Below are 57,671 nucleotides of genomic sequence, written 5' to 3'. Positions count from 1 at the left end.
CCAGGCAACGCTTCCGCTGGTTCCCAAGCTTCCGCCCGCTTTTTTGAATGCGTGTCTGATTTCCGCAACGGTTCTGTTTTTATTATCGGTTAGGCATTCCACCATAATAGCTACACCGCCTGGACCATACCCTTCATAACTCACTTCGCTTAAAGTAACCCCGTCAAGATTACCCGTAGCTTTGTCGATTGCTCTTTGAATATTTTGCATTGGCATTGAATCTGCTTTTGCTCTTTCAATTGCAAGTCTTAAAGCCGCATTTGTGTCAGGATTTCCGCCGCCCTGTCTTGCAGCGGTCATAATAGCCCTAACATGTTTAGTAAAAATTTTACTTTTTTTAGCATCTTCTTTTGCTTTTATATGTTTTACTTTAGACCATTTATTATGTCCAGCCATAATTCTCCTTTGCTAAAATATTTGTTATTATACTATAAAATAGTCGTGAAGTAGCGAAGTTTAGAAGTTGTTAAGTGGGAAAGTAAAATGTATCGTATGATATAATTACTAAAAAAAAGGAATTTAATGGTTTTAAGAAAACCTGAAGAACTTGAAGAAATTAAAAGACGTTTTTTGAAGCATTATAAAGGTTCTCAAACGGAGCTTAATTATAAAAACGATTATGAACTTTTAATTGCAATTATTTTAAGTGCACAATGCACAGATAAAAGAGTTAATATGATTACTCCTGAACTTTTTAAAAAATACCCGGATATCAAATCACTGGCATGTGCAAATATAGATGATGTAAAAGAAATTATAAAATCATGTTCTTTTTTTAACAATAAAGCAAAAAACATTATAGAAATGGCAAAAATCGTTCGAGATAAATATAACTGCAAAATACCGCATGAGCATAAAGAGTTAATAAAACTGCCGGGAGTCGGAAACAAAACTGCAAACGTGTTTTTGATAGAACTGCACGGTGAAAACAGAATGGCTGTTGATACCCATGTATTTAGAGTGGTTCACAGACTCGGAATTACTGATGCTAAAACGGTTGAACAGACTGAAAAAGATTTGATTGAAGCGTTCAAAACAGATTTAAACGAGCTTCATCAGGGGTTTGTGCTGTTTGGACGCTATATCTGCACTGCCAAAAATCCAAAATGTGAAAAATGTTTCGTTCCGGATTTTTGCGTCAGTAAAGAAAGCTTCAAAGCAAAATAATTATTTCTCAAACACCAAAATCCATTTTTCTATTTCCCCGCTTCCGTATAAAGAAACGGGAATTTTGTTTATTAATTTCATACTGGTAAATTTACATAATTTTTCCACGCTGTGATAATACTGAATTATATTTGCCTGAGATTTTTTATAACAGCCTTTATCATTTTCAAAAAGTGTAATTTCTGTCGTTAATATATCATCCTCAAAATCGGAATATAAAACCCCAAACCTGTTTTCGTCTTCAGCTTTCAGTGTTCCGATAGCCAGATCGTTCATTGCAAAATAACTATTTGCATCAAAAATAAAATATCTTTCTACAACATTTTCCACACATTCAAAAAATTTTATTAATTCTTTATCATTCATATAATTAATGACATCAAATATTGCTACAGCCGCATCAAATTTTTCATTCATATCACAAACATTTTTTACTTCGCAGTCGCATTTACTTTTGGCCCTTTCAATCTGCGTCCTGCTTAAATCGATTCCTTTTACTTTCAAACCGCTTAAATTTGCAAGTTCACAAAAATCGCCGCTTCCACATCCGATATCCAAAACGTTTTTTACATCAAGATTAATAAGAATGGATATAAATTTACTCCATAAAATATGAGCCGCTTCTTTATCTAAAAAAAGATCTTCAATCTTCCCATAAAGTTCAAGCCCCATGAACCGCCTTTACTTTTTCAAGAATATCAATAATTTTTTCTTTTTTCTCAATAAACGAATTTTTGTTTGCTATCAGTCTTGCACTTGAAGTCATAATAACTTCTTTTTCTTCAAGTCCGTTTTCTTTTAGTGTATTTCCGGTTTCCACGATATCAACTATTACATCGCTTAATCCCACAAGAGGTGCAAGCTCTATTGATCCGTTAAGTTTAATTACGCTTGCAGGTATGCCTTTTTTGGAAAAATATTTTTTGGCTATGTTTTGAAGTTTGCTTGCCACTATGATTTCGGTTTTGTCTTTATAACTTTCATCATTTTTTATGCCTGCAACACTCACACGACATTTTCCAAGTCCCAAATCCATAAGTTCCAAAACATCACTTTCAAGCTCTTGTAAAACATCAAATCCAACAACCCCTATATCCGCCGCCTGATTCTCAACATATACCGCTACATCCCAGTTTCTAACATTTAGAAAAGTAAAACCCGCTTTTTTTAATATCAGCTTTCTGTTTTCGAATTCAAAATCCTCATTAAAGATTTTTTTAAAAATTCCTAATACCTCATCGGCTATCCTACCTTTTGGCAAAGCAATCGTCAAACTCATTTTTTCTCCATTTCTTTAATTGTAATCAACATACCTCTAAATACCAGATCTTCAATATATTCGGCATTTGAAAACATCTTTGATAAAAATTTTCCGTCACTTCCGGTAAAAAAAAGATTTTTTTCTTTTGCATATTTTTCAATTATGCATTTAATCGCCCCTACACTTCCCATATTAAGGGCATCATTGGTAGAGTTTGGTAATTTTTCATCAGTAATTATTTTTTCATTTAATTTTAAAACTTCTGAAATTGTACCAAAAGCTTTTTTAAATGCATAAATACCCGGCATTATAATTCCGCCTTTATGAAAGCCTTTTTGCATTATATCAATCGTTATTGCACTTCCCGCATCCACAACCACTCCATCAATTATACTTTTGCAAGCCATAATTCTGTCAATTCCAAGACCTTTATAATCGGTATCAAATTTTACATAATCTTTAATGTTGACGGCTTTAGGATTTAATGCCAACAATTCCAGCTCTTTTTGCCTATTTACAGAAATATAATAAACATCATCTTTAAAACTCTGAATCTTTTTAAAATGATTTATTTTTCCGTCTTGCCAAATATGAAAATGTGTGTTACCTATATCAACCAGCACCATTGATTATTTTCCAATCACTTATTTTTTCTTTTGCTTTAGAGCAAATCGGCCCGTTTAAAATTAATATTTTCTTTTTGTATCTGAAATTTATCTCTTTTGGCATAAATTCATACAAAACATCAATATCTTTGCTTAAAAACCTGCTTTTTTTCTCAAGTTTTAAAACAAAGCAGTATTCGTTTTTTAAATTCACACCCAAATACGCTTTTAATCTTTTTCTTGTATTTAATTTAATTTCATTTAGTTTTTTGCAAATAATATTGTTTTTTCTAAGAAGTTCTATTAAATCTTTAAATTTTCCATTTTCCATTTTCAATTTTCCATTATTTCAAGAGGATGGTATTTTAAAACCGTATCTTTTAAATTCTCTTTTTGAATATGGGTATAAATCTGTGTGGTGTTTAAAGAAGCATGCCCCAATAATTCCTGAACCACTCTCAAATCTGCACCGCCTAGCACTAAAGCCGTGGCAAAAGAGTGTCTTAACACATGAGGTGAAACGTTTAAATACTTTTTGGTTATGTTAAAAGCGCTGATTCTGCTTAAAGGTTTGCAGTTTTTGTTTACAAACAGATATTCGCTCTGACATGGTCTTTTTTTTAGATATTCATTTAACGCATCCAGTGCCGTTTTGGCAATAGGGACAACCCTTTGTTTCTCACCCTTTGCCATTTCTACTTTTACCCAGCCGTTTTCTATATCGCTTATTTTTGCATTTAATGCTTCACTGATTCTAAGCCCCGTTGCATAAATAAAAAGTATCAAAGCTTTATCTCTTAAATCAAACCAATTGTCATTTTTAATATTTTCAACCGAACTTATAATTTCTTCTTTTGTAAGAAATTTTGGAAGGTTTTTCGGTATTTTGGCCTGTTTTATTTTATGTTTCGTATCACTTATACCACGCTTATATGCATAATCAAAAAAAGAATTGATGGCACTTAATTTTCTGTTTAAAGAGCGTTTGTTTTCTATTGAGGAAAGAAAGGAGATTATATCCATATTATCCGCTTCGACTATCGGTTTTTTTATAAACTCTTCAAATTGAAGCAAATCCCTTTTATAAGCTTCATATGTGTTTTTACTTACCCCTTTGTTAATCTGCAGATATTCCAAAAAAGCTTCGAGATACCTACTCAATCATAAAAACCTTGTCATTATTGTATATTTTACAGCCTTCGAGCTTAAGTTGTGCATCCGAACTTGTATCAAAATCATTGCCTTTATATACTATAACATTAAGATCAGGCGTGATTTTTATCAAATATCCGCCTCTTTCAACACTCCAGATATTGCCTTTACAAACGCTTGGCGCAAAAAAACTAGCAAAAGGTAGTTTTATTTTTTTAATTTCTTTAAGATTGCTGTCAAGTTTTATAATACTACCATCTGCCGTAAAAATATAAATAAATCCATTATTGTCAATAATATGCTTAATATCAGCCTTATAATCAATTAAAAAAGACGGATTAAACAATACAAGCTTGGATGGTGTGGCCATAAAAAGCTGGTTATTTACTATTTTTAGAAAAATCACATTATCATTAAACTGATTTTGAGAAATATTCAAGCTTCTTATATAATTTCCGTTATCAAGTTCTACAACAGCGACACTACCGCTAAGCATCGGATATAAAATCAAATCTTTATAAAACAGAGGCTCGGCATGCAGATATCTTACACTCAAAACACTATCACCCTCAAATATAAATTTCATTTTTTTATCTTTTAAATCATAAAGCCCGTATTTGCCGTTTTCAAAAACAACTGCAACATTATTTTCTTTTTTTGTTGCGCCAAATATTAAAAAAGGAAGTTTATATTCCGTTTTCTGTGAAATTACATACAGCTTGTTTCCGTTTACAGCCAAATCGTTATTTACTTTTATAAATTTTCCTAAATAATTGCCTTTTTTGTCATAATAAACTTTTTCAACTTTAATTCCGTCATCTAAAATATCTTTTTTAGGAACATATTTTAGTTTCAGTGTTGAAAATGTTAGGGTGTTTTTTGTATACTCGCTTAAAGTTTTATAATAATTTTCGGTTTTCAGTTTTTTGGTTTCTGTTTTTTGCGGTTCATAAACTTTAACACTACACCCCGTAAAAATAATAAAAAAAATCAATAATAAATATCTCATTTAGCAATCCCATAATGAAGTAAAAATTTTGCAATAGCTGCAAACTCTGAATTAGGTGTTATTTGAGCATATATTTCTTTGGCTTTTTTGCGGTTGCCCTCTTTTAAATAAATTTTAATTAATGCCACTCTTACTGGATCTTTTAAAATTTTATAATCAGGATTTAAAAGATAATTTTCAAGAGAGTTTTTATCTCCTTTTAACATCGCTATTTTATAGGCGGCGATTGCTTTTAATTCAGGTGCGGTAATTTTTTGCAAATCTTCAATTTTATCGCTTTGAAGAAGATATACCTGATAAAGATTTTCATTTGATTTTACTTTTTCAAGGGCGGCTTTATCGTTAGGGTTTTGCATTAACGTATCAAAAGCATTATTTGAAGAAATCAGTTTTTGAGTTTGAATATACCCATATACGGCATTTCCTATTAATATTAAAGCTGCAATAGTTACACCAGCTATTATCTGTTTTTTATATTTTTTTATAAATTTTTCCAGTTTAAATACTTTTACTAAAAGTTCTTCTTCCTGTTTTAGTTTTTCTTTAATCTCCACTTTCAGCCTTTTTTATGTAATTTTACCAAATATTGCTCGATTTGATTTAAAATCTTTTTATTAATCTCAACATTTAACTCAATCACTTTTAAATCAAGGTTAAATTCTTTCAGTTTTACATAATCTTTCATTGTAGTAACTATTGTTTTGTTTTTAAATGTTTCAATATCGTCATATGAAAAATGATAATGGTCAGGGAAAAATTTATGAGGCATTTTGCAATACTTAAGTAGTCTTTGAGGTTTTGATATTGCTGAAACGAGTATATCGCCTTTAGGACATTTTACAATTCTTTTATAATTCTTACCTTCTTCCAATACCAAATCGGCAAAACGAAGGGCGAGTCTCGGATATCTGTAACCACCCGCGGGTATGCAAAAAGGATTTTTAATTTTTTGATCAAGCACTATATTGAGTTTTTTAAATGGCTTGTCAAATCCGTCATCAAGAATAACAAATCCGGCACCTAATTCTTTAGCTTTTAAAATCCCCTCTTTTCTGTCTTCACTTGCAATCACGAGCGCTTTTGTTTTAAGTGCGATTTCCATAGCTTCATCACCGCTTGTTTCCACATCCGTTTTAATATTACCCCATTCGCCGACAACGACAAGCCCTTTACTCTTTCTTCCATAACCTCTTAATACAACGGCAGGCCTGTATTTTTCAAATTTGTTAGCCAAAGCGATAGAAAATGGTGTCTTACCGCTACCCCCAATTACAATGTTTCCCACTGATACAATAGGAATACCCAAATCTTCCAATTTTCTCGGAAACTTGAAATGAATTACAGTCATATAAATTAAAGAAAAAGGAAGTAAAAGAATGATTAAAGGCCAGTGATACCATTTCGGATAAAAAAGCATTTCTTCAAAAAAATTATGTAGCCGAATTTTCCATTTTCCATTTTCCATTTTAAATTAAAGCTTCACGTCTCTTTCATATAAAAAGTCATGCGTTATCGTTCTGCTTTTAAGTTTGGCAATGATAGGCATCTTTCTTTTAAATTGGTTAAAATAAACTTTTTTTAATACAAACTCCACCAAATCCTTGTCATATTTTTCAAGAAGTTCTTTTTTTGTAGCCCTGTTATCGACAAAATCAATAAGAACCGGATCAATCTGAGAATAAGCATATCCGAGTTCTTTTTCGTCACTTTGCCCTTGCCACAAATCCGCACTTGGCGGTTTGTTTATTATTTCTTCAATTACGCCTAAATATTTCGCAAATTCAAATATTTCCGTTTTATAAAGATCCCCTATGGGATTTAGTGCACTTGCCAAATCTCCAAAAAGCGTTCCGTATCCGAGTAAAAGCTCGCTTTTATTACTCGTTCCGATAACCAGCGCACCAAGTTCTGCACTTTTATCATATAATATTGCCATTCTCATACGTGCCGAAAAATTACCAAACCTTACTTTATCATCGATAGGATACGCTTCAAGTAAAGGTGCAATTGAGATTATTTCATGCTCAATATCAAACTTTTCACAAAGTTTCAGAGCATCATCCACGCTTGATTTACTTGAATACTGGGAAGGAAGTAAAAAAGCTTTGAAATTTTCCCCAAGAGCCTTTTTGGCAAGGACGGCCACAACGGCGGAATCAATTCCCCCGCTTAAACCGCATATACCCTTTTTAAGCCCGGTTTTTGTAATCTCTTCTTGTATAAATTTAATCAAAAATTTTTCAATAAGTTCCCATTTTTTCAATTAATTATCCTTTAAGACAATATTTTCACACATAAATGTTTTAGAAGAAGTAAAATAACCTTTTAAATCAACAGATATCTTTTTTTGTTGAAAATAATAATCTCTGATTTGTTTAAAATCTCTTTCATTTAAACATTTTATTATAATCACTCTATTTTTATCCACTTTAAAAGATAAATTTTTTTCATCCAAACTTCTAAGTTTTAAAATGTTAATATGAATAATAGTTTTTTCTTCTGCTCTTAGTTTTTTATTAAATGAAATAATTTTTTTAATATTTTCTTTAGAAAAAACAAATTTTTCTTCTTTTACATAAATCTCTATTTTTTCCAAATCTTTGATTTTTTCTAACTCTTCAAGTTTTGAAAAAAGTTTTTCCTCTAATCTCATATTAGTCATTTTAGATAAAAAATTAATAGTAATTTCTCTATTAATCTCATCTAAAACTTCTACACTAAAACTACCTACAGACTTTTTTAAAGGAGGTTCATAAGTTTTATTATTAGAAGATTTAAAAAGCTCTATAAAAAACTTTGAAATTCTATTATCGTTTGTTTGAGATATTATATGCGGGTGTAAAGATTTACCAACAGCTCTTAATTTGAAATAATTTTTATAATTTTCTTCTATAACTATTTCATATCCTAATTTTTCAATTTCCTTAAAAAGCGTATCTAATGAATCTATTTTTTTTATATCTAAACTAGATCTATTAAATTCATAATCATTAAAAATTTTTTTCTCATTTTTTAAATTAATTTTTCCTTTTTGTAATAATTTTTCAATACTACTTTCAAGTTCAATTTCATCTTTTACTATTCTATAATTATTTAAATCAATAAAAAATCCAATAAAAACATCCACACCGTAAAATCTTAAAACTACTTTATATTCTTTCATTTTAACTCACTTTTTGATACATAGGTATAGATTTTGCAATATTTTGTTTTTCTAAAAATTCTCTAAAACCTTCTAAATGCATTTGTTTAATATTATCTAAATTCATTTTTATTATATCAAAAGCATTAAAACCTTTTGTAACCAAAAACTCTTTTAATAGTTTATTTATATACTGCTTATCCATTTCATCAACAAATTTAAAACCTAACTTATACCAAATAAAACTACTTTCAACAAAAGAATTCAACAAAACATAATTAAACCCTAATTGAAAATAGATTTTTCTTTGTCTGTTAAAAATCTTTTTTACAATACCTTTTTTTCTATTGTGTAAAGACAAATTTATATTGCCTATTGCAACAGATTTTATACTGGAGATTTTAAAAAAATCCTTATGAAAACAACAATTGCTTAAAATAGATTGATTATTTTTTATAACATTTAAAAACATACTTTGAGCTTCACATTGATCATCAAATGCAATTTTATAAACATTATTATCGTCTCCTATATACCAATCCAAAGCATTAGGAGCAGGCAAATCACATTCGTTTCTTTTTACATCAATAAAAAACTCAGGAGAATAAATCTCCTCTTCTTTTTGAATATCAATTAAACAAGCCAATTTTAACTTTCAATATAATTTTTCAAAAACTTTCCGATGTTAGGGTGTCTAAGCTTCTTAATGGCACTGCTTTCGATCTGTCTTACCCTCTCTCTTGTTACATTAAGGGCTTTTCCGATTTCTTCAAGAGTTCTTTCACTCTTATCAGGCATCAGACCGAATCTCATTTTAATAACAGCTCTTTCTCTTTCGTTTAGCTGTTCTAAAATCTCTTCGATATGTTTTCTAAGATCCTCGTTTACAACTTCTTCATAAGGGTTCGTAAATGTTTTATCCTCGATAAAATCTCCGAATTTTCCGTCTTCTTCTTCTCCCACAGGAGCTTCAAGAGATACCGGCTCTTTTGAAATTTTTAGAATCTGTTTTACTTTTTCGATAGGCATTTTCATCTCTTTGGCAATTACTTCCAAAGACGGCTCTTTACCTTCTTCCTGAACATATTTTCGGACTATTTTATTAATCTGATTAATGTTTTCGATCATATGTATAGGAATTCTAACCGTCCTTGCCTGGTCTGCAATGGCTCTTGAAATTGCCTGTCTGATCCACCAGGTCGCATATGTTGAAAACTTGTATCCTTTTTCAAACTCAAATTTGTCAATCGCTTTCATAAGCCCGATATTACCTTCCTGGATCAAATCAAGGAAAGGAAGCCCCCTATTTGTATATTTTTTAGCGATACTTACAACGAGTCTGAGGTTCGCCCTTGCCATTTTTTCTTTGGCTTCCGTTGTAATTTTTTTACCTCTTTTTAGCTGTTCTAAAATAACTTCAAGTTTTTCAGGCTCCATTCCGAACATATTTTCACTGGCTTTTTTAGCTTCTACAAGTTTTTTGATATCCATATAAACGTTTACCATCGTGTGTTCAGGCACCATTGCTGCAATATCTTCTTTGCTAAGCTCTGTAATCTTGCTTAGAATTTCTTTATGAAGTTTTCTTAGCTGCTCGTTAAATAACGGCAGTTTATATTCTTTTTTCTTAAGTTCTTTTTCAAAATCTTTGTCGCCTTTAAGAGCGGTTTCAACCGTTTTAACTATTTCATTGATAAGTTTTGACGTGTAACCTAGTTCGTTAAGTGCTTCTTTTACTTTTTTCTTTTTAAACGTTAGCTGCAGGATTTTATGAAGTCTTTCAAGCTCGTCCATATCTTTGGCGTTAATTACCTGGTCATATTCATCAAGCACTTTTTCCCACTCTTTTTTTGCTTTTTCTAAATTTTTAAAAAGTTCATTGATTCTTTTTTCACGGATTGAAATTTTTTTCTGTCTTTTTCCTTCTTTTGATTCTTCATCATCAACCTCTTCTTCATCAACAAAGTTTTTGAAAAGTTCTTTTACTCTTCTTTCTCTGTTAAGTAGAGGTTCTTTGTATTTAAGAACAAGGTCTATTAAAAACGGAATCGAGCAAATTGCATCAAGAATAATCTCTTCACCAAGCTGAATTCTTCTGAATATTTCAATCTCTTCGTCTTTATCCAAAAGAGGAATATGACCCATTTCCCTTAAATACATTCTAACAGGACTATCGGATCTGCTCCATTCTAGAAGTTCTTTATCTTTTAAAATATCTTCTGCAAGCTCTTCTTTTTTTCTTTCTCTCTCTTCTTCATTTTTAACAACATCTTCAAGGTTTTTAAGTTTGGCAACTTCCGCTGCCGTCATAAGTTTAATGTTGTTTTCTTTTGCGGCTTTTAAAATCTCTTTGCTTTGTGCCTTTGTAGGAACTTTTGGTAAAATGTTAACGATCGTTTCGTAAGTAACTATTCCGTTTTTATTGGATTTAAAGAGTTTTTCGAGTTCTTTTGGCAATGCCATCAATGCTCCTTTTATTTGGATGAGTAGTGTGCAATGGATAGCAAACTATCAATTGCAAACCGCTCATTTTAAGAGTGGAATTATACTAAATTTTTTTGGAACGCTTATTGCTTAGCCTTATAAAAAGGCCTAAAGCATGATTAATGGTTATTATGACGCCACAGGTGCAATGGTCACCCAATTCAATAGGCTAAATGTTATATCAAACAACCTTGCAAATGTCAATACTGCAGGTTTCAAACAGGACGATATAATAATCGGCGATTTTGAAAGATTATTTAGTGAAAAAAGAGATGAACTTCCCCTAGAAAATAATACAAAAGAAGCGGCAAAATTTATTAATAGAAATCTTAATAAAGTTCCGATTGTTGTAGAAGAATATACTGATTTTAATATAGGTGATTTGCAAAAAACCTCAAATCCTCTTGATGTTGCGTTGCAAGAAAAAAATCAGTTTTTTACTATTGAAACACCTGGTGGTGAAAAACTAACAAGAGCAGGTAATTTTAACCTAGATGCAAACGGATACCTTGTTACCAAAGACGGCTTTAAAGTCCTTGATAATAAAAACAATCCTATTCAACTAGCACCTTCTTACCCTGTAACGATTGACAAAAATGGAAATATTTATCAAAACAATGAAAAAATTGCTACATTTAAAATAGTAAGAATAGATAATTTAAATACTTTAAAAAAAATAGGTAACAATATGTTTGATTATATACCTGAAACTGCCGTTATTGACTCTAATAATTCAACACTTCAGGGATTTTTGGAAAAATCAAATGTAAACCCTATCCGAGAAATGACCAATTTAATAGAAACAAACAGACTGGTCGAGCAATATCAAAAAGTTATGACAACGTTCATGGATGATTTAAATAGAGATGCAATTGAAAAACTCGCAAATGTAAGAGCGTAAAATTATTGAAAATGGAAAATGTTTCAATGTAAAATTAAAATTTAGATAAGCGGTGCCAGACTAAGCATAATATTCATAACCTTAATAACCCATATTCCAATTAACCATAACAAACTTCAATAACTTTAATTAACTTTAACAATCTGGCAACATTTTTGGAATGGATTTTGCTTTTCTGAATAAGATTTTATTAAAAAGGATTTAAAATGGTAAGAAGTTTATATACCGCCGCTACAGGGATGATGGCACAGCAAATGCAAATAGACGTCGTATCAAACAATATTTCCAACGTAAATACAATAGGATACAAAAAACAGCGTGCGGAATTTGCGGATCTTTTTTATCAGACAATGGAATATGCCGGAACATCGACTTCTACAACGACCCAATCACCCACAGGTATAAATGTAGGACTTGGTGTTAGACCTACTGCAGTTACAAAAATTTTTTCTCAGGGGAATTTTAAAGAAACAGGTAATAATCTTGACGTTGCAATCCAGGGAGACGGGTTTTTTCAAGTTCAACTGCCTGATGGAAGAATAGCATATACAAGAGATGGTGCTTTTAAACTTGATTCGGAAGGCAATATAGTAACAAGTGATGGTTACAAATTGGTGCCAAATATTACACTGCCTGCCGATACTGTTCAAATATCAATTGGAACAGATGGAACCGTTTCAATTCTTGAAGCAGGACAAACCCAAATGCAACAAATTGGTCAAATACAAATAGCAAAATTTATAAACCCTGCAGGACTCCACTCTTTGGGCAGTAATCTTTACATCGACACTACAGCTTCAGGTGACCCGATAGTGTCAACCCCTGGACTTGATGGAACAGGTGAAATTAGACAAGGTTTCGTTGAGATGAGTAATGTTCAGCTTGTGGAAGAAATGACTGATTTAATTACAGGACAACGTGCTTATGACGCTGCAAGTAAAGCAATTGTTACAAGCGATGAAATGCTTCAGACTGTTAATAATTTAAAAAGATAATAAGTAAAAGAAGTAAGAGCAAGTAAGAAAAGTGAATAGAAAAAGTAAGAAAAGTAAAAATTAAATAATTTCAGAAGCGGTAATTAAAGCCGAAAGGCCGAATTTGCTTCTGAGTTTATAAACCGCATCTTCCAATTTTTCCATTTTTTTATCCGTTTGATAATCAAAAAGATTACTTACTTTTTTAAATTTTGAAACGCTCATTCCAATTGATACAATATAATCATCCTGAATATCAGCCCTGTAAAAAAGCAGTGTCATAATCTCTTTAAGCAGAAGTTCATTGAATATTCTGTGAACAGCAATATGAGCCTTTGATTTCTTGGAATGTTTGTATTTTATACTTAGATAATAAAAAGTTGGATTGACTTTTCTTTTTTTAACCAAAAATGAAAGATACCTGCAAAGAACGCCTATTCTTCTTACAATCTCACCCCTGTCATATATAGGATCAAACCTTCTTGAAATTCCTATGCTTTTTCTTTCACTTTTTTCCACAACCTCTTCATTATCTGTTCCGCATACTCTGTTGTAAAGCTGAATTCCATTTTTACCCCATGAATAAAAATATTCCCTCTCTCTTTTAACATCACCTAAAGTCAATATTCCTTTTTCTTTTAATCTTTTTTCTATTCGTTTTCCTATTCCGGGAAATTTTTCAATAGGAATATTTTCAATAAATGCATCCACATTTTTTACGACTTTAATTCCGTTTGGTTTTGCAAAGGAAGTCGCAAGTTTTGCGCTCCATTTGCTCTTAGCCGCACCTATCGACACAGGCAAGCTGAATCTATCCCAAATATCCTCTTTTAAATTGTTGATAAATTCATATACTTCACTATCATCCACCCAGCCTTCCAAATCCCCGAAAAATTCATCAATACTATATTGTTCCACCACTGGGATTTTCTTTTTTAAATACAGCTTAAGCTTATATGACAACAGATGATAAAGCTTGTAATCAGGCGTTAAAACCTTTAATTTCGGATAAATTCTAAGAGCTTCGGCCAAAGTTGTTCCCGTTTTTATCCCAATCTCTCTTGCTTCATAACTCGCCGTTACGACTATTCCCCTTACCCTGCCGTTTTCTAAAAAATAGCTTTTGTCATACTCTTCATTCCCCACAATCAAATCCCCCGTAAAAGCACCTTCGTTAAGATTAAAAAGCTTTGTTTTTTCGTTTTTAAATATTTCTTTATCGTTTCTTTTTACAACTACTACCGGTTTATTCAAAAGCGTTTTATCATCTATCCTGTGGGCAGATACGAAAAAGCAGTCCAAATCCAGGTGAATTTTCATATTTATCCTTATAAAAGAGTTGTTAAAGTTTTTGCACTTATTAGATTGGTGAGTTATTTAAGTTTTAAAAAAAATCACCAATCCAATAACTATCCAACCTTAACTAACTAAAAACCATAAACCTTATTATCTCAACAACTTTCTTCTTGACACAAATATTAACAAATCGATATAATATTGAAGCTTAAATTAACAAATTGTTAAGGAATATTAATGGAATTTGACAAAATTATCGAAAAAATAAAAGATATTCTTTCTTTGGAAATAGGCAACAGAAAAGTTTTAAATAAAGACGTGGCAAAAGCTTTGGGAATTACACCGGAACACCTCTCAATGCTAAAAAAAAGAAACAAAATCCCTTTTGAAGAACTGGCATATTTTTGTGCAAAAAGAAAAATATCCCTTAACTGGATGTTATTTGACCAGCAGATTGAAAACATAGCAAAAGAAACTGAAAAGTTTGCAAAAATAAGATATTTCAAAGACATAAACGCAAGTGCCGGGGGCGGTGCTATTAATTTTGAAGAAAATTACGAAATTTTATACATAGACAAAAAAATCATCGATAAAGACCTTGATGCAATAAACGTAATCGGAGATTCGATGGAACCGACAATAAAAGACGGAAGCATAATTTTTATAGACAGAACCGATAAAAACATTCAAAACGGAGGTATTTTTGTAATCTCTACACCCGCAGGCGTTTTCGTAAAAAGAGTAAATTTAAGAAGTGACGGAAAAGTCGAGCTTATTTCCGATAATAAAATATATCCAAGCGAAATAGTGGAAGAAGCGGAAATTGTCGGAAAAGTAATAAAAATTATGAATTAAATTTTGTTTTTAAAATTGCTTTACCAAGTTCAACACCCGGCTGATTGTATGTATTTATCTCAAATAAAGCCCCAACCGCCGATGTGAGCAGTTCATAATAAACAAGAAGCATGCCTACATTTTCCTCATTTAGTTTTTCAAGGACAATCTCGTCCACATCTATACCGCTTCTTATAATACTCTCTTTTGTGGCGTCACACTGGGCGTTTATAAGCTCATTAAACGTATATCCGTTGACAAAATCCGTTTTTTCCAAAAAAGGCAGGGAAATATTGGGAATTTTTAATGAATTTTCAAAATTTTTAACCTTTATAAACGTAACGGTTTTATCCCTTGGTCCTTCTATCAGAAGCTGAAGAAAAGAGTGCTGGTCTATTGAGCCTAAAAGTCCTATCGGTGTAAGCCCTACCCTTTGACCTTTTTTATTGATTTTTCCAAGGCTCTCACCCCATAACTGCACATACCATTTATTAAATTCATCTAAAAGTGAAGAATATGAAAAAACCACGTTCATTTTATAACATCTGCTTCTTTCATACAAAAAAGCGGCTTTTCTGATAAGATGCCATTCGTTTTTACTGAAAAAAGATTTAAAAAAATCAGCCGCGCCTTTTAAAATTTTTTTTACGTCAAATCCCGCAAGATATAAAGGAACAATACCCACGGCACTGAAAACAGAAAATCTGCCCCCTACGTTTTGAGGAATATTGAATACTTGTATTTTATACTGCTTTGCAAACTTTTCAAGTGAGGATTCAGGGTCGGTAATTATCATTATTTTGTCTTCTTTAAAATCAAGCTCAAAATAATCGATAACCGCTTTGAAAATGGAAATTGTCTCTATTGTAGTTCCTGATTTGGAAATAACTAAAAAAAGAGTGTTTTGTTTGTCAATTTTTGAAAACTGGTTTTTTAGTTCAATAGGATCGGTGTTTTCTAAAAACACTATCTCTTTTATATTTTTATAATTTGATTTTAAAAGCCTATATACGGCTTTTGTCCCTAAAGAAGAGCCGCCTATACCTATTACCGCAATTTTTTCAAACGCCATATCAATTTGATTGAGTTCTTCAAGAAGTTTTAAAGAGTTTTCAGGAAGATGGTAATATCCTATATTTCCGCTTTGTTTTTCTTTTACTAAAGAATTAAATGCAAATTCTTCCAAATTTTTGTTTTCATAATCATAATATACATTAAATTTAAGCATCAATTCCTCCGCCCAATACTATTCTTCTATCTTCAAACGGATTTCAGGTTTGATTTCATTAACTTTACTATATCCGCTCGCTTCCCATATCATCGGAATAAATTCTTCTTTTTTATACACTTTTCCGCCCATACTTGCCAAATGTTCGCTTGGGACCTGGCAGTCTATAAACTCTATTCCGTTTTGTTGCAATATATCACAGAAATATATAAGTGCAAGCTTACTTGCATCCGGCTTTAAGTGAAACATACTCTCACCGCTGAAATATTTATTAATCGCCACTCCGTAAAAACCGCCTACAAGCTCACCTTCATAATAACTTTCAACGGAAAGAGCAAATCCATAATTATGCAAAGCGCTGTAAGCTTCAATAAACCCGTCTGTTATCCATGTGCCGTTTTCGTGTTTTCTTTTTACGTTAGCGCAGTTTCTGATTACATCTGAAAATCTGGTGTTTATTTTAAAATCCCATTTAGGGCTTCTTAATTTTTGTAAAAGTTTTTTGGTTGTTTTTACCTCATCGGTTTTTAAAAGCATTCTTTCATTTAAAACAAACCAGTGATACATTCCTTCATCATCCTGATACCAAGGGAAAAAACCTTTAGAATATCCTTCTAAAAGCCTTTTTGGGAAAAGATCGTAACTCGCCCCTACAAATCCTTCGTCAAAAGGTTCATACGGATCCGGAAATTCAAAATCGTCAAGAAGGTAAAGAGGAGGGTTTTCGTTTACCTTTATCATTTATTGACTTTTAAATTGAATTTATCCTTAACATAATCCACTTTCACTTCTCCTCCCCCTTTTAAATCCCCGAAAAGTATCTCATCACTTAAAGGTTCCACTATGTTTTCTTCAATAATTCTTGCAAGCGGACGAGCTCCGAGTTTTGGCGAATAACCTTTTTTTGCCAGTGCGTTTTTAGCTCTTTTTGTAAGAGTCAGTTTTACTTTTTTGCCGCTTAGTTTATCCTGCAGTTCGTTTATAAACTTATCAACCACCATCAATACGCTCTCATGTGATAAAGGTTTAAATCTTACAATCGCATCAAGCCTGTTGATAAATTCCGGTGCAAAAAACCTTTCAATCGCCTCTTCTTTAAATTCGCTGAATTCCTGTAAAAACCCGGGGTTATTACCTTCCCCGACACCCAAATTACTTGTCATAATAAGCACAACGTTTCTAAAATCTGCCTTTCTTCCGTCATTATCGGTTAAAGTCGCATTATCCATTACCTGAAGCAGAATCTGAACGATATCGGGATGTGCTTTTTCTATCTCATCCAATAACAATACCGTATGAGGATTTTTTCTTATTGCTTCTGTTAAAAGTCCTCCTTTTTCATATCCTACATATCCCGGAGGCGAACCTATAAGTTTTGCAACCGAATGTTTTTCCTGATATTCGCTCATATCAAATCTTAAAAAATTAATGCCGAGTATATTTGCCAGCTGTTTTGCAATTTCAGTTTTACCAACCCCCGTTGGCCCTACAAACAGAAAACTTCCGATAGGCTTGTCTTCTCTTGTAAGCCCCGCTTTTTTTCTTTTTATAACTTTGACAAGCTCTTTTATAGCCGTATCTTGCCCGAACACTTTTGCTCTTAAGCTGCTTTCAAGGTTTTTAAGTTTTTCTATTTCGTTGTTGCTTGCGCTCTCTTTAGGAATATTGGCGATTTTTGCGACAATTCCTTCAATATCGCTTTTTGTAATGAGTTTTTTGCCTCTTAATTTAAATTTTGCCCCCGCTTCGTCTATAAGGTCAATCGCGCTGTCAGGCAGAAATTTTTCCCTTAAATATTTTTTAGCCAAGCTTGCCGCGCTTTTAAGTGCTTCTTCCGAATACCTTACGCCGTGAAATTCTTCATATCTGCTTTTAAGTCCTTTTAAAATTTTAATGGTATCTTCAATGCTTGGTTCTTTAACGTCTATTTTTTGAAACCTTCTGTTTAGGGCTCTATCTTTTTCAAAATGGTTTTTATATTCTTCATACGTAGTAGCACCTATACATCTGATCTCACCTTTTGCAAGGGCTGGTTTTAAGAGATTCGCCACATCCATACTGCTGCTGCCTGCCGCCCCGGCACCCACAATCATATGAATTTCGTCGATAAACAAAATAGGCTCTTTTTCTTTTTTAAGCTCATCAAGTATGGTTTTCATTCTTTTTTCAAATTCACCCCTGTATTTGGTTCCCGCAACAAGAGAACCTAAATCCAAAGAATATATTTTTTTGTTTTTAAGCTGTTTTGGAACTTTGTTTAAGGCTATTTTTTTGGCAAGCCCTTCTACAATTGCCGTTTTTCCGACTCCCGGTTCTCCCACAAGCACCGGATTGTTTTTCTTTCTTCTTGAAAGAACCTGCATAACCCTGTCTATTTCTTTTTCTCTGCCTATTACGTCATCGAACTCTTTAGCTATCGAAGTAAGCTCGGTCGTAAACTCTTCAAGGGGTGAATTTTTTTTGCTTTCTTTTTTCTCTTCTTTTGTTTCGGTTATATATTCTACAATTTCCACTTTTTCTATTCCGAATTCTTTAAGCAGCTGATTTGTGTAACTTGTCTCATCTTCAAGAAGAGCCACAAAAAAATCTATTTCATCAGCTACATTTTTTCTAATACCCTGAATGTGGTTTATCATTCTCTCAGTCGCTCTGTGAAAAGAAAGAGTTTCTGTAGGTGTTACACTAAGAGGGACTTTTTCAATATATCTGTCAAGATAATAATCAAGTCCCCTTCTTACATAATCAACATCAACACCCACATCTTCAAGTAGAAATCTTATATTTTTATCTTTTAATAAAATATAAAAAGCGTGATCTACCGTTATATATTCATTTTGTCTTCTTTTGGCTTCGTTTACTATTTCATTAAATATATTTCTTAAATTTTCTGTAATTTGCATCTAAACCTCCTCCATTACTGCTCTTAACGGATACCCTGCCTGACGTGCCAGGGTATGCGTTTTTTCTATTTTAACCTGTGCGATTTCGTATGGGTAAACCCCTACGGCCGCACTTCCCTCCCTGTCAACTTTTAAAGTGATATTAATTGCTTCTTCTTCACTTTTGTGAAACACACTTTTAAGTATTTCAATTACAAAATCGAATGTAGTATAATCGTCGTTTAACAACATCACTTTATAAAGTTTAGGCATTATAATTTCAACATCGTTTTCAACAACCGTTTTGGTTGGCATTATTATCCTTTTTATAATTTATATGTTTATTTATTATATCAAAAAAGAGAAAAATTATCAATTTTTAAACATTTTCCCCAATGAGTTTCCACATTTCTTCTTCTCTCAATAAGTTTACTCCGAGTTTTTTCGCTTTTTCGTATTTGCTTCCGGGATCTTCTCCGTAAATTACGAAATCCGTTTTTTTACTTACGCTGTTTGTTACTTTCGCGCCGGCGTCTTCCAAGATTTTTTTAATTTCACTTCTCGGCTTGCTCATTGTCCCTGTAAGCACAATAGTTTTACCGCTAAATGGTGTTTGTTTAATCTCTTTTTTTTCAGGGTTTTTAGGTTTTAATATTTCAATGAGTTTTTCAATTTTTTCTCTGTTAACCCTTACGTATTCGGCAATGGATTTTACCATTTCAGGCCCGAAACCTTCTATTTCTTCAAATTCCTCAGGGTCGTGTTTGTAAAATTCCACACCGAATTTTTCACATATTTTTTTACTCGCCACTTCCCCTATATGCTCAATTCCGAGCGCATTTACAAACCTCCAGCACTCAACCCCTACTCTGCTTTTTATAGCGTTTACGAGGTTTTGGGCTTTCTTCCTTGCAAACAGGGGCAGTTTTTCCAAATCTTCTACTTTTAATTTAAATATATCTGTAATATCTTTTACAAGTCCGTGTTCGTAAAGCAGTTTCGCCACACTTTCACCAAGCCCCTCTATATCAAGGCAGTTTTTGCTTGCAAAATAAATAATCGTATTGACAACCCTTGCGGGACATGAAAGATTTTGACACTTAATAAGAGCCCCCTCATCCAATACTTCGGCACCGCATACCGGACAATGTGTCGGACGTGGAATCGGTTTTTCATCTCCCTTTCTTTTCCATGCAAGAACTTTCGTAATTTTAGGAATCACATCACCGCTTCTTATAACTATTACATGATCCCCTATTCTTATATCCATTCTCTCAATTTCGTCAAAATTGTGAAGGGTTGCCCTCTCAACTATAACACCGCCTATTTCAACAGGTTTTAGCACTGCAACAGGCGTTAATACCCCGGTTCTTCCCACCTGAACGACAACATCTTCTATAATTGTTTCTTTTTCAACGGCCGGGAACTTATATGCAACCATCCATCTCGGATATTTTTGCGTATAGCCTAAAATATCGTGATATTTTATTTCATCTATCTTTACAACCATCCCGTCAAGCATAACTTCAAAGCTGTCCCTGAGTTCCACAAACTCTTCATATTTTTTTTCAACGCAAGGAATATCTTTACATACGCCTCTTTTAGGAGGTTCTTTAAACCCGAGAGAATATATGTAATCCATAAGTTCGCTGTATTTTTCATAACTTAAAGAGTTAACACCAACACCCCACGGATAAAAAATTAGCGGTCTGCTTGCTGTAATTTTAGGATCAAGCTGTCTGAGGCTCCCCGCCGCGGCGTTTCTCGGATTGGCAAACGTAGGTTCCCCTTTTTTTATTCTCTCTTCATTTAATTTGTCAAAATCTTTTTTCTTAATAACAACCTCTCCCCTTATTTCGATAAGGGATTGTTCTTTAATTTCAAGGGGGATTGAATTGATTGTTTTTGCATTTAGCGTTACATCTTCGCCTATTTCGCCGTCACCTCTTGTTTCTGCCCTTATAAGTTTGCCGTTTTCATATACCAGATTCAAACTCGCCCCATCGAATTTTGGCTCGATATAAAAACTGAAATCGCTGTGTCCGAGTATTCTTTTGACCCTTGAGACCCAGTCTAAAAAGTCGTTTTCGTTAAACACATCCTCCATAGACCACATACGGCTTAAATGTTTTGCTTTTTCAAAGCCTTCCAGAACAACGTCACCGACTCTTTGTGTAGGTGATGACGGATCAATTTCCTCAGGATGGGCTTTTTCATACTCTTCAACTTCATGGTAAAGCTTATCATATTCTTCGTCCGTAACTAAAGGGTTATCCAAAACATAATAATAATATGCCCATTTTTTAAGGGTTTCAACGGCTTTTTTATATTCATTATGATTTTTAATCATTTATCTCTCCGTTTTTGTTTTGATTATAACAAAAAGAAGATTAAAAATAGTAGCGAAGAGAGATTTTACTCTGTTTTTGTTTGGTAGAAGTGAGGTATTCTGCAGTTAAAACAAAATTGTTTTTAAAATCGTAGCTTCCTCCGATTAATAGTGAATTCATATTTTTGGTATAGTTTCTTATTCCGGTAATATAAGCCGTCAGATAGTCAATATAAAAATCTTTTTTTGAAATTTTAGTATATGCGAACTTGTTTTTATTCCAGTCTTTATACCATTCCCCCGTAACACTGAAATCATACTCGCTTGCATATTTAAATCCTAAAAGGTATGAATTCTCGCTTTTTTCATCATAGGCATATTCTCCGTGCATTTCAAGTTCCGTCATCAAATTAAAGGAAAAATCAACCCCGTATCTGTCGGGATACACATTACTTTTTTCAAACATAAAATCGATATCGGTATTTTCATAAAGCATATAGAGTTTAGCACCCCAGTTTTGTGATTTTTGCAAATCGGAATTAAAGGCATTTGATGATGGCATATAGATTAAATCAAGAGAATAGTTTTTAATATTGCCGTTTAGTGTGTCTATTGTTTTCAAATGAACAAGTTCATAGCCTTGTTTGAGATCTTCCGGATACAGAGGGTTTTTCGGACGTGTAAAGAAACTAACCGCCGAATATGCATATCCTTTGCCCCATTTTAAAAGCTCTTTTCCGATTGTGATATTTTTATTCACATCCCCGTATTTAACGTAAAGTTCGTTTACTATGCCGTATGTTGAAGTATCGTATTTGTCGGTTGTGTAATACCCGCTCCAGTTTCCTTTGAAATACCATTTATCTTTTTTATAATCACCCTCAAAATTAAGCTCACTCTTAAATTTCGTATATTTTTCCTTATTGTCAATATAATAAATTTCAGGTTTTATATAACCCGAATAGCTGTAAGGTTTGTCAATATCCCCTAAATCAAGAGAGATGTCTATGTTATCCAAATCCCCGGCCGCTAATGCAAAGCAGGATAATGTAAATAAAGGAAAAAGATATTTAAATTTCATTCTCAATTCTCCATTCTTAATTCTTCATTCATAATCTATTTTCTGATTTCATTCAGATGCGGCATAAATTCAAGCGTAAAATATTCGTCTTTAAGCTTTCTCGGTTTAATCTTAGCCCAAATCATAATACTTTTATATCCCTTTTGAAGAGGCGAGGTCGTCTGCATAACCGCGGGTCTTACTATTCCGTTACCAAAATCCGTAATTTTCCCGTATTCAATCGTTTTAATCAAAATCCCCCCGGCATAACAATCAAGCCTTAGAGGAAGTTTTCTTTTAAGATCTATTTTCATAACGACTTTTTCATAAGTTACATCTTCGTTTTTGGCTTTTAGGTAAAGAGTATCACCCACCTGTTTTTCTATATCGTATTCAACTGCGTAATCAACCCTTAAAATATCGCTGTTGTTAAACACTCCACCCGTTACGCTTTGGGCGGACGCAACCCTCAAAGGTTTTGCTATTCCCGGAATATAAAGCCACATATTGTCCCCGAGCCTCAAAAGCGCCCTGCCGTAGTCGCTTTTTGGTTTTAAAAAGAGATTTGCTATTTTATCCTTGTCTTTTTTAATCATCCACATAAGAAATTCTTTTTTGCTGCCGTCTGGTTCTATGTTTATAAGCTTTTTATACGCTTCAAAACTTGTAGGATTTAAATTTTTATCAATTTCTTCAAGTATGTTTCCCGCTAACAAAAACACGGGAATCAATACTGCAAACAATAATTTTTTCATATTCTATCCTTAACTTTTAATTTTTCACTTTCACCCCGCCACTTTTCAAGCGGCCGGGTTCTTTTCGTTCATTTTCCATTTTCCATTTTACATTGTATTTAACTTCTAAGCGCATCTATAGGTTTCAAACTGGCAGCTTTAAATGCCGGATACAGACTTGCAATTACTGCAATAACCACAACCATCACACCTACACCTACAATGCTTTTATAGTCAATCACGGGTACCAAAAGCAGATTGCTCTGTCTACCAAAATTATAATGAATATCACCTATAATATACACAAAAGCGATACTCAAAACAACACCTATAAAAAATCCGAAAACACCAAGCAGCAGCCCTTCGTTTACAAACATTGAAACGATAAAGCTTTTAGGCGTCCCCATAGCTTTCATGGTTCCTATCTGTTTGATTCTTTCATACACACTCATAATCATTACATTTAAAATCGACACAAGCACAATGGAAATAAGAATAATTTCAATACTGAACATCATCAAATCAAGCATTTTTATAATATTCGCAAAAGGAGAGAGTTTAATCCACGTATGCACTTCAAGTTTAGGTTTTTTAATACTTTTTACGAATTTTACAAGTTCTTTATTGGCTTTTTGTAGCATATCGGGGTTTTTGAGTTTTATTACTATTTCGTTTATTTCAGGCTTTTTAATTCTTAAAAGTTTCCTTGCGTCTTTTAGGTTTATGTACCCGTCCCTTCCGCCGGGACCCGAAATTATACCCACAATACCGCTGATTTTAAGCGTTTTTGCGTTCATACTTCCGTTTTTGTTGGTAGCTACAAGCACTACAACATCCCCGATTTTAAGTTTCAGTCCTTTAGCAATAAGTTCTGGTATTACGATTTCACCTTCTTTTGGAAGGTGTCCTTTAAGTCTTTCTTTTAAAAGAGGTAGTGTTTTTGCTTCCATTTTAGGGTCTATCCCGTTAAGCCTTATATTTGTAGAGTCGGTATAGTTACTTATCATACCCCCGAATTTCAGTCTTTCGCTGTATGAATAAACTTCAGGCATTGAGTTTAGTTTTTCTTCAATTTTTTTAACGATTTTAGGGCCTAAGTTTTTATCAAGCGGCAACGAATCAAGACTTGATACGTATCCTTTTTTGTGAATTTGAAGTTCACCCATAACGCTGTCGGTAATCTGCGCTATCATTGAATTTTTAAAGCTTTCAGCATACGTAATGTAAAGCACCACAAACACCACGCCTATTGCTATAAGCGAACCCGTAAGGGCAGTTCTTCTTCCCATCCTGACGAGGTTACGAAACGCTATTTTAAAACTTTCCATTTTATTTCCTTTCGTCTTTTATTATTTTTCCGTCCTGCAGATATAAAACCCTGTCAACCTCGTCGATAAGATGCGTATCGTGTGTTGAAAAAATAAAAGTGGTGTTGAATTCTTTTTGCATTTTTCTCATAAGCTCAATCACCCTGTGACTTGTTACGCTGTCAAGGTTTGCGGTAGGCTCGTCCGCCAACACTATCAAAGGATCCGTAACAAGCGCCCTTGCCACTGCAACTCTTTGTTTCTGTCCGCCGGATAACTGATCGGGGAATTTATTTATCTGATCGCTCATACCTATGTCTTTAAGAAGATTTTTTACTTTTTCGTCGTCTTTTCTTTTATGTATTACCTTAAGAGGAAAATTGACGTTTTCAAATACATTAAAAACCTCAATCAGGTTAAAATCCTGAAAAACATACCCCAAATGGTCGGCTCTGAATTTCGTAAGTTCTTTTTCATCCTTTTTTGTAATATCTACACCGGCAACCTCGACTCTTCCCTCATCTGCCCTGTCAAGCGCGCCGATAATATTTAAAATCGTGGTTTTACCGCTGCCGCTCGGGCCTATTAAAGCCACAAACTCGCCTTTTTCAATCTCAAGGTCAAGCCCTTCTAAAACCTTAACCTCAATTTCCCCCATTTTATAGGACTTATGGACGTTTTTAAGTTTCACCATTGCAAAGCCTTTTTGTTATAATTAAAACATTACAACATAAACCAAATCTAAACAAGGACAAAAATGAAAAAATTTTTAATATTTATATCCGCCTTTTTTATAATCACGGGATGTACACAGGAGCAGCAAAACAAAATAGGAAGATCCATTCAAAACATAACCGGTGTTAACGGCGTCGTGGACATATACAGCGGCGGAAAGCTCGTTATGAGGTTTTTAAAAGTGGACAAACTGACTACGGCACACGGCACAGATGACAACAAACCGCGCCCTTACAGGTTTGCATACGGATATCTTGACAAAAATTTCAATTATAAAGTGGACCCTGATGAAAAGAAAAAACTCTATTTTGAAGTGACAAACTACGAAACTTATATATTTTACGAAAATCCGGTGCAATGAAACAGATAATTTACATTCACGGATTCGGAAGCTGCGGGCTTGGCAACAAAAGTAGAGCCATTAAAGATTATTTTGATATAAAAACATTAACACCCGATTTGCCCCCTTCGCCTAAAGATGCACTTAATCTTCTTGCCGGTTTAATAACACCCCGGGCAATTTTAATAGGAAGTTCACTCGGCGGTTATTATGCAATATACCTTGCTGAAAAATTCTCACTTAAAGCCGTTTTGATAAACCCGTCGCTCAAACCCTATAAAACACTGAAACCTTACATCGGAACACAATACAGGTTTTGCGACAATAAAGCGTTCGAATGGAAAAAAGAGTATTTAAAAGAACTAAAAAAATATAAAATCAAACCAAAAAGGGGTAAATACCTTGTTCTTCTGCAAAGTGGCGACGAAGTTCTAAATTACAAAAAAACACTGAAAAAATTTAAAAACCGCCCCAATGCCAAAGTAATAGTCGAATACGGCGGCAACCACAGATTTGAGAATATTAGCGATTATCTGTGTATGATCGAAAATTTCATAAACGTCTAACCCTTTTTTTATCTTTCCTTACAAATTTTGAAAGAAACCTGCAGTATTCGCTATAACAGACATTTAACCTCTCTTCAACATTATGGGTGTTTTCATATTGAAGTCTTAAATAGTCGTATCCGTTATACCTATACCACAAAACTCCGCTGTAAAAAAACTTTTTTTTGTTTAAAAACTCCGTTATTTCATTAATTTCTCTCGTATGTAAATTGATATCGGCATATATCATTTCACCTCTTAATTTCGCTTTTGCAAAAAGAATTTCAAATCTTTTTTCAAAGTTTTTTACCTTCCCTTTAATTATTATTCCGGAAATTTTCAAAAGTCTGTTCTCCCACAATTCCAAAGAGTTTTTAATAACCCTAATATTCGTTTTTACAAGTTTAAAGCCCGCTTTTTTGTATCTTTCAATAATTAGTTTTTTGTATATTTCCGGTGCAAAAACCGCTCTTTTGCCTGTTTTGAATATTTTAAAGCTTACAAGGGTTCCCGAGCGTTTTTCAAATTTTATATCCTTTTGTGCAACCCACGACGCCACTTCCCCAAGCTGCAGTGCGCTTTCCACCATTCCCTGTTTTAAATTAGCTTTTTGTGAAAACGGATGAAACATAATAGCTTCCCCATAAATTGCATAAAGACCTAAATTTTTCGCTTTTTTTATCAAATAATCGAACATCTTGTTCATAAGACCCCTGCCTTTAAAATCCGGGTGAACGACAACGGCGCTTATTTCCCCGTTATATACGTCATTTTTAGTAAGCAAAAACTGGCCGACAACCTTTCCTTCAACCTCGGCCACCACCGGATAATATTTTTTACTTTCACTCATTTTCACCCATGTGTTAGGATCATAAAAACTTTTTTTATAATAAGTATTATCATAATTCGCCCTGAAAAGTTCTACAACATCATAAGCATCCCGAGGTTCAATATCCCTGATGACTGCGTCTATTTCCTCTTTTATGACAAAAAAAGGTGAAGATATGCCCGTGTGTCCTTTCATTTGTATTCCTTAACGATATTTGCAAAAATTTTCGCCCCTATTATCAGACTCTCTTCGTCTATATCGAATCTTGGATGATGCTGAGGATAACAGGTCGATTTTGATTCATTACAGCATCCGAGCCTGAAAAAGGCGCCTTTTACAACTTTCAGGTAATTTGCAAAATCCTCCCCTCCCATTACAGGAAGCTTTAAATCAATCGGTTTTGCTACCTTTTTAGCAGCTCTAACAACCAAATCAACCATTTTGTCGTGATTGATAAGTTCGGGATTTCCAAAGTAGTATTTAAAATTGTATTTAGCGCCCATTGCTCTGCATATTCCAGCAGTTGCCTCTTCCATCATCTCTTTTATACTCTGCCTAACGGCATCGTTAAGTGTTCTTACCGTTCCGCTAAGTTTTACGTGATCACATATAATGTTAGCCGCTTTTCCCCCTTCAATCGTTCCGAACGATATTACCGCAGGATGGAGAGGGTCTATTCTTCTGCTGACAATGTGATTTACGGAATCCACAACCATCGACGCGGTAAGTATAGCATCAACCCCTTCGTGAGGTCTCGCTCCGTGAGCGCTTTTTCCAAATATTTCAATTTCAAAGCTGTCGGCACTCGCCATCATTTCCCCGTATTTGTATCCTATTTCGCCGGTTTGAAGGTAAGGATACATATGAAGCCCGAAAATAGCATCAACATTATCCAAAACCCCCTCTCTTATCAAATCCTCGCTTCCACCTTCCATAACCTCTTCTTTATGCTGGAAAATCCCTCTGATATTGACAGGCAATTTGTTTTTGTGTCTTTGACATGCAATTAAAAAACCGGTTAAAATAGCCGTATGCCCGTCATGTCCGCATGCGTGCATAATTCCTTTTTTTCTTGAAGCGTATGGAATGTGATTCTCTTCGGTAATAGGAAGAGCATCCATATCCGCTCTTAAAGCAATTGTCGGAAGTTTTGCATCAACCTTTAAATCCACAACCATTCCTGCAAAACTATCAAAAGTCCGAATTTCTTTTATTCCTTCATTTTCCAAAATCTCTTTTACGTAATCCCGGGTGGGATACTCTTTACCGGAGAGATCTGGATACATATGAATATGGCGTCTTATTTCTATGATTTTATCTTTTAAATTTTCAATTTCGGATATAATTTTTTTCATAATAGCCCCTTAAAGGAAATATATGATTGAAGAAAAACTAAAATGGAATGAAAAATATAAAACCCTAACTTCCAAACCACCAAGTGAATTGCTTAAATTTATCCCTCTTGCTAAAAAAGATAAAAAAGCCCTTGATTTGGCAGGCGGACTCGGAAGGAACTCCGTCGAGCTTTTCAACAAAGGCTACAATGTTACCCTTCTAGACATAAGCGACGTTGCAATTTCCAAAATCAATCATCCCAAAATCAAAAAAATAAACCTTGACCTTGATACTTATATTATACCACAAAATGAGTTTGATGTAATCATAATGATTAAATATTTCAATTTAGAAATACTCAAGCAAATTCCAAAAGCACTGAAAAAGCACGGGTTTTTTATATTTGAAACAATTTCCAAATATCCCATAGGCAACGAAGAGTTTTTTGAAATTTTCAAAGATTTTGAAATTATATATTTCACCCAAAAACCTTTCAGGTTTGTCGGAAAGAAAAATAACGATGTCTGATAAATTACATTTTTTTCCATTCGTTATAATATAATTCCAAAAATCATAAAGGATTAAAATGAACGTTATCGACCTTTTTAAGAAACTTCTAAGTTTTAAATCCATAACGCCTAATGATGATGGCAGTATGGAATTTATAAAAGAATATTTAAATGGTTTTGAAATAATTGAGAGTGAAAAAGAAGGGGTTAAAAATCTTTTTATTTATAAAAAATTCGGTGAGGGGGATCATTTATGCTTCGGAGGACACATTGACGTTGTTCCACCAGGTGAGGGATGGGAAAGCGATCCTTTTACACCAACGGAAAAAGACGGCTACATATACGCAAGGGGAGCTCAGGATATGAAAAGCGGGCTTGCCGCGTTCCTTTGGGCTATGAAAAACGCTAAAAATTTCAACGGAACTTTAAGCGCACTTATTACAAGCGATGAAGAAGGAGATGCGGTATGGGGAACAAAATACATGCTTGAAATTTTAAAAGAAAAAAACCTGATTCCCGATTATGCAATAGTGGCCGAACCTACATGTGAAAAAGTTTTCGGAGATGCAATTAAAATCGGAAGACGCGGTTCAATCAATGGTGTGCTTAAAAAAATAGGCCTCCAGGGACATGCGGCATACCCTGAAAAATCAATTAACCCTATACACAAAGTCGCTCAGGTCTTACATAAAATAGCGGGTGTGGATTTAGATAATGGTGACGAATTTTTTGCACCGAGCAAATTTGTGGTAACGGACATAAGAGCCGGAATGGAAGTTACAAACGTAACACCTGGTGAGCTTAAAATGATGTTTAACGTTAGAAACAATACACATACCGACAAGAAAAAAATAGAAGAGTTTATACATCGCTATTTTAAAGATATGAACTATACGCTTGAGCTTAAACAAAGCGCCGAACCTTTTATTACCAATCCTGATACAAAGGTGGTAAAAGCACTTGATAAAGCTATTAAAAAAGAAACGGGCATCACACCTAAGCACTCAACCGCAGGCGGGACAAGCGATGCGAGGTTTTTTGCAAAACACGGGGTTAAAGTAGTTGAATTCGGTGTTAAAAATGATACTATTCATGCACCGAATGAGCGCACAACACCTGAAGAGGTTATAAAACTTGCCGATATATTCAAAGACGTAATTGAGGAGTGGAAATAACAAAATGTTATTTTAAGAAAAATTTAATCTTCCAAGTGTTATAATTAAAGAAAAAAGGCGAGGTTTGAGAAAAGTTTACGAACTCAAAAAAGGGATGCAGATTTTAGTGGATGATGAGATACTTGAATTTGAAGAAATAAGAGGAGATAAAGCTATATTTTACAACAGCTGGGGTATTGAAATCGAATACCCGGATTATCTTGATATAGACGAAATAGGTATTTTAATTACATCCGAAAATATAAAAGAACAACACTCTCTCTCAACCCCTTCTCTGTTTTAATGAATTTTTATAAAACTTTTACCATCACCTGATATAAACTGAATTAGTTTTTTTTCATCATCCATTATAAACCTCATATTTTCTTCAGACCTGATTACATTTTGCATTGCGTTTTTCATCGATACGACATTTGGATTTAAAGGATTTGGAAGTGAACCGAGTATAACAGGCCTGTCAGGATCACCATGGACAAAAGCAACCGCTACTTCACTTCCTTTTTTAAGTGGAAAATGAAATCCTTTATTTCCACCACCTGCAGGTTGCATTAATCTTATCCAGCAGGAAGCTTTTCCGTTTTGCCTAGATTTTGTATCAAAAGGCATTATTACTTTATATCTGCCTTCATTATCGATATATGGTGTTTTTTCTGTTTCCCCGTCTATTTTTGCTAGTAAAACGCCATTAATTTTAGGTCTTCTTGTTAAAAACTTACGTCTGTATTGCTTGCTGTTTTTGATCATTTCAAATTCAACATTAAACAAATTAATCTTATCCGTTACAAAAGTGTCACCAACCCCGCTTTTTTTTGCTAAAAGAATGATAAAATAATCTACATACTCATCTTTATAATGATTTTCAAGTTTATAAACATACCCTGGATAAATATTTGGAATAGTGGCTTTGGCTGTAAATAGTTTTGAATAAACATCATAACCCTCACCTATTATTTTTGCAAGTTTTTGCCCCTCTTCCAATGTTTTAAAATGTTGTTCATAAACATATATGTCCCTTGAGCCTTTTTCGTTTATTGTTATTTCGGTCTGTAAATTATAAGAAGGTTTTTCGGGATTGTAATCTTTTATTTTCACATTTCTGATTTCCCTTTTGTTTTTAACACTAAGTTTCTGAAGAGATTTATATATATTTTCACCTTCAACCCCTGAAACCGGCGAATAATACATAATATTGTTATAAGGAAAATTCGGATTTGAATATTTGCTGTCTACAAAAACAACCTTTTCTTTTTCACCTTGCTCAAAATAAAAATATATCCCTTCCCTCTCACACCATCTGCTGATAAAATCAAAATCGCTCTCCTGATATTGACACACATACTCTTTTTTTTCATATTCATTAATAAGATTAAATTCATAATCGCTGTTGTTAAACCCGTATTGGGAAAAAATTTCTTTAAATATATCTACAATGGACTTATCTAAAAAAACTTCCGAATCTTTATTTATACTCATCTGAAAGATTCTCGGTTTAAGTATTATTTTATAATAATAAAAATCCTCTATTTTCCCCATCTCTTCAAATTCGGCAACAATTCCGTTTATTTTTTCCGTATTGTGTAAAAATTTCATTTCAAAAAGAGCCTCTTGCATCAATATTTCATCATCTTCTATCAATGTTTTACTGATAAGTTCTATTTCATACCTGTAAATTTCACTTATGGCCTCATATGAAGAAAACCTGACGACCTGAAATTCAACGGGGATGTTTTTTAATTTAAAAAAATACTTCATATAAGCTCCTTACTTATCTATTTTTATATTACTTGATGATATTATAGTTACACCGCTTAAAATTTTCGTTGCTACATGTGACACATCCATTATATTTTTTGCTATTTCATTTGAATTTTCACCTATTTGACGCAACGCCCCGTTAATACTTGTAACCTTGTTTTCTATAGCTGAAACCCTTGATTTAATAACTTCATACAGACTGAAACATATTTCAGAAGATCTGTTAATTGTTTCAAGTTTGGTTTTAATATTCTCTAAATAGTTTTCAATAGCTTCTTTATATTGGTTGAAAAACTCTTCCGAATTTATTATATTATCAAAACGCTCATCAATAATTTGTGTATATTCTTCAATTAACGAATCTATTTTTTCATCAACCATAACAAGGAGTTGCTCATAAAGCTCATCTTGTGAATCAACAACAACATTTCTTTGTTTAATTATCTCAATCTGTTCTTCTATCGCTTCTATATATTCATTTTTCAATTGAGTTTCTTCTTGAATTTCTTTTATATGTTCACCACGCTTTATTCCAAAAATCACATCAGCTGAAAATTCACCCTTTGTAATATTTTTACTATTTTGTTGAGGCTCTTCTCCCTTCTTTTTATAAAATGGTCTATTGTATTCTTTTTTTTTTGCAAGAGCTCCTTCTACACTCAAACCTACCACCATTTCCGTTTCAAACACAGCTGTTGTAGCGATTTTACCCATTACATTTACATCCAGCCATCCTTTTGAAAACACTTCTATTCCAAAATTTTCTTTTGAAAAATCAGCCATTTTTTATCCTTCTTCTATCATAATTAAACCTTCCCAATTAATAGATTCCAAAGTATATTTTATTTTTTCTGCAGTTGTAGTTTTATTTGCGATTTCCTGTTTATGTTCTTTAAGTTTTCTGCTAAAACTTTTTATTTCTTTTATCTTCGTATTAATGTTAGATTTTTTTCTGATTATTTCGGATTGAATTCTTTTAATATCTCTAATATAATTTTCAATTTTGGAATTAAAATAAAAAATCCGTGCCACTTTTCTGTTTGCCTCAATGAGTAAATCATTTATTCTGGACTGCATTTTTGTAGCGACCAAATGTGTGGTGTATGTTTGCTCTACATAATTTTCTATACTTGATACAGATTCCATCGTAAAAATCATATTTCTTTTAATGCTTTCTTTTAAACTATTAAATGTATGAGTTAGAACTTCGTCATACTGGTTTTTTTCTTTAACTATTTCTTCAAATCTTTTTTTTGCAACATCAAGTTCTACTTTGGTATCACTTAAATCTTTACCAAAAACCATAAGTTTATAAACACCAACAATTTTTTTATCGGTTAGGGAAATATCAATTTCCACTTTTCCGCCCAATGAAGCCGAAATACTAAGCCCGATTTTGAATTCGGTATTGAATATACCTACTATTTCATTGCTAAATTTACCTGTAATTTTTATATAACCGTCCGTTTTTTCATTTATTTTCGATTCCCAAAAAACTCCGTTTTTCATATATTACCCCAATACCAAAACTATTGTCTGTGTCGGCACAAGTGATGAACCGACCGCATTCATTGTTTCTCCGTTTTGCCCGGTTTCGGAAGTAACCCTTACTGCCGGCATTCCATTTATAAAAAGTTTTTCACTACCCATTAAAAACCTGGTAGGTCCCATTATTTCACCTGAGACGACACCTCCGTTACTTCCGGCCTCATCACCCTGAGAAGACGTTATTTCAGTAGTCAGGTTCAAAGCTTTTGCCCCGTCAACCACCAAATTTTCAGCTGCCGTGGCTCCGTTTGCCTCAGCCGGATTAGAGATATTAGGATAAGGAGTTGGAACCGGACCTCCGGGTGTTGGTGTTAAACAAACATCCGGAACCGCCAGATTCATACCCTCGTTTAATGTCAAAAGATACATAGCTCACCCCATATTTATGATATTTCCGTCTATTTTGACTTCGTTTTCTGCATTAATTACTATATTTTCCGAATCGATAATATCAATTTGCGTGTTTTTTTTATTTATTTTGGAGTTCAATATCCTGCTTTTACATTCGGTTTTATGTATATTCGCCCTGAAAAACAGGCTGTCACATAAATTTTTGATTGTATTTGAAACATGTTCAAAAAACTTGGAATGTATTTGTATAATTTTTGACATAAGCTCAATTTTTTCAATATAGGCTTTATAATTCAATATATTTGATTCAACGTTTTTGGCATTAACTTTAAATTCAGAAACGTTTATAGTTAATTTTTTCTGATTTATTTTTATCCCTTCCGTATTTCTTTCCAAAACTGATAATATATAGCATTTATCCGAGTCTTTAAACAGAAGGACTTTATCACCTCTTTCGGGTTCAACAAGGCAGCTTACGGCTTTTTTTGCTTTGTAAGTTTTATTGTCTGTTTTTACCACATACATTTCTTCTTTTCCGATTACAATCCCAGTTAGCTGAACATATACCATATCAAAGTTGTTTTTTCTGTTTGTCATTGGATATCCTTTAATCCTATTTTTTCATCATCTACATCCCAGTTTTCGTTATATTCCCTTTTTATTACATTTAACGGATTTAACAATTTATTATCCCGCACAAAGGCATATGAAAAATCACAGCTATTTACAAATGCATCTTTAAAATCACATTTTTGTATATCCGTATTAATAAACCTACAACGATATATCTGAGCGCTTCTAAAAAGAGAATCGGTAATTTTTGCGTTTTCAAAACCGCTTCCTTCAAAAACGGCCCCTGAAAAATCACAGGCAATTATTTCAGACCTGTCAAAAGAAGAATGTTTTATTCTGCTTTTATTAAAAATGCAGTTTTTAATCTGCGCTTTACTAAAACTTGTGTTTTCCATTTCGCTATTTTCAAAACTGCAGTTTTCAAAAACACTTCCGTCCAAAATTACATTTTTAAATTTAACTTCACTAAAATCTTTGTTTGAAAACTTAATTGAATTAAGCTGAACTTTATTCAAACTGCACTTGTTAATGCTTATTGCACTTTTAAAAAAACTTACTTTTTCCAATTGCATATTTTTTATTTCATTTTTAATATCACATTTGCTGAATTCACATTTAAACATATGCTTATCATTAATTTCCATTTCCAGTTTACACTCGTTAAAATATACACCTTTTAAATTTTCAAACACACATTTTTCAAATATACATTCATTAAAATAGGCCTTTTGGATTTTTTCAAATTTACAATTTAAAAAACTTATTTCATCGGCTACAAAATTATTATCGATATTTTTAATGACACATTCCTGCAGTGTAGCATCTAAAAAATCCTCATTTAAAATCTCTATTTCCATATTTTTGTAAATTTTACTGCTCAATATATTCCCTTTTGATATGAGTTTTTTCCAAGTTTGCATTGTCAAAAATCACATTTTTAAATTTAACATTAAACATCTCAACCGCAGATAAATTACTCCAAAAGAAACTTACATCCTCAAATCTGCTTCCCCTAAAAGACGCATGAAAAAGATTTGCACCCGCAAAATTAGATTTTTTCACTATATTAAATTCAAACCTTACCTTTTTCATTTCGGCTTTTCTAAAATCACTAAATTCAATCGAATTTTTATTAAACAGGGAATTGTTTAAAACACATTTTATAAAATTGCAGTTTTCTATTTTTATTTCAAAAAAAGTTGAAAAAGAAAGTTCTGTTTTTTGAAAACTGCAGTTTTTTATTGAGGTTTCCTTTAAAAACCTTAATTTGTTCATAATGCCTTTAAACATAATATTTTCCAATTTCGTTTTTATGAAAGAATCATTGTTTAAATTGCCGTTTATATCTAAGTTGGCTATTACACATTCATTATAACTATTTTTTCTGAAATCACCCTTATATTCCGTATTTGTTATATTACATCCGTTAAATCTGCAGTTTTCTAAATTTTCAAAAACACAACTGATATTACATTCAATAAAATTATTATTTTTAAAATTGCTTAAAGTCCCGTTAATGGAAATATTCTCAAATATGTTTTTTTCAAAATTTACCATTTCAGTGCTTAAAATATCTTTTTGAAAAATATTCGAAGAAACCTTACAATCTATAAACTTACAATTAACTATATTCATATTTATAATACTTTGTTCAAAAACGCAATTTTTAAAAATTATATTTTCTATTTTTCCTTTAAAAACTGATTTTTTAAACTCTTGGTTTTCTATGGTTTTGTTTTTTTCATCAAGTTCATAAATGATGTTTGTCCCGCTTTTAAGTTCATTTACTTCTATTTTTCTTCGCTCTTTTTTTTCTGGGCGTTCAATTTTTTTGAATTTATCATCCATCTCCTTCATCCGATCTTCAAAAACTTTAAATTCTGATTCAAGTTTTGTGATAAGATTTAAAAATACATCTTTTTTATTCAATATTTCATCAAACTCTTTTTGTTTGTTAATAAGTATTTCTTTAAATTCCGGATCTTTCAAACCATTTATATTATTTTGAAAAAGTGTCTGTATCTCATTAAATACAAAATTAACATATTCTTTATTATCTACATTTTCAAATTCAGATTTTACATCCTCGATATTGTGTTTTTTTAGTTCTTCAGCCATTTCTTTTTTAAATTTTTCAGATTTTTCTTTTGCATAGGATAGTTCTTTTTCAATTTTTTTATTAATTTCATTTGAAACTTCATCAAAATCTATGCTGTTTTCATATTCCAAATCAGGTGTTAAATAGTTTTCAAACACTTCTCTTAATTTTTTTTCATTAAAAAGGGATTCAATTGTTTTTTCGGATTGAATTACGATTTTGTTTTTTACAGGAATAGTTTCGTCAAAAACATACACCGGGGAATCTTTTATAATCTCAGTAATATTTTCGAAATTGTCAGTAACTATAACATTACACATATCATAACATTCAAAATTAACCATCCAGCCTTCTAAATCGCTTTTGGTAACAAAAAAAGGATACTTTTCATTTTCAATCAAAACCAAAGGAAATTTTTCATCACTGCCTTTTACTAAAAGCTCACCTTCATTGTTTTTGATTCTTACCGATTTCAATTTATTTCCGTCAAATCTTGCAAAAACCATACCTTTTGGTATCTCAACTTCCGTATCACCCCATTTTGACTTAATACATCCGGTGTTTACGCCTATTAAAGACAATTTAATAAACTCATCGGGATAAATTTTTCTTCTCAAAAGTCTTTTGGCACATTCGTTTACAAAAATAAAACCATCATCAGCCCATCCCTTTTTAATTTCAGGATATAACAGCTCACTCTTCTTTGGAAAATCAATATCTTTTATTGAATTTTTCAGATTATGCATTTCGATTTTCATATCTTCTATTTTGCCTAAAACATCCAAAAATTTCTCACCACTTTGCCCTGAAGGCAATAACCCCATCAATTCGGTGGTATCGAATTTAATAGAAGGCTTTTTCTGAAGTATCTGATTTAGAAACGTTTTTATTCTTTTGGCTATTTTTAAATCCGGCATTTTTTGAGGTTTAAGAATCTCTTCTTTTTCCATGTCGGGAATTTTTCTGATTTTTTTCAAAAATGACTCATAATAAAAAGATTCATCCTTTTTCTCATATTCAATTTCTCCATAAACATACTCAATATCACTGAAAAGCTCATCTTTTACATCAACTACACCTCTGAAAATTACAATTGCACACAATATATCAGGATATACCCATAAAGTGTCTTTTTTTAATTTAATTTCATAAAAATTATCGTTTTTCTTCATAAAACACCTAACATCAATTTCCGGTATTTCAGAAGTTATAAGAGGATATTTAGGATGCATGTTATATATTTCGATTTTTTCATTTTTAAAATAACCGCTTATCCTTTGGTCTTTTGGGGCAAGGTTAAAATAATCAAAATCAAATTCTTCCGGAAAATACGGCCAAAACTTTTCATAATCTTTAAAATTACCCTTCAGTGTCCTCATTTTAAAAGATAACGGCGTAAATGATGCGGGAATATAAGTATCATTTTTAGATGTAACCAATCTATTTTTATATTCTATTACAGGGGGATTTTCACTATTGTCATAATATTTTACTTTTTTGCTTTTAAACGGCTTAGGTTTTGTGGGTATGCCCATTTTCCAATCTCTCTCACCAAACACAACAAGTGATTTTTTATAATTTCCGACTTTAATACCCACTTCAACTGCCGAAGTTTCATTGTCATAAGCATAAGCACTACCGCAAACCAAAAATTCAGCATTTAATTTCGGAAAACCTTCATCTTGGATTTCTTCACAAATTGAACTAACTTTTTCCAGAAGTTCATTATAATTCAATACTTTCCCGTTTAATAAATCAAATCCGAGATAATAGCTAAAAACCCCGAATTTTCTTTTTCCTACCTGTAAATATTTATAAAAAAACCCGAGTTTGTTTGATTTTATTATTTTCAACATTCAACCTTTATAAAATTTCTAATGAATCTGTATTTAAACTCAAAGATTCTGTTACTATATTTAATACCTCATATTTAAATGTTTTAGCATCTTCAGCTTCAAAATCCCTAATCTGTGACAATATTTCATCCAGTTCCCTTATTTCACCGTTAAGCTCCTCTTTTCGTGAACAAATACCTTGCCAGTGCTTATATGCTTTATGAATTTTAGAAATTATTTTTTCACAAAGTAACACAGGTTTGTTTATTTCGCCATATTTTAGATTCATATACGCTTTTTCTCTGTTTATAATATCATCGGCATCATTCCAGACCTGGTTTTTCAACTCTTGAGATACCTTCTGTTCACTTTTAGAATCTTCCACTACAACCTGTTCACCAAACCCGTTTTTTAAAGCGTTATATAGTTTGTTGTATTCAAGTCCTAGTTCGGTTAACATATCTTTTGTAATAAGACCTTCATTAAAGGCTTTCTGGTTCATATCATTAAGATTTGCTTCTATATTATCCAAATGTTTTGCCACTAAAGTGGTATAATAAACAAGGTTTAAAAACGATTTTCTTAATGATTTCACCTTACTTTCAAGATTTGTTTCAGATAAAAAAATTGTAGTGGTCATCTGTTTTCTGTTAACGGTTTTATTTACAATACCAATATAAAATTTTTTATAAATTTTTAATATCTTTTCGGAATGCTCTATTAGTTTGTATGTTAATTGAGGATCTTGTATAAACTCATTATTTGTGGTTAACAAAACATCTTTATAAGTGTTATATTCAGCATACGCATTTCTTATCACCTCTGCAAAATCTTTTATTTTATCAAGGTCAGTCTGAATGTTATTTGCAAATTTCAAATAGTTGTCCAGATTTTTTTCATTTTCCGTATTAAAGAAAATTTTTTCTATTTTATCAATTTTCTTTAATTCCTCTTCTTTTTCTTTTTTTAACTTTTCAACCCTGTCTTTTTGAGATATCGTATCAAGTGCTTCTTCATATTTGGCCGTTACTTTTTTTTCTATATTGATAATTTGTGATTTAAACTGTTCCAAAGACATAAGTATTTTAAATTCTTTGTTTGATACGGTTCTCAATTCATTGCTATATTCGGCATATTGATTAGTAATTATTGTTTCTTTAAATTCAATCAATTCAGTAACAGCCCCAAGAGATTGAAACATTTCTTCAGAAATTTCTTTTAAGTATTTTTCCGTTTTAATATTTCTTTCGGTAATGTTATTTATATTGCTTCTCAAAATTTCATCAAATTTTTCAAAAAGTATATTTTTAATCTTTACTTGTAATATATTTCTATCCGCAATAATGTTTGAATTTACAAATCTTTGAGCTACCTTATCTATTTCTTTTAAAATTTTTTCTTTTATTCTTTTACTTTCAGGTGTAAAAAAATCCTTCCTGTCGGCCTCTAATTTTCCCTCTGCTTTTTCTATTACCAAATTAATACCCGTAAAAAAATCCAAATCATGCCCAAACATACCCTCAAAAGAAGCACCTCCGAAAAATTCACCTTTTTCTCCCAATATCACCTCATTATTGTATTTCGCACTGAGTTCTATTAAATTACCGATAAACCTGACACCTCTTTCCTTTTCCTCATCACCTTTAAAAGGTTTCACCCATTTAAAATTTTTCAGCCACTCATGTATATCAAGTCCCATCTTTAATCCTTTGACAAGCTCTTTTTAAACCAAAAATACACGCTTTTTTTAAATATTTATATTTTTTTGTAAGATTATACATTTCATAACATCCATACATATTTCCGAGTTTGCATGATTTTTTTAAAATTTTAAGTTTTTCATTCCCACTCAAACATCTGGCATATAAAAAGCATCCCAACCCTTCATTCATATCACACGCTTTTTTTAAAAATTTTTCTCCTTTTTTTATTAAATTATCACCTACTATTGTGCATGAAATGGCCATTCCCATATCACATGATTTGATAAAATATTTATTGTCTCCTGTTTTAAAACCCAAATCATAATAATCTTTGGCACTCATGGCAAAAAGCATATTACTCAAAAGTAATATTAAAAGTTTTATCTTCATTTAATCCTACCTTCACTGCTTTTGGCATTTTATTATCCGCCATGTGCAATAAAAGTTCTTTTGATATTAAAGGCATTACTTTTGTATTTATTATATAATCTATATTTCTGGCACCGCTTTTTACGTCTTTTGCAACCCTTACTATTTCATCAACCACTTCATCGCTGTATTCGAATCTGATTTTTTGAGCGCTTAATCTTTTAGCAATTTTGTTTAATTTTAATTTAGTAATTTCTTTTAATGCATCGTCGCTTAACGTAACAAATGGCACCACGGTTATTCTGCCTAAGAGAGCCGGTTCTATTTTTTTAAGCAGGTAAGGTTTTATAATATCTCTTAATTCATCTACTGAAATGTCCGGTTTTTTTTGTGTAATATCTTCTATTACGTCACTAGCAAGATTGCTCGTTAAAATTATTATTGTGTTTTTAAAATTGATTTCTTTTCCTTCCCCGTCACTTAATACACCTTTGTCAAACACTTGATAAAAGAGCTCTAATACGTCTTTATGCGCTTTTTCTATTTCATCAAGCAACACTACGCTATAAGGTTGTTTTCTAACCGCTTCAGTTAAAATACCTCCTTCCCCGTAACCTACATATCCCGGAGGCGATCCTATTAACTTACTAACAGTATATCCTTCCTGGTATTCGCTCATATTAATCGTTACAACATTTTTCCTACTTCCAAATAGTATGTCTGCAAGCACAAGACCGGTTTCAGTTTTTCCAACCCCGCTCGGTCCCACAAACAAAAATACGCCCAAAGGTTTGTCAGGGTCTTTAAGACCGCTTTTTGCAAATCTTAAAATTTCAGCAAGAACTTTATGCGCTCTTTCCTGTCCTTTTACTTGTTCTTTCAGTCTTTCTTCAAGTTCAAGCAGTATTTTGCTCTCATCTTTTAACATTTTACCAAGAGGAATACCGGTCCATTCACTGACCACTTTTGCAACCGTATCGGAAGTCACCTCAAAAAATATCATTGGGTTTTCAAGTTTCTCATACTCTTTTTTAAGTTTTTTAAGCTGTTTTTCATCTTTTTCATTAAGAATTTTATTTACAAGTGTTTTTTGTTTTTCATACTCTTTTTGTAAAGATTTTAATTTTTTATTTAGCTCATCAAGTTTTTTATTCACCTTTTTAAGCTCTTCATCATCTATTTTTATTCCGTGTTTTTTATCTCTCTCAAGAGCTTCTTTTTCCCTTGTTAAAGATTCTATCTCTTTTTGTAAATCTTCAATTTCCGCTGGTGTCGAATGCATGGAAACCTTTACCCTTGCACATGAAGTATCAAGAAGGTCTATAGCTTTGTCAGGTAAAAACCTTCCGCTTATATATTTGTCAGAAAGTCTGGCGCATGCGACTATCGCTTCATCGCTTACAAAAACATTATGTGCTTTTTCATAACTTTTTTTAAGCCCTCTTAATATCATTACAGTATCATCGACGCTTGGTTCGTTTAATTTTATAAGCTGAAACCTTCTTGCAAGTGCCGCGTCTTTTTCAAAATATTTTTTATATTCTTTCCATGTTGTGGCGGCTATAGTTTTAAGTTCACCCCTTGCAAGAGCAGGTTTTAGAAGATTTGCGGCATCATTTCCCTCTTTTGAAGCACCTATTAATGTATGCGCTTCGTCAATAAACAAAATTATAGGAATTTCACTTGACTGAATTTCTTTGATTACACCTTTTAATCTGTTTTGAAATTCACCTCTTACACTCGCCCCGGCTTCCAAAAGCCCCATATCAAGCCCCAAAAGCCTGGTGTTTTGTAAAACTTCCGGAACCTCGTTGTTTACGATTTTAAGTGCCAGTCCTTCTACCAAGGCGGTTTTTCCGACACCGGGTTCCCCTACAATTATCGGGTTGTTTTTTCTTCTTCTGGCCAAAACATCAACAATTTCCCTAATCTCTTTTTCCCTTCCGAATACCGGGTCGATTTTTCCTTCTTTTGCTCTTTTTGTAAAATCGATACAGAATTTGTTTATAAATCCTTCTCCTTTAACACCAGCTTCTTTAAAACTCTCTTCCACACTTCCTTTAACTATTTCAAAAAAATTATCTTTTAATGTTTGAAGGTTTATTTTTTCAAGCATGTTTGAGTAATAAGTGCTTAAATTGTTTAATTTATTAAGTATAGCTATTAAAAAAGCGCCGCTTCTTATTCTTTCTTCTTTCAGATCAATGGAACTTATTACCCACGCATCTTCAAAAAGTTCTAAAAGAACAGGTGAAAAAAGAGGTTTTGCACTGCTTCCTTTTTTCAAATCGTCAAGATACATGTTAATGGTTTTTAAAAACTCTTCTAAATTTACATCAAAATAGTTTAAAATAAGTCTGAAATCATCATTTTCTATACCTATTAACGCATACATCATATGTTCGGGCGTTATTTCATAATTTCCTCTGCTTACTGCTACACCGACAGCCTCATGTAAAGCTTTTGTCATGGTTTCATTAAGATGTAAAAGAAGTGATTTTAAATCTTTAGCTATCATTTTATATCCTTTATAATAAGATTATCGGTATTTCCAACCACGGCATTAACACCTATCTCCATTTCGCCAAGTGAAAAATTTTGCTGCTTTTTAAACCTAATTTCATAATCCCATACCATTGCTGATTTCATTAAATGTTTAATCAAATTTTCAAATATCTCTTTTTTCTCCAAAAATTGCATAAATTTTCGTTTGTTCATATTCATTAGCACTATTGAGAATTTATTATAATTTGTCAGTTTATACCCTATGTGGCTGTCTTTGCCTAATGTATTATTTTTTATACCTATTTCACAAAGCTGATTTTTATTAATTTCCGTTTCATTTTTTACGAACTCTTTGATAGTCACTTCAAATCTGTTTATTCTAAAAAAATATTGAAGAAATTCTGCGGATAACGGATAAGCGGCAATTGCTTTGAGTGCATTTAAAATTAAAAGCATATTTTTGTTTTTATATTCATAAATTTGTATTCCTGGATGAGATTTAAGCCAGCTTAAATAATAAAATTCATATATTCTTTTATTAAAAATATCAATAAAATCCCTTTTAATACTTTTATCGTTGTTTTTTTCTTCTATCAGTTCTTCCGTATAAAATGTAGGCAAAGGGGAAGATGCACCATACAACCCGAAAAAAGTAACCGTAATTTCATAAATTCCATCATGATAATCAATACTTACTATATCAGTCGGAGGAAAACTTAACGAAAGATGAGGTTTTATGATTATTTTTTTAAAATATTCATTTCCGAGTTTTTTGGATAAAATCCTTATAGCTTGTATGAAAGAAAAACTTTCAGGCTCATCTAAAAGTTTTTTTACTAAATCAATTTTTTCATTCCTGTAATCTCTTTGCATATTAATTCTTCCCCACTTGTTGTTTCTTTAATTTTTACTCTTATGAAATTGTTAATCCCCACATAAGCGGCAAGGAAATGTTGAATAACCAAGCCGAATAAAAACACATCATCATTATTTAAATAATTTTCCCTGTTTATTTTTAAAACCACTTCAATACCCTGAATCATGTTTCCTTTATAAATTTTGTATGCCACTTTGCTTTCAAAATATTCAATACCTTCAATTTTTTTAATATTTTTATATACTTTTGACTTGTCTTTGCCGTATTCAAAAACATGAAGCCTTAACATTTCTTTAAATGAGTTTAAATCATTTAAACCTAAAATATTTTTATTTACATGAGAAATAAAGCGCCACAGATACATATCATCCGAAGGTGCTTTTACTTGTATATTAACAGGCGTTATATTTGTAAATTCAATAAGTTCCGGTGTGTTTGAAGAAGGTTTGTTTATATCACCGGTTTTTAATAAATCGCAGTTTTTATTCATTGCAAGCACTTTAATAGAAAGTATTTCTTTTGAAACAACATAATTATTCAGATATATACTAAGACAGATATCTTTTTCATCGGATATGGAATCTTTTGTATAGATTTCATAAACGTGTTCTTTTTCGCTTCCGTCAAATTTATTATAATGAACTTTTCTTCCGTTTCTAAATCCAACCACGTCCAATATTTCATATATGTCATATTTTGTAAAGTTATTCAAAACAATGCACTCTTTTGTATAGTCAAGCTCAATCGGGTCCAAATCATATTCAAACAAATTTACAACAGGTAAACAGAAAAATTCTATATCATTTCCGTTTATCTCAAAATCCAGCTCTTTATTGAAAATAAATTCAATTTTTGAAGGATTTTTATTTATTTCAAGCTCCAAAATTAAGAATTTTTCAATGAACTGAAAATACTCTTCTAAACTCATATACGGATTATATTTATCGGAAAAAATATTTTGCTTTATGCCTTTAAAATTTAATTTTTCTTTGGAAACATTCATCCCGTCAATTTTTATATTTATCAAATTGTCATAAAAAAGCCTAAATATCGACACTGCTTTGTTTAATGGGGATTTTATAAAAAAATTCAGCTTCCCAATGTCTGTTTTTGAATCTATATTAAATTCAATCCTGTTTTTTTCACTGGAAATATTTATTTTTGCAGGATAAACTTCCATATCCCATACAGAACTGAAAGTATATGTTTCTTTATTGATTTGTGACGTATTAAATTTGGTATATTTTTTTATTTCAAGTTTTTCATTTAAATATTCGTTTGGCGTGATTTTTAATATGGAACTGGCGGGAAAAGGTTTTAAAAATTCCGGATATATCGTATTAAGTAGATATTCTGCGATTTTTGAATAATTATCATCAATGTTTTTTGCAATAAATGCGTTTAGATAAGCCACACCTTCCAATAATCTTTCAACGTCGGGATCGGTTGAAGGCGTTGATAATAAATTTGACACCGAAGGGTGTTTTTTAACAAATGTTTTTGAAAGGTCATACAATTTATCCAATTCATTAAGATAATATTTTTCAAAGTTTTGCTTCATCTATATCTACCTCTCCGCTTGATTTGATTTGTGTTTCAAAAGTGACCGGATATTTTTCGTTATGCGCCAGCTGTGCTTCTATTAAAAAAGTTAAAATACTTTTATCTTTATATTTATCAATATATTTAACTTTGATATTTTTAAGTCTGGGTTCATATTTTTCAATGGTGTTTTTAAGTTTTTCTTCTAAAGACCTGATATATTCCCCGTAACTCTGCTCGTGATAATTACTAATATCAGGAATTCCGAAATCATATGCTATTAGTGTGCTTCCCTCTTTTGTTGAAAGTATTTTTTTTAGATATTCAAAAATTGATTCCAACTCTTCTTCATTCGTAACAATTCCGGAAAAATCAGGATTTTCTTCCATTTTAGAAAGTCTTTCAAGAAGCCTAATTTTAAACATTTTTAACTCTTCACCCCTTTAAAAAAGGGGAAATTTTATTGACTTACCGGATTTTTCCAGTCATCCTCTGCTTCAATTCCGGCTGGTTCGAATGTAACTGTTATTTTAGAATAAGTAAAATAAACTTCTTCCATATCATGATACGGGCCGTTTTCAGGCAGGAAAGTTAATGGTTTATACATATGTGTTTTAACGATAATAGCTTCTTCAAGTTTTATCGTATAATAATGTTCTTCTTGACCTTTTTCATTAATTCTGTAAAAATCAAGCTCAAATGTTTTCATCTGTTCCCCAGTCGTTACTGCCTGAAGAATTTTAGGAGAAGCCTGATCAAGATGTTTTACAATTTTGAGCGGTTTATGGATTCTCTGTCCTGTAGGAAGCCCGGTGTGTGTATCTCTTGGAATTTCTATTTCATGTTCTACGCCGTAAACCAAAATGGTTTTTTCTCTTCCTTTTTGAGCAACGTCACCCTCAATTTTCCCCTGATTCATACCTTCAAGTTTTAAATATGCGGTTAAAGCCATTTTTTACTCCTTATCTAGTTTTCCAACCAATGACAATTCAAAAGATGCACCCATATATTTAAAGTGCGGCACTACTTTTAACGTAACTTTATACCATCCAGGTTCCCCAGGAACGTCATAAACATGAATTTCGGCCTTTCTTAAAGGTCTCCTGCTTCTAACACCCGGTGACGGATTTTCCTGGTCAGATACATATTGCCTTATCCATTTGTTAAGTTCGTCTTCAAGTTCACCTCTTGATTTCCATGTTCCTATATTTTCTCTTTGTATAACTTTAATGTAATGAGCAAGTCTTGAAATAATGAAATTATATGGAAGTTGTGTTCCTAATTTAAAATTAAGTTCAGCTTTTTTACCTTCCGGCGTATCAGGAAATTTTTTAGGTTTTTGCACCGAGTTTGCAGAGAAAAACGCAGCATTATCACTGCCTTTTCTCATGGTTAAAGCAATAAAGCCCTGCTCTGAAAGTTCAAGCTCAAGTCTTTCTGAAATCAATACCTCAGTTGGAATTTTTGTCTGAACTCCACCCATTGCTTCATAAGTATATACTGGTAGATCTTCAACAGCTCCTCCGCCCTGCGGACCGATAATATTAGAAGCCCATCTGTATTTAGCAAAGCTTCTTGCAACATTACTTGCAAATGCAAATGCGGTATTACCCCACACAAAATCATCATGATTTTTAACCGTTTCATTGTAATTGAAACTTTTTACAGGGTTTTCCTTTCCGTAAGGCACCCTTAATAAAAATCTAGGAAGGGTGAGTGCGAAATTCCTTGCATCTTCACTTTCTCTGAAACTTCTCCATTTAGCGTATTGAGGCATTTCAAAAATTGATTTTATATCTTTTAAATTAGGCAGCTCGGTGAATGAATCTATTCCGAACATTTTTGGAGAAGCAAGACCGATAAACGGCGCATGCATCATTGTAGCTACACTTGCGATATTTTTCATTAAAGCAATATCGGGTGCACTTGCATCAAACTCGTAATTTCCTATCATTAATGCATAAGGTTCACCACCAAATTGTCCGTATTCTTTGGTATATCCTATTTTATAAAGCCCTGATTGCACCACTTCAGGTGCATCTTCAAAATCTTCTCTTAATTCGTCTTTGCTAACATTTAAGATTTCAAGTTTGATATTTTCCCTAAAATCTATTTTATCCACTAAAAATTTCAAACTTCTCCATGCACTTTCAAGTTTTTGAAATTTTTCGTTATGAAGTATTTCATCCATCTGAGAAGAGAGTTTTTTATCTATTTCGGCAATCATTTCGTCTATTAACTGCTTTGAAACCTTTTCTTTTTTTTCACTTTTTAAAAGATTGTTGATTAATACCTCAACGCCTTTTTTAGTTATTTCATAACCTTCTTCTTCAGGTGTTAATTTTGTAGCCGATAAAATATCATCTATTAAAGAAACTTTTTCTTCGGTTTGTTGTTGTTGAACTTTTTCCTCAGCCATTGTTATCCTCCGGTGCAATATTTAATTCTTTCATTAATTTTTCCCTAAGTTCCGGGTCTTCAATAATTTTTTCCAATTTTTTTCTAAATTCAGGAATATTTCCAAGAGGACCTTTAAGAGCAATCAAAGCTTCTCTTAATTCCATTAGTTTTTTAAGTTCCGGAACCTGTTTTGCAATATTGTCCGGTGAAAAATCTTTCATACTTTCAAATTTTAAATGAACTGGCAATTCTTCATTATTTTCATCAACTTTGTTTTTAACGGTAAAATCTAGCTCAATCCCCATTGATTTCATGACATCGTCAAAATTATTTTTGTCAATATTTATGGTTTCACGCTCTTCTACAGGTGTATCATCAGGCTTTAATGTGTAATCACCCAGTGCCAATATTTTCAAAGGCAACTCAATTTCTTTTTCCACACCGTTCACATCGGCTTTATATACGATATTCACTCTCTCTTTTGGAGCTACAGATCCGTCATTTGCCATTTTGAACTCCTTTTTTTTTATTATAGCTCTTTATACTTAATTAATCCTTAATATTTATATTAATTGAAGAGGATTAATTTTTGCCAGCACTTTTAAAGCACTTCTGCCAATTTCACTATCTTTATCACTAAGTTCATATAAAGTTAAATATGCTTTTTGTGCTAAATCTTTATCTATTTGCGCTATTTGATATTGCTCCAAAAGTTCAAAAAGTTCATTTTTATATACATCAATAATTTCATCATTTCCTCTGTAAACTTCAAAAAATTTCAAAATCCAGTTAATTTTGTTTTTTATATCTTCGGAAGTATTTATATTTTTGGTTATATATTCTATTTTTTGTTTAATGTTGCCGTTTGGTATTTCATATTTGTCTTTAACGCTTTCTTTTTTAACTTCTTCTTTTAGCCATTGTTTAGTTTCAAAAGTTGCAAAAGGAGTTCCGTCAGAAAACATATATTCCAAAATTGTTGGGAATTTGTTAACAAACAGCCTGAGTGAATTTTTTATTCCAATCGCGCAGTTTTCATATCCTAAACTTTTTAATGAAGCAGCAATATAATAGTGTAAATCAAACCAAAAAACATAAGTGGTTATTTTTGATTCGCATACATTTATAAGATCTTTGTAATTTCCGTTTTTATATAAAGTTTGAATTGAAGATTTTTCTTCATAAGCGGGTGGCGGTATTAGTGTTTTTTTATCCGTTGCAACCGGAAGGGAGTCAATGTCATAAAAAACTATCATTCTTCTAATAATAAAATATTCGCATTTGATTTCGTTTTCAATTACATCTATTAACAACTGATTTAATTTATCACTCAAAATCTTTAAATTATCGTTAATATCTTCACTTAAACAGATGCAGTTTTCATTTTCTTGAGTCTGTTTTTCTTCCGATGTTTTTTCTTCCGGTTTTTCTGTTTGAACTTCTTTTTTAAAAATTTTCTGATTTAATAAAAACTTTAAGTTTGTAAACGCGGGGGCATAATCAATTGATGAAAGCTTGTTTTCTATTTTTTCTACACAATTTATATAATCACTAACATCATCTTCAAAACCGCTAATACTTTCTAAATACTTTTCAATTTTTGAAAGCCACCATTTTATTGCATTTACTTTTGCCTTTTCTCTTTTTGGAAACCCTTCTTCCCAAAAACTATCAACAAATTCACCTAAAAAACAAATAGATTTTTTAATATCTTTTTCCAAAACAAGTGAAGAATAAGAATAATAAACTGCGGCAAAAAAATCTTTTGATTTATTTTTCAAAATACTTTCGCTTAAATTTTTAATTTTTTTAAAATCAACATTTTCAGCCTGGGTTGGGGATGATAATTTTTCTATTTCCTCTTCTAAAGACATATACTCATCATCATATTTTACATTTTCCCCACATCCCCCGTTGATAGGTTTTAGCAACTCGTCCATTTTTACCTCACTTAGCTATTTTTTCAGGGACTTTCAGTTTTTTTGAATAATACAGCAGTCCGTCATCATCTATTTTATACTGCAATTTTATCCATTTTATTTTATACGCTTTTAGGTTTGTTTTAAAATCTTTAGGTGTCAATATTAAAGTATTGCCTTTAAACGATTTTAAAAATTCAACGAAATTATTAAATCTTTTTTTTATTACAAACGTATCAAAATAAATATACAGATTCGTTTCAGAACAATTTTGAGTGTATTTAAAAACGGCTTCTTCTTTAAAATTATAATTGTCTAAAACATAATTTTTAGTATTACATCTTAATTCCAGCCTTGTTTTAAAAGGTTTAATTAATGCGTTTTTGTTAATTTCAATCGGATAAGTTTGAATCTTAACGTTATATACAGATTTTTTATTGGCGTATTTTTTACTCAAATTGTTTAAAAAGTTCAAAAATTCATCCGTAAAATTCACTTTAAATCCGAACATTTTTTTCGGAACAAAACCAAACTCTTTTTTTTCTAAAAACATACCTATATTGTTGTTTAAAAACATACGGACATAACCATTAGGACCATATAATTCTTCAACGGAATAATTACTCAGATTACTAAGGACCTTCTGATTCCAAAGATTATTAATTTCTTGAGAAGTTTTATAAAAAGCTGTTTCAAAAATAAAATCAACCGGTCCTTTTATTATATTCCAAATAACTTCTGAATCGGCATATTTCGGCATTAGCTCTTTAAACGCTTCAAAAGAATAATAAAGTTCCGACAATTCTGATTTGTTTTGATTGTTTTCATATAAATTTTTAACTAAATTAAAACAGATTTTGCTATCGGATATATTTGAAAATTTATTTAAATTAGCAATATATTTATTAAATAAAACGGCTCTTTTTATATCTAAATCCGTAATTTCTTTATTGAATCTGTTTTTAAACGCTTCAATAATTTTGTCTTTTTCTTTTTCTAAAATTTCTACATAAGAATTCTTGGTTTTTAATGATTGTGCTAAATTTTGAATGTCGTTAAATTTTAATATTAATTTATTCCAGTTAAATTTCACTTTATAATTTTCAATCTCAAAAGCTGCTTTTTTCAAAAAGTTATAATAAGGATTGTTTATTGTGCTCATATTTATTGTTGCTAAAACCAAAAGAGAATCATTTTTAATGACATAATCTTTTATGTCGAATTTTTTGGCAAAATTAAACCATTGCTTAAAAAACTCATTTTCATACCATATCCAAAATTTATTCAACTTTTCATTAAAAGAATTTCTGTCTTTAACACTTTCTAAAAGCTGATTTATACTTATTTGCATATTTTCTCGGCCTTTTTTTGTAAAAGCACCTTCTATTTTTACATTTTTATTTATATTCAAATCCCAAAAAGTAGATAAAGTTATAGGATCAAGTAATGAGACGCTTTTATCTGTTAACCATTTTAAAGAAGGTTTGGAATTTATAATATCATCTAAAATATTCTGGAAAAAATGCAGATTGTTTACAAGTTCAACATGGTTGTTATCCCATTTTAAATAACTTAAATACTCGTTAGCAAAAATATGGGCTACATCGGGAGAAATATTTTCTTCGACAATAATAAAATTTTTAACAAAATTTTTAAAATATTTACTAAATTCCACACTGCCGCTGTTTATTTTTTGTTTTAGACTCAAAATTGTATCAACTAAAAATCCCATATAATCATTTATAATTGCGTAATCATTAATATAAGCAATTTTATTCAAATTATTTGATAAATCTTTTTTTATGACATTAAATACATAGTTGTTAAAAAAGATTACAAAATTATCTTTTAATTTTTTTTCTATCTTTTCATCATATCCGAAAAGATGAAACAACAACTGCTCTTTATTATACTCATACTCTTCAATTTCAGTTTTAAAATCATTTAAAGCTAAAATATTTTCATTTAAGCTATTCTTAGGTGTAGGCTTAATTGTCTTTATTGATTTTATTAAATTATATTCCTGATAAAAAGAAAAAGTTCCAATTCCCAAAATTGCAACTAAAATAGAAACTACGGCAAAAAAAGCTAATTTTTTATATTTAAATCTTTTTTCTATGTATTTTTTGATTATTTGATAAACACCTCTTTGGGATGGCAAAATGTTTTTAAAAAAATCTTTTATAAAAATGGAATAGTTTTTATTTATTTTTTCACGGACATCCAGAGAAAATTGTTTAAAAAAATTATATTCGCACTCTTTTTGTAGTGCACTTGAAAAATATATACCTTTGAACATAGGCTGTTTTGTAAAACTATCAGGTGAAAAAAGTTTTTGAGTGAAATTTTCAATATTTTCCCAAATATACTCAAATTCTTTTAAAAAAGCACTTTCTTTATACGAAATATGATCCATTTGTTTGAATAAATTCAATATTCTTTCATTTAACAATTCTTTAGCTTCCAACATCGCTTTTTGATATGTGTGATTATCTTCATTTATATAACCCATAACTTCATTAAAATGTTCTTTATAATGCTCAAAAAATTTAACAAATCCGCCGATTACATCCATTTTTGTAATCATTATAAACACCGGAATATTTACGCCAAGGGTTTTCATTAAATCTGAAATTCTTGCTTTTAAATTTTCAGCTTCTATTTCAAGTTCATTTGAATCGGAAAGCTTTTCTGCGGATACAACACAAACTATTGCATTAACAGGTTCTTTTTCCCTTGTTTTAGATAGCAAATTTAGAAGTTCTTTCCACTCTTCCTCATCCACTTCCATATCTTCAGCCACCGAATATCTTCCTGCGGTATCCAATATAACCGCCTCTTCAAAAAACCACCAGTCACAATGTTTAGTCGAATAAATTTTTTCGCTTCTGCTTATCGGTGTCAAAGGAAGCGATAGTCCTGAATATTTAACCAGAGATGTTTTACCGCTGCCGCTTTTTCCAAGAATTACAACCCACGGCAAATCGTAAACGCTTTTCCCGGATGATTTTAAAATAGAAAAATACTCATTCCACTCTTTTTCTATTTCTTCGATTTCAGGCTGTTTTTTAATCTCTTTGGCAACATTTTTAATAAAACTTTTTTCTTTTTTTCTAATTATGATTTTTCTTAAAATAATATAAAAGATATATAAACCTACAATACCTGCTGTTATTGACGCCCCGACCCACCAAGGCCATTGTTTTAAATAAGTAATATAAAAAACAACGGCTACAATAAGCAGAAAAATTATTAATTTCAACACTATTTTAAGTAATTCTTTCATACCAAGCCTTTTGACTTAATTAAAAGTTCCAAATTGAAATAAAAAAGTGAGAAAACCACTATCGTAATCAATATGAGAAAAATAATCGTTTTATAGTTGTATATATATTTTATAAATTTTCTGTTTTTACTTGGTTTTTTTAGATAACCAAAAGGGAAAAGAATGTCCGGCTTATCATTTTTATAGTGTTTTTTCAGTAATTTATCTATCATTTCTTTGTTTTCGAAATACATTCCTTTAAAACCCAGTTTTAACATAAAATAATAAACTTCTTTATTTTCAGCCGATTTCATTTTCTCATAAAAAAGTTCCCCGCCTTTATTGGTATGGAAAAATTTTTTTTGAAGTAGATTAGCAAGCCATTCATTTTTAAAAGAAACTTCACTTGATAAAATTTTTTCATCAATCCAGCAAACAACCGGAAAAAGTTCATCATCTTTTTTTAATGGCTTTAATAGATACAATATATCGTTATATACCTTTTCAAATTCCAATCCGTCTCCATTTTCAGTAATTTTCATTACATAAGCGATTATGGGAACTATCTGCTTCATATCAGTCCTTCATGACAATTAATTCAATATATTCTACCCCTTCGGCATAAACTGCAATACTTTTATCTTTTTCAATATTATTCCATTCATTGGAATAGGTATTAATTTTGTAATAAACAACATCATCTCTAATCGGCATACCTTCAAGTGCCGAAACTTCCTGCATTTCGACACCATCTAACGCTCTTTGAATTAATACATTTAACCTCTGTTTGGAAGAAACTTTTATAAATTCAGCATACTTGCTTTTAAATTCATCAATATTTTCAGGTTTTATTAAAATATAATATCTGTATTTTTTTTCAAAAATGTCTTTTGGTAATTCCGCACTGAAAATTGAATCTTCTTTATTCAGTGTAATTGTAAATTCAGGTCCCATAACCATATCATCCAAAAGTTCTTTTAATAAAAGATGAAATTCATCGAATACCTTACTCAAATTGTTATGATCGTATTTACCAATTAAATATTTGCCGCTTTTTGCTTTTGCGGTGTAATCAATCCTGTCTGTAAATACACTAAGTTCTGCAATTAATTCTTTTAATGATGAATAAAACTCAAACGGATGTATTTTTTTCTTTTCAAAAATCACAGACAGATATGCGGCATTTTTATTGAGTATTTGAAGTATTAATAAAAATTTTACATATTTATTACTGCTAATTCCGGTATTAAAAGGAAGTTTGTATTCATTTAATTTGTTTATCTTAGAATTTAAAGTCTCAAAAAACTTTTCCAGGATTTTCACACTTTTTTTATTGTCAAACATATTTATTAAAGGTGGAATAAATTTATCATTTATTTCTTTTTCATCAAGGTCTATTTCGCCAATTAAAATCAGTTCATATTCATTAATTTCATTAATTTCATTTTCCAAAAATAGTCTAACCGCATATTTTAAAAATTTTACATCCGCTTTTTCTGAAGTCGAATACATATCATTAATTTCTTCACCTCTAATATCGCATATAAACCTTTTATCGGCTTTTATATTATTCAAATCATCAACAACTTCTACATTATCAGTATCTAAAAAACGTTTTATCCCCAAATACACTTTTTGTCTGCCGCTGCCGTCCAATTTTTTGTTAAATACAATCGAATTATCTTTTGATACGATACTTGCATCTTTTAAAACAACTTCAAAATCATCTAATTGTAGTTCATTGTTTAAGATTGCCTCATTATTAAATTCAACTTTTCTAACACCCCAAAAATAAACTGCAAAATCTTTAAAAATTTTTAACGCTTCATCTATGTTGCTTTCCAAAATCTGAAAATGCTGAGGTTGTAAAAAAAGCCCCTGATGCCAAAAAATTTTTTTCATTTTTTTCCTTTAATTTGTATATTATCCTCTAAAAAAACAATATTGGTATTTAAATTTTCAATGTATTTTGTAGGTTTCCAGAATTTAACGGAAGTAAAATACGCATTTTTAATTTTTAGGGGTATTAATATACATTTAGGAGAATTAAAATAACCTGCAACAATACCTATATACTTTGTATTTTGAAGCCTGTCTTCAATAATGCTTCCTTTTTGAGCGGGAAAAATAATTTTTTTGGTTACATTAAGCACGGATTTATCAAAAATTTTCCCTTTTAACAATTCATAAACACCGCTTTGGTCATTACATAACGCCTCAAACATATTTTTATCCGACAATTGATAAATGAAAACAATTATCGAATGGGCTTCATTTTCAAAAAAATTTAATCTATTCGAACTCTCGTAATTTATTTTAATACCACCCGGCTGATATGAAGTTTTTATAGGTGTAGGTTGAGAAGAAGAACCACATCCATAAAATAAAAAAATTATTAAAAATAATAAATATTTTTTCATTTTTAATCCTTTTCAGGAACGCTATATAATATTATAGCTTATAATTAAGGAAAAATTAAATTTTTATCTAAAATCTACTTTTACAATTTTTCCAAATTTAAGTCCGTTTCCTACAAGTTCCACTTTATAACTTGTTATATACTGAGTGTCGGGAACGTTCCAGATTTTATATATTTTAAAATTGCTCTTTTTGCCGTTTATATAAATCTGTTTGTTTTTAATAAAATCTATATCTTCAATAGGAACAAATATAGTTAATTTTTGTCTGGATATATCATATACATCTGCAATTAAAACACCCGGCGCTACATAATCACCTCTGTTTACATAAATTTTATAAACATAACCTTTTACTTTAACACTTTTTTTTGAAATAGTGTCTTTTAATTTTTCTATGTTAGCCAAAGTATTATTAAACTGGGATTTTAAATTCAAAAGCTGATTTAACGCATTCATATAATCGTAAAATTTTAAATCTTTTTCACTTTGTGATTTCGTTTTAAGCGTTTTGTATTTTTCATATATTTTCTTTTTTCTTTTAACTACCGCACTTTGATTTATTATCTCTTCATTTAAAATTTTTACCTGTGCTTGCAGGTTTTTTAAATCTATAAGATTTTGTTTATCGTCTATTTTTACAATCTCTCTGTTTTGAACATTTTTAGCCTCAAGGTTTTTATTTGACAAAATTATTTCACCTGTAACGGAAGCTTTGATTTTATATATTTCAAAAGGTTCCACCTTTGCCTCATATGCAAATAAAAAAACCATACTTAACGCAAAAATTAAAAATTTTTTCATTTCAATCCTTTTATTTATTTCTTCACAATTTATCTACTTCACAACTTAATTACTTATCTAATTAATAATTTTCCCTCACACCGCTTCGGCTATTTTTTCATACTCTTCACTTTCACCTTTTATAAATGCCTGAACAATCGGGTTTTGTGAATTTTTAAACTCATCAACACTTCCGTATTCTATTATAACCCCGTTATAAAGCATTGCGACATAATCGGCACTTTTGAATGTCTCTTTCAGATCATGAGAAATAACAACGCTTGTCATTGAAAAATCTTTTGTTAAATGTTCTATCATTCTTGTAATTTTATCACTAATTATCGGATCAAGTCCACTGGTAGGCTCGTCATACAGGACATATTTTGGCTTGAGTATTATAGCTCTTGCCGTTGCAGCCCTTTTTCTCATACCGCCGCTAAGCTCGTGAGGGAAAAGTTTTGATACTCTTTTTGCTTCAAGTCCTACCATTTCAAGTGTTTCATACACTCTTTTTTCAATCTCTTTTTTTGAAAGTTTTGTGTGTTCTCTTAAAGGAAATGAGATATTATCAAATATGTTCATACTATCAAAAAGCGCACCTTCCTGAAAAGTAAACCCAACCTTTTTTCTGATTTCATAAAGCGTTTTAATATCCGCTTTACCCACATCAACACCATCAACCAATACTTCCCCGCTTGTAGGTCTTAAAAGTCCTACGATATGTTTTATAATTGTGGATTTCCCCTGTCCGGACATACCAAGGATGTATGTTGTTTTGTTATCGTGTATTGTTAAATTAATATCCTTTAAAACCTCTTTTGAACCGAATACTTTTCTTAAATGCTTAATCTCTATCATTTAAAACCTTAAAAGTTTTTTAAACATTTTATCAAAAATATGATATAATATATTAATTAATGTATGCCAAGGAGGCAATTATGAAAATAAATGAATTCAACACCTCAAATTTAAATAATTCATTAAACAACATTAACAATAATATTGAAAAATTAGCCGATCCTTCAAAAACCGATAAAGTTGTTAATGCATTTATACAGGATGTTTATGAAAATGATATTAATACTTCATTGCAAGAGATAAATAATTTCAATGAAGCAATAGGATTTATGCAAATAGCAAACGGCGCTTTAAATTCAATAAGTGATAATTTAAATCAGATTAAAACACTTCAAGTAGCCGCAAATAACGCAACTTTAAACAGCGATAACCTCTCGGCAATAAATTCTCAGATAACCGCTCTTTCTCAAAACATTAACGATATACTCTCAAACACAACATATAACGATAAAAATGTTTTCGGTGAATTTAATATGAGCGGAATAAATATTAACATATCTATGCCTGAATTTTCAGTTGACAATATTGACGATTTTGAAAAATCTTTAAATAGTGCTTTAAGTGCGATCGGTTCTTTTAATAATGAAGCGGTGGCAAAAGTAAATAATTTGGCAAATTTTGTTGTAAATACTTCAAAAGCAAAATCGTCAAACGAAGTTGACATTGCAAAAGCAGTTACAGATATGAAAAATGAACAGATCAAATTAAACGCATCAATATATGCGCAGGTTCATAATATTACAATGTCACAACAGAATTTAATGAATTTATTAAAATAGGAGAAATAATGGCATTATTGCCTGTAAATACTTATTATCCTTTAACTTATCTGCCGAGTGTTTTTAATACAAAACCTGTAACTTTTAATCCTGAATATATTAACAATTTAATTGCATTAAGAATCACGGATTATTTTTCTCCTACGCAGTTTGCGACAAATCCTCTTTTTGCAAATGTAGATACTTTTCATCAAAATGTAGGTATACTACAAACGGCCGTAAATTCTCTTGAAAAAATTCTAACTCTTACGGATACTCTGCAAC

General features: G+C 31.5%; 59 protein-coding genes (2 of these 59 running past the window's edge). 11 read left to right on the top strand and 48 right to left on the bottom strand.

The genetic code is table 11. The features are described 5' to 3' along the window. Window positions 1-396, bottom strand: partial view of a YebC/PmpR family DNA-binding transcriptional regulator gene (locus ACYQ19_RS06945; RefSeq protein ID WP_459978709.1) — the 5' portion only. The gene continues 321 nt to the left of window position 1, outside the view; 396 of the gene's 717 nt are visible here — the first part of the coding sequence; its start codon is at window positions 394-396; its stop codon lies off the left edge, out of view. A gap of 126 nt (window positions 397-522) precedes the next feature. On the opposite strand from ACYQ19_RS06945, the gene nth reads away from it, so the two are divergent. Beyond that, the gene (gene nth / locus ACYQ19_RS06940) at window positions 523-1,167 is read left to right on the top strand and encodes an endonuclease III (RefSeq protein WP_459978708.1); all 645 of its coding nucleotides are present in this window, start codon (window positions 523-525) and stop codon (window positions 1,165-1,167) included. Here nth and ACYQ19_RS06935 read toward each other — a convergent pair whose 3' ends face one another. Genes ACYQ19_RS06935 through rpoD form a run of 12 tightly spaced genes read right to left on the bottom strand, consistent with a single transcriptional unit; the run spans window position 1,168 to window position 10,799 of the window. Continuing rightward, a complete protein-coding gene (locus ACYQ19_RS06935; protein WP_459978707.1) occupies window positions 1,168-1,839 on the bottom strand; it encodes a class I SAM-dependent methyltransferase in 672 nt (223 codons plus the stop codon). After that, entirely contained in the window at window positions 1,829-2,446 is a 618-nt protein-coding gene (hisG, locus tag ACYQ19_RS06930) for an ATP phosphoribosyltransferase (RefSeq protein WP_459978706.1), read from the bottom strand. Before hisG ends, ACYQ19_RS06935 begins: the two co-directional genes overlap by 11 nt. Beyond that, on the bottom strand, window positions 2,443-3,054 hold the full coding sequence (locus tag ACYQ19_RS06925) for a type III pantothenate kinase (RefSeq protein WP_459978705.1): 612 nt from the start codon (window positions 3,052-3,054) through the stop codon (window positions 2,443-2,445). The genes hisG and ACYQ19_RS06925 overlap by 4 nt, the downstream gene beginning before the upstream one ends. Continuing rightward, window positions 3,041-3,364: a hypothetical protein gene (locus tag ACYQ19_RS06920; protein ID WP_459978704.1), complete on the bottom strand. Its 324-nt coding sequence runs from the start codon at window positions 3,362-3,364 to the stop codon at window positions 3,041-3,043. The genes ACYQ19_RS06925 and ACYQ19_RS06920 overlap by 14 nt, the downstream gene beginning before the upstream one ends. A gap of 2 nt (window positions 3,365-3,366) precedes the next feature. Then, a complete protein-coding gene (locus tag ACYQ19_RS06915; RefSeq protein ID WP_459978703.1) occupies window positions 3,367-4,194 on the bottom strand; it encodes a tyrosine-type recombinase/integrase in 828 nt (275 codons plus the stop codon). Beyond that, on the bottom strand, window positions 4,187-5,194 hold the full coding sequence (locus tag ACYQ19_RS06910; RefSeq protein WP_459978702.1) for a hypothetical protein: 1,008 nt from the start codon (window positions 5,192-5,194) through the stop codon (window positions 4,187-4,189). The genes ACYQ19_RS06915 and ACYQ19_RS06910 overlap by 8 nt, the downstream gene beginning before the upstream one ends. Beyond that, the gene (locus ACYQ19_RS06905) at window positions 5,191-5,748 is read right to left on the bottom strand and encodes a tetratricopeptide repeat protein (protein WP_459978701.1); all 558 of its coding nucleotides are present in this window, start codon (window positions 5,746-5,748) and stop codon (window positions 5,191-5,193) included. The genes ACYQ19_RS06910 and ACYQ19_RS06905 overlap by 4 nt, the downstream gene beginning before the upstream one ends. A 2-nt stretch (window positions 5,749-5,750) precedes the next feature. Continuing rightward, on the bottom strand, window positions 5,751-6,659 hold the full coding sequence (locus ACYQ19_RS06900) for a tetraacyldisaccharide 4'-kinase (RefSeq protein ID WP_459978700.1): 909 nt from the start codon (window positions 6,657-6,659) through the stop codon (window positions 5,751-5,753). Between the two features lie 6 nt (window positions 6,660-6,665). Next, the gene (locus ACYQ19_RS06895) at window positions 6,666-7,457 is read right to left on the bottom strand and encodes an NAD+ synthase (RefSeq protein WP_459978699.1); all 792 of its coding nucleotides are present in this window, start codon (window positions 7,455-7,457) and stop codon (window positions 6,666-6,668) included. Further along, window positions 7,458-8,357 (bottom strand): hypothetical protein, encoded by a 900-nt coding sequence (locus ACYQ19_RS06890; RefSeq protein WP_459978698.1) that lies wholly within the window; start codon window positions 8,355-8,357, stop codon window positions 7,458-7,460. 1 nt (window position 8,358) lies between these two features. After that, window positions 8,359-8,982 (bottom strand): hypothetical protein, encoded by a 624-nt coding sequence (locus tag ACYQ19_RS06885; protein ID WP_459978697.1) that lies wholly within the window; start codon window positions 8,980-8,982, stop codon window positions 8,359-8,361. 2 nt (window positions 8,983-8,984) lie between these two features. Continuing rightward, window positions 8,985-10,799, bottom strand: coding sequence for an RNA polymerase sigma factor RpoD (gene rpoD / locus ACYQ19_RS06880; RefSeq protein WP_459978696.1), 1,815 nt, complete (start codon window positions 10,797-10,799; stop codon window positions 8,985-8,987). Between the two features lie 136 nt (window positions 10,800-10,935). Between rpoD and flgF the strand changes: the two genes are divergently transcribed. Together flgF and flgG are read left to right on the top strand one after the other, a co-directional pair. Further along, window positions 10,936-11,721: a flagellar basal-body rod protein FlgF gene (gene flgF, locus ACYQ19_RS06875; RefSeq protein WP_459978695.1), complete on the top strand. Its 786-nt coding sequence runs from the start codon at window positions 10,936-10,938 to the stop codon at window positions 11,719-11,721. Between the two features lie 206 nt (window positions 11,722-11,927). Next, window positions 11,928-12,716: a flagellar basal-body rod protein FlgG gene (gene flgG / locus ACYQ19_RS06870; protein ID WP_459978694.1), complete on the top strand. Its 789-nt coding sequence runs from the start codon at window positions 11,928-11,930 to the stop codon at window positions 12,714-12,716. Between the two features lie 60 nt (window positions 12,717-12,776). Here flgG and ACYQ19_RS06865 read toward each other — a convergent pair whose 3' ends face one another. Continuing rightward, entirely contained in the window at window positions 12,777-14,015 is a 1,239-nt protein-coding gene (locus ACYQ19_RS06865) for a Y-family DNA polymerase (RefSeq protein ID WP_459978693.1), read from the bottom strand. Between the two features lie 213 nt (window positions 14,016-14,228). Here ACYQ19_RS06865 and ACYQ19_RS06860 point away from each other — a divergent pair, with 213 nt between their 5' ends. Then, window positions 14,229-14,846: a S24 family peptidase gene (locus ACYQ19_RS06860; protein WP_459978692.1), complete on the top strand. Its 618-nt coding sequence runs from the start codon at window positions 14,229-14,231 to the stop codon at window positions 14,844-14,846. Here ACYQ19_RS06860 and ACYQ19_RS06855 read toward each other — a convergent pair. From ACYQ19_RS06855 to ACYQ19_RS06815, 9 genes are all read right to left on the bottom strand, one after another. Beyond that, window positions 14,836-16,053, bottom strand: coding sequence for a glucose-6-phosphate isomerase (locus ACYQ19_RS06855; RefSeq protein ID WP_459978691.1), 1,218 nt, complete (start codon window positions 16,051-16,053; stop codon window positions 14,836-14,838). The two genes, ACYQ19_RS06860 and ACYQ19_RS06855, sit on opposite strands and share 11 nt — an antisense overlap. An 18-nt stretch (window positions 16,054-16,071) precedes the next feature. Then, on the bottom strand, window positions 16,072-16,794 hold the full coding sequence (aat, locus tag ACYQ19_RS06850; protein ID WP_459978690.1) for a leucyl/phenylalanyl-tRNA--protein transferase: 723 nt from the start codon (window positions 16,792-16,794) through the stop codon (window positions 16,072-16,074). After that, window positions 16,791-18,953, bottom strand: a complete 2,163-nt coding sequence (gene clpA, locus ACYQ19_RS06845) for an ATP-dependent Clp protease ATP-binding subunit ClpA (protein ID WP_459978689.1) — start codon at window positions 18,951-18,953, stop codon at window positions 16,791-16,793. Before clpA ends, aat begins: the two co-directional genes overlap by 4 nt. Then, complete coding sequence (locus ACYQ19_RS06840) at window positions 18,954-19,247, bottom strand: ATP-dependent Clp protease adaptor ClpS (protein WP_459978688.1); 294 nt, start codon at window positions 19,245-19,247, stop codon at window positions 18,954-18,956. 64 nt (window positions 19,248-19,311) lie between these two features. Continuing rightward, window positions 19,312-21,282, bottom strand: a complete 1,971-nt coding sequence (ligA, locus tag ACYQ19_RS06835) for an NAD-dependent DNA ligase LigA (protein ID WP_459978687.1) — start codon at window positions 21,280-21,282, stop codon at window positions 19,312-19,314. Window positions 21,283-21,322: 40 nt separating this feature from the next. Then, window positions 21,323-22,342: a hypothetical protein gene (locus tag ACYQ19_RS06830; protein ID WP_459978686.1), complete on the bottom strand. Its 1,020-nt coding sequence runs from the start codon at window positions 22,340-22,342 to the stop codon at window positions 21,323-21,325. A 35-nt stretch (window positions 22,343-22,377) separates the two neighbouring features. Beyond that, window positions 22,378-23,076, bottom strand: coding sequence for an outer membrane lipoprotein-sorting protein (locus tag ACYQ19_RS06825; RefSeq protein ID WP_459978685.1), 699 nt, complete (start codon window positions 23,074-23,076; stop codon window positions 22,378-22,380). 98 nt (window positions 23,077-23,174) lie between these two features. Further along, window positions 23,175-24,383 carry an ABC transporter permease gene (locus ACYQ19_RS06820; protein ID WP_459978684.1) on the bottom strand — a complete coding sequence of 403 codons (1,209 nt, stop codon included), beginning with the start codon at window positions 24,381-24,383 and terminating at the stop codon, window positions 23,175-23,177. Between the two features lies 1 nt (window position 24,384). Beyond that, a complete protein-coding gene (locus ACYQ19_RS06815) occupies window positions 24,385-25,056 on the bottom strand; it encodes an ABC transporter ATP-binding protein (protein ID WP_459978683.1) in 672 nt (223 codons plus the stop codon). Window positions 25,057-25,119: 63 nt separating this feature from the next. Here ACYQ19_RS06815 and ACYQ19_RS06810 point away from each other — a divergent pair, with 63 nt between their 5' ends. Beyond that, the gene (locus ACYQ19_RS06810) at window positions 25,120-25,458 is read left to right on the top strand and encodes a hypothetical protein (protein ID WP_459978682.1); all 339 of its coding nucleotides are present in this window, start codon (window positions 25,120-25,122) and stop codon (window positions 25,456-25,458) included. After that, the gene (locus tag ACYQ19_RS06805) at window positions 25,455-26,003 is read left to right on the top strand and encodes a YqiA/YcfP family alpha/beta fold hydrolase (protein ID WP_459978681.1); all 549 of its coding nucleotides are present in this window, start codon (window positions 25,455-25,457) and stop codon (window positions 26,001-26,003) included. The genes ACYQ19_RS06810 and ACYQ19_RS06805 overlap by 4 nt, the downstream gene beginning before the upstream one ends. Here ACYQ19_RS06805 and ACYQ19_RS06800 read toward each other — a convergent pair. Both ACYQ19_RS06800 and ACYQ19_RS06795 read right to left on the bottom strand, forming a co-directional pair. Continuing rightward, the gene (locus ACYQ19_RS06800) at window positions 25,990-27,006 is read right to left on the bottom strand and encodes a GNAT family N-acetyltransferase (protein WP_459978680.1); all 1,017 of its coding nucleotides are present in this window, start codon (window positions 27,004-27,006) and stop codon (window positions 25,990-25,992) included. The two genes, ACYQ19_RS06805 and ACYQ19_RS06800, sit on opposite strands and share 14 nt — an antisense overlap. Next, window positions 27,003-28,166, bottom strand: coding sequence for a M20 metallopeptidase family protein (locus tag ACYQ19_RS06795; RefSeq protein WP_459978679.1), 1,164 nt, complete (start codon window positions 28,164-28,166; stop codon window positions 27,003-27,005). The genes ACYQ19_RS06800 and ACYQ19_RS06795 overlap by 4 nt, the downstream gene beginning before the upstream one ends. Before the next feature lie 22 nt (window positions 28,167-28,188). On the opposite strand from ACYQ19_RS06795, the gene ACYQ19_RS06790 reads away from it, so the two are divergent. From ACYQ19_RS06790 to ACYQ19_RS06780, 3 genes are all read left to right on the top strand, one after another. After that, complete coding sequence (locus tag ACYQ19_RS06790; protein WP_459978678.1) at window positions 28,189-28,674, top strand: class I SAM-dependent methyltransferase; 486 nt, start codon at window positions 28,189-28,191, stop codon at window positions 28,672-28,674. Between the two features lie 58 nt (window positions 28,675-28,732). Next, the gene (gene dapE, locus ACYQ19_RS06785) at window positions 28,733-29,830 is read left to right on the top strand and encodes a succinyl-diaminopimelate desuccinylase (protein WP_459978677.1); all 1,098 of its coding nucleotides are present in this window, start codon (window positions 28,733-28,735) and stop codon (window positions 29,828-29,830) included. A 64-nt stretch (window positions 29,831-29,894) separates the two neighbouring features. After that, window positions 29,895-30,113, top strand: a complete 219-nt coding sequence (locus ACYQ19_RS06780) for a succinyl-diaminopimelate desuccinylase (protein ID WP_459978676.1) — start codon at window positions 29,895-29,897, stop codon at window positions 30,111-30,113. Here ACYQ19_RS06780 and ACYQ19_RS06775 read toward each other — a convergent pair. From ACYQ19_RS06775 to ACYQ19_RS06665, 23 genes are all read right to left on the bottom strand, one after another. Next, on the bottom strand, window positions 30,110-31,582 hold the full coding sequence (locus tag ACYQ19_RS06775) for a type VI secretion system Vgr family protein (RefSeq protein WP_459978675.1): 1,473 nt from the start codon (window positions 31,580-31,582) through the stop codon (window positions 30,110-30,112). The genes ACYQ19_RS06780 and ACYQ19_RS06775 overlap by 4 nt on opposite strands. 9 nt (window positions 31,583-31,591) lie before the next feature. Continuing rightward, entirely contained in the window at window positions 31,592-32,368 is a 777-nt protein-coding gene (locus tag ACYQ19_RS06770) for a hypothetical protein (protein ID WP_459978674.1), read from the bottom strand. Window positions 32,369-32,371: 3 nt separating this feature from the next. Beyond that, window positions 32,372-33,094, bottom strand: coding sequence for a hypothetical protein (locus tag ACYQ19_RS06765; protein ID WP_459978673.1), 723 nt, complete (start codon window positions 33,092-33,094; stop codon window positions 32,372-32,374). A 3-nt stretch (window positions 33,095-33,097) separates the two neighbouring features. Next, window positions 33,098-33,502 (bottom strand): DUF4150 domain-containing protein, encoded by a 405-nt coding sequence (locus ACYQ19_RS06760; RefSeq protein ID WP_459978672.1) that lies wholly within the window; start codon window positions 33,500-33,502, stop codon window positions 33,098-33,100. A 3-nt stretch (window positions 33,503-33,505) separates the two neighbouring features. Beyond that, window positions 33,506-34,081: a DUF3540 domain-containing protein gene (locus ACYQ19_RS06755; protein ID WP_459978671.1), complete on the bottom strand. Its 576-nt coding sequence runs from the start codon at window positions 34,079-34,081 to the stop codon at window positions 33,506-33,508. After that, window positions 34,078-34,938: a pentapeptide repeat-containing protein gene (locus tag ACYQ19_RS06750; protein WP_459978670.1), complete on the bottom strand. Its 861-nt coding sequence runs from the start codon at window positions 34,936-34,938 to the stop codon at window positions 34,078-34,080. The genes ACYQ19_RS06755 and ACYQ19_RS06750 overlap by 4 nt, the downstream gene beginning before the upstream one ends. Then, a complete protein-coding gene (locus ACYQ19_RS06745) occupies window positions 34,928-38,008 on the bottom strand; it encodes a DUF2169 family type VI secretion system accessory protein (protein WP_459978669.1) in 3,081 nt (1,026 codons plus the stop codon). The genes ACYQ19_RS06750 and ACYQ19_RS06745 overlap by 11 nt, the downstream gene beginning before the upstream one ends. A 10-nt stretch (window positions 38,009-38,018) precedes the next feature. After that, complete coding sequence (locus ACYQ19_RS06740; protein ID WP_459978668.1) at window positions 38,019-39,689, bottom strand: hypothetical protein; 1,671 nt, start codon at window positions 39,687-39,689, stop codon at window positions 38,019-38,021. Further along, on the bottom strand, window positions 39,679-40,083 hold the full coding sequence (locus ACYQ19_RS06735) for a hypothetical protein (protein WP_459978667.1): 405 nt from the start codon (window positions 40,081-40,083) through the stop codon (window positions 39,679-39,681). Before ACYQ19_RS06735 ends, ACYQ19_RS06740 begins: the two co-directional genes overlap by 11 nt. Continuing rightward, complete coding sequence (gene tssH / locus ACYQ19_RS06730; RefSeq protein ID WP_459978666.1) at window positions 40,049-42,580, bottom strand: type VI secretion system ATPase TssH; 2,532 nt, start codon at window positions 42,578-42,580, stop codon at window positions 40,049-40,051. The genes ACYQ19_RS06735 and tssH overlap by 35 nt, the downstream gene beginning before the upstream one ends. Then, the gene (locus tag ACYQ19_RS06725; protein ID WP_459978665.1) at window positions 42,577-43,440 is read right to left on the bottom strand and encodes a type VI secretion system baseplate subunit TssG; all 864 of its coding nucleotides are present in this window, start codon (window positions 43,438-43,440) and stop codon (window positions 42,577-42,579) included. The genes tssH and ACYQ19_RS06725 overlap by 4 nt, the downstream gene beginning before the upstream one ends. Further along, complete coding sequence (tssF, locus tag ACYQ19_RS06720) at window positions 43,404-45,005, bottom strand: type VI secretion system baseplate subunit TssF (protein WP_459978664.1); 1,602 nt, start codon at window positions 45,003-45,005, stop codon at window positions 43,404-43,406. Before tssF ends, ACYQ19_RS06725 begins: the two co-directional genes overlap by 37 nt. Then, entirely contained in the window at window positions 44,989-45,411 is a 423-nt protein-coding gene (gene tssE / locus ACYQ19_RS06715; protein WP_459978663.1) for a type VI secretion system baseplate subunit TssE, read from the bottom strand. Before tssE ends, tssF begins: the two co-directional genes overlap by 17 nt. A gap of 35 nt (window positions 45,412-45,446) precedes the next feature. Beyond that, entirely contained in the window at window positions 45,447-45,938 is a 492-nt protein-coding gene (locus ACYQ19_RS06710; protein ID WP_459978662.1) for an Hcp family type VI secretion system effector, read from the bottom strand. Window positions 45,939-45,941: 3 nt separating this feature from the next. Further along, window positions 45,942-47,405 (bottom strand): type VI secretion system contractile sheath large subunit, encoded by a 1,464-nt coding sequence (tssC, locus tag ACYQ19_RS06705; RefSeq protein WP_459978661.1) that lies wholly within the window; start codon window positions 47,403-47,405, stop codon window positions 45,942-45,944. After that, window positions 47,398-47,895, bottom strand: a complete 498-nt coding sequence (gene tssB / locus ACYQ19_RS06700) for a type VI secretion system contractile sheath small subunit (protein WP_459978660.1) — start codon at window positions 47,893-47,895, stop codon at window positions 47,398-47,400. Before tssB ends, tssC begins: the two co-directional genes overlap by 8 nt. Window positions 47,896-47,949: 54 nt before the next feature. After that, window positions 47,950-49,326, bottom strand: a complete 1,377-nt coding sequence (locus tag ACYQ19_RS06695; RefSeq protein ID WP_459978659.1) for a TssA family type VI secretion system protein — start codon at window positions 49,324-49,326, stop codon at window positions 47,950-47,952. A 7-nt stretch (window positions 49,327-49,333) separates the two neighbouring features. After that, window positions 49,334-52,591: a type VI secretion protein IcmF/TssM N-terminal domain-containing protein gene (locus ACYQ19_RS06690; RefSeq protein ID WP_459978658.1), complete on the bottom strand. Its 3,258-nt coding sequence runs from the start codon at window positions 52,589-52,591 to the stop codon at window positions 49,334-49,336. Then, entirely contained in the window at window positions 52,588-53,145 is a 558-nt protein-coding gene (locus tag ACYQ19_RS06685; RefSeq protein WP_459978657.1) for a DotU family type IV/VI secretion system protein, read from the bottom strand. The genes ACYQ19_RS06690 and ACYQ19_RS06685 overlap by 4 nt, the downstream gene beginning before the upstream one ends. Before the next feature lies 1 nt (window position 53,146). Continuing rightward, window positions 53,147-54,472: a type VI secretion system baseplate subunit TssK gene (gene tssK, locus ACYQ19_RS06680; RefSeq protein ID WP_459978656.1), complete on the bottom strand. Its 1,326-nt coding sequence runs from the start codon at window positions 54,470-54,472 to the stop codon at window positions 53,147-53,149. Next, window positions 54,469-54,990, bottom strand: coding sequence for a type VI secretion system lipoprotein TssJ (tssJ, locus tag ACYQ19_RS06675; protein ID WP_459978655.1), 522 nt, complete (start codon window positions 54,988-54,990; stop codon window positions 54,469-54,471). The genes tssK and tssJ overlap by 4 nt, the downstream gene beginning before the upstream one ends. A gap of 63 nt (window positions 54,991-55,053) precedes the next feature. Continuing rightward, window positions 55,054-55,791: an efflux RND transporter periplasmic adaptor subunit gene (locus ACYQ19_RS06670; protein WP_459978654.1), complete on the bottom strand. Its 738-nt coding sequence runs from the start codon at window positions 55,789-55,791 to the stop codon at window positions 55,054-55,056. A gap of 75 nt (window positions 55,792-55,866) precedes the next feature. Continuing rightward, window positions 55,867-56,628, bottom strand: coding sequence for an ABC transporter ATP-binding protein (locus tag ACYQ19_RS06665; RefSeq protein ID WP_459978653.1), 762 nt, complete (start codon window positions 56,626-56,628; stop codon window positions 55,867-55,869). A gap of 80 nt (window positions 56,629-56,708) precedes the next feature. On the opposite strand from ACYQ19_RS06665, the gene ACYQ19_RS06660 reads away from it, so the two are divergent. Further along, window positions 56,709-57,407: a flagellin gene (locus ACYQ19_RS06660; protein WP_459978652.1), complete on the top strand. Its 699-nt coding sequence runs from the start codon at window positions 56,709-56,711 to the stop codon at window positions 57,405-57,407. A gap of 8 nt (window positions 57,408-57,415) precedes the next feature. After that, on the top strand, window positions 57,416-57,671 hold the beginning of the coding sequence (locus ACYQ19_RS06655) for a glycoside hydrolase family 18 protein (RefSeq protein ID WP_459978651.1). Its footprint extends 356 nt past the window's final position; only the first 256 of its 612 coding nucleotides appear in the window; it begins with the start codon at window positions 57,416-57,418; its stop codon lies beyond the right edge, outside the window.

This window comes from Nautilia lithotrophica, assembly GCF_054656815.1.
Note: the sequence above shows the minus strand (reverse complement) of the source record. Positions and strands in the feature narration are given on the sequence as shown.

Bases quoted from the DNA above. Each gene is read 5' to 3' on its own strand.
- nth (WP_459978708.1), top strand. From the start codon at position 523: ATGGTTTTAAGAAAACCTGAAGAACTTGAAGAAATTAAAAGACGTTTT.
- ACYQ19_RS06935 (WP_459978707.1), bottom strand. From the start codon at position 1,839: ATGGGGCTTGAACTTTATGGGAAGATTGAAGATCTTTTTTTAGATAAA.
- hisG (WP_459978706.1), bottom strand. From the start codon at position 2,446: ATGAGTTTGACGATTGCTTTGCCAAAAGGTAGGATAGCCGATGAGGTA.
- ACYQ19_RS06925 (WP_459978705.1), bottom strand. From the start codon at position 3,054: ATGGTGCTGGTTGATATAGGTAACACACATTTTCATATTTGGCAAGAC.
- ACYQ19_RS06920 (WP_459978704.1), bottom strand. From the start codon at position 3,364: ATGGAAAATGGAAAATTTAAAGATTTAATAGAACTTCTTAGAAAAAAC.
- ACYQ19_RS06910 (WP_459978702.1), bottom strand. From the start codon at position 5,194: ATGAGATATTTATTATTGATTTTTTTTATTATTTTTACGGGGTGTAGT.
- ACYQ19_RS06900 (WP_459978700.1), bottom strand. From the start codon at position 6,659: ATGGAAAATGGAAAATGGAAAATTCGGCTACATAATTTTTTTGAAGAA.
- ACYQ19_RS06890 (WP_459978698.1), bottom strand. From the start codon at position 8,357: ATGAAAGAATATAAAGTAGTTTTAAGATTTTACGGTGTGGATGTTTTT.
- rpoD (WP_459978696.1), bottom strand. From the start codon at position 10,799: ATGGCATTGCCAAAAGAACTCGAAAAACTCTTTAAATCCAATAAAAAC.
- flgF (WP_459978695.1), top strand. From the start codon at position 10,936: ATGATTAATGGTTATTATGACGCCACAGGTGCAATGGTCACCCAATTC.
- flgG (WP_459978694.1), top strand. From the start codon at position 11,928: ATGGTAAGAAGTTTATATACCGCCGCTACAGGGATGATGGCACAGCAA.
- ACYQ19_RS06865 (WP_459978693.1), bottom strand. From the start codon at position 14,015: ATGAAAATTCACCTGGATTTGGACTGCTTTTTCGTATCTGCCCACAGG.
- ACYQ19_RS06860 (WP_459978692.1), top strand. From the start codon at position 14,229: ATGGAATTTGACAAAATTATCGAAAAAATAAAAGATATTCTTTCTTTG.
- ACYQ19_RS06855 (WP_459978691.1), bottom strand. From the start codon at position 16,053: ATGCTTAAATTTAATGTATATTATGATTATGAAAACAAAAATTTGGAA.
- aat (WP_459978690.1), bottom strand. From the start codon at position 16,794: ATGATAAAGGTAAACGAAAACCCTCCTCTTTACCTTCTTGACGATTTT.
- clpA (WP_459978689.1), bottom strand. From the start codon at position 18,953: ATGCAAATTACAGAAAATTTAAGAAATATATTTAATGAAATAGTAAAC.
- ACYQ19_RS06840 (WP_459978688.1), bottom strand. From the start codon at position 19,247: ATGCCAACCAAAACGGTTGTTGAAAACGATGTTGAAATTATAATGCCT.
- ligA (WP_459978687.1), bottom strand. From the start codon at position 21,282: ATGATTAAAAATCATAATGAATATAAAAAAGCCGTTGAAACCCTTAAA.
- ACYQ19_RS06830 (WP_459978686.1), bottom strand. From the start codon at position 22,342: ATGAAATTTAAATATCTTTTTCCTTTATTTACATTATCCTGCTTTGCA.
- ACYQ19_RS06825 (WP_459978685.1), bottom strand. From the start codon at position 23,076: ATGAAAAAATTATTGTTTGCAGTATTGATTCCCGTGTTTTTGTTAGCG.
- ACYQ19_RS06820 (WP_459978684.1), bottom strand. From the start codon at position 24,383: ATGGAAAGTTTTAAAATAGCGTTTCGTAACCTCGTCAGGATGGGAAGA.
- ACYQ19_RS06815 (WP_459978683.1), bottom strand. From the start codon at position 25,056: ATGGTGAAACTTAAAAACGTCCATAAGTCCTATAAAATGGGGGAAATT.
- ACYQ19_RS06810 (WP_459978682.1), top strand. From the start codon at position 25,120: ATGAAAAAATTTTTAATATTTATATCCGCCTTTTTTATAATCACGGGA.
- ACYQ19_RS06805 (WP_459978681.1), top strand. From the start codon at position 25,455: ATGAAACAGATAATTTACATTCACGGATTCGGAAGCTGCGGGCTTGGC.
- ACYQ19_RS06800 (WP_459978680.1), bottom strand. From the start codon at position 27,006: ATGAAAGGACACACGGGCATATCTTCACCTTTTTTTGTCATAAAAGAG.
- ACYQ19_RS06795 (WP_459978679.1), bottom strand. From the start codon at position 28,166: ATGAAAAAAATTATATCCGAAATTGAAAATTTAAAAGATAAAATCATA.
- ACYQ19_RS06790 (WP_459978678.1), top strand. From the start codon at position 28,189: ATGATTGAAGAAAAACTAAAATGGAATGAAAAATATAAAACCCTAACT.
- dapE (WP_459978677.1), top strand. From the start codon at position 28,733: ATGAACGTTATCGACCTTTTTAAGAAACTTCTAAGTTTTAAATCCATA.
- ACYQ19_RS06775 (WP_459978675.1), bottom strand. From the start codon at position 31,582: ATGAAGTATTTTTTTAAATTAAAAAACATCCCCGTTGAATTTCAGGTC.
- ACYQ19_RS06770 (WP_459978674.1), bottom strand. From the start codon at position 32,368: ATGGCTGATTTTTCAAAAGAAAATTTTGGAATAGAAGTGTTTTCAAAA.
- ACYQ19_RS06765 (WP_459978673.1), bottom strand. From the start codon at position 33,094: ATGAAAAACGGAGTTTTTTGGGAATCGAAAATAAATGAAAAAACGGAC.
- ACYQ19_RS06760 (WP_459978672.1), bottom strand. From the start codon at position 33,502: ATGTATCTTTTGACATTAAACGAGGGTATGAATCTGGCGGTTCCGGAT.
- ACYQ19_RS06755 (WP_459978671.1), bottom strand. From the start codon at position 34,081: ATGACAAACAGAAAAAACAACTTTGATATGGTATATGTTCAGCTAACT.
- ACYQ19_RS06740 (WP_459978668.1), bottom strand. From the start codon at position 39,689: ATGGGACTTGATATACATGAGTGGCTGAAAAATTTTAAATGGGTGAAA.
- ACYQ19_RS06735 (WP_459978667.1), bottom strand. From the start codon at position 40,083: ATGAAGATAAAACTTTTAATATTACTTTTGAGTAATATGCTTTTTGCC.
- tssH (WP_459978666.1), bottom strand. From the start codon at position 42,580: ATGATAGCTAAAGATTTAAAATCACTTCTTTTACATCTTAATGAAACC.
- ACYQ19_RS06725 (WP_459978665.1), bottom strand. From the start codon at position 43,440: ATGCAAAGAGATTACAGGAATGAAAAAATTGATTTAGTAAAAAAACTT.
- tssF (WP_459978664.1), bottom strand. From the start codon at position 45,005: ATGAAGCAAAACTTTGAAAAATATTATCTTAATGAATTGGATAAATTG.
- tssE (WP_459978663.1), bottom strand. From the start codon at position 45,411: ATGTTTAAAATTAGGCTTCTTGAAAGACTTTCTAAAATGGAAGAAAAT.
- ACYQ19_RS06710 (WP_459978662.1), bottom strand. From the start codon at position 45,938: ATGGCTTTAACCGCATATTTAAAACTTGAAGGTATGAATCAGGGGAAA.
- tssC (WP_459978661.1), bottom strand. From the start codon at position 47,405: ATGGCTGAGGAAAAAGTTCAACAACAACAAACCGAAGAAAAAGTTTCT.
- tssB (WP_459978660.1), bottom strand. From the start codon at position 47,895: ATGGCAAATGACGGATCTGTAGCTCCAAAAGAGAGAGTGAATATCGTA.
- ACYQ19_RS06695 (WP_459978659.1), bottom strand. From the start codon at position 49,326: ATGGACGAGTTGCTAAAACCTATCAACGGGGGATGTGGGGAAAATGTA.
- ACYQ19_RS06690 (WP_459978658.1), bottom strand. From the start codon at position 52,591: ATGAAAGAATTACTTAAAATAGTGTTGAAATTAATAATTTTTCTGCTT.
- ACYQ19_RS06685 (WP_459978657.1), bottom strand. From the start codon at position 53,145: ATGAAGCAGATAGTTCCCATAATCGCTTATGTAATGAAAATTACTGAA.
- tssK (WP_459978656.1), bottom strand. From the start codon at position 54,472: ATGAAAAAAATTTTTTGGCATCAGGGGCTTTTTTTACAACCTCAGCAT.
- tssJ (WP_459978655.1), bottom strand. From the start codon at position 54,990: ATGAAAAAATATTTATTATTTTTAATAATTTTTTTATTTTATGGATGT.
- ACYQ19_RS06670 (WP_459978654.1), bottom strand. From the start codon at position 55,791: ATGAAAAAATTTTTAATTTTTGCGTTAAGTATGGTTTTTTTATTTGCA.
- ACYQ19_RS06665 (WP_459978653.1), bottom strand. From the start codon at position 56,628: ATGATAGAGATTAAGCATTTAAGAAAAGTATTCGGTTCAAAAGAGGTT.
- ACYQ19_RS06660 (WP_459978652.1), top strand. From the start codon at position 56,709: ATGAAAATAAATGAATTCAACACCTCAAATTTAAATAATTCATTAAAC.